The following is a 45,938-nucleotide window of genomic DNA, read 5'->3' on the forward strand; positions in this document are numbered from 1 at the left end:
TCCTTCTGAGTTCAAAGGCGGATTAAAAGTAGAATTTATTGCTTTAAATCATGCAGATAGATACATTATCAGACCATTTTCAATCTGCATTTTCTGATTTGTAAATACGCTCATTTTCATATAGTTAACGCATAGTTTTGGAGAAACATTTTTCCAATTCGATCTGATTCAAGGCCACTTCACATCCCCGGATTTTCATCAAATTCCATTGTTCGCATGTCGTTTACCGCATGCATTATCACGCCGAAAATCCCGTCATCATCTTCTGTGTTTATCCGTTCCTTTCGTCCGTCACCGCCCAGGCTTTCCAAATGATTGTGGGGTTGAGTCCTGAACCGCCTGATATGGAACTCCCCCGCCAGCCTGCAAACGACTACAGAGCCGTCACAAGGCGTTGCCGAGCAATCAACAATGAGTAACGCCCCCTGAGTTATCCCAGCTCTCCAGTAAGTGTTCGCGGCCCGCATGAAGTACGTTGCGCTTGGGTGTGCAATAAACAGCTTATCCAGCGATAAGCGATCTTCGATGTAGTCTGTAGCTGGTGAAGGAAAACCCATTTCAAAGCCCCCCGTTCGGATTGAACAGCATAAAGGTACGCGCTTCCCCTTCTTCGGAAGAGATATCCTTGAAGGTCGTCACGTAGCACTCTATCCAGTTGTTAGCTTGCTTAAGCGACCAGTTCCAGTTGACGACCTCAAGCTGTTTAACAAAATCTTCCGTGGTGACGGTTCGCCGTCCAGATTGCTCAATCTTTACAGCGGCGCGGAAAGCGCCTTCTATCTCGTATTGCCTCGGCATAATCTGCCCTCTCGAAACACTGTTTATGCATACAGTATATTTTACCGTAAGGGCAGATCAAGAGAGATTTTTGTCGATTGAGTTATCTGGATGAAAATCGAAGGGATCTTTTACGAAGGGCTAAAGAGAAAATACGGGAGCCTGCCGACATCAGCAGGCCCAGTAATAACTGAGGAAAATCTTAGAAAACACACAGTTCCTGCGATGGATAGTTAATTCACAGAAAGACCTGCTTTTATGAAAATGTTTTGTGATTGACTACACATATTTTTAGAGGAATGTGTGTTCAGAAAAACTTTAACCTCCTATTTTCGATAACAAAAAATTGTGATTATTCTTAACTGGTAAATTTGTTATCCCTTTATTTAGAATAGTTATGTTGCCATGCAATTAATCTTAATGATCAATTAGCTCATAGAGGAAAACATGGAAGCGGGACTAGCGTTATGTGCTGCAGTGCTTAAAACATTATGTGAAGGGTTTGGCGAGGATAACCCTGTCTCCAGACGAGCCGCATGTTTGCGGTTATGCGAAACAGAGGTAAAATACAATCAAGTTATCGAAAAACTAGCATCCAAGGGGCTTCTGGACGTTGTTCATGTACCTAATGCAGTTTCAGGCCAGCAGACGCTATACCCTATCCTTCACTATGGCACATTAAGACTTATCAAAGCCTCGACTGCCGAGCATGTGCTTGTCTCTAATATTTCGCCAATACGTCGACAATAGTATTAAAAATAGCCACCATGTTCATTATATTATCCCAGCCTGGATAACTCTCTGGGCAAGGGAGATTATTAAAAAAATCTTAACAATATTTTTTATCCGGTATATCAGGCCAGTCTGGGCATGAAGGATTCACACGGTTTAATTCCACAGTATATAACTCCCATTGCTCAAGTGCTGAAAGCTCCTTATCTGTTGCTATTCCATACTTAGCCGCTCGTGAAAGCGGCGTTATGACTATTTCAGCCTCCTCCATTAATTGTGACTTTAATTCATTATTTTTTATTAGCATATTTTCTTGACTCATGCTTGCATCAACAAATGGTTGAATGCTCCCCCACACACCAGCTAAAGCTTCCTCATAAATTTTCACACCGTAACTTGTAGAATCATCGATTGAAGCAGTAAAAGGAATAGTTTTTTCCATTCCTACAAAAGCCACATTGCAATTTATAGCTGTTCTATCCGCCGAGGCAAATGCAAGATCTGTTACTTTTGAATACTCCATATTTAACCTCAAGCAATTCGTTGATAAAGTGTTTTTTCATTAGTATTTGAAGATGAGCCAAAACATCTCCATGTTCCAGCAGGAATTGGGTTAAGAAAAGAGCCTACAGTTCCAGCGTACCTTAACGAAGATCCGCTAACAGTCATTCCCGGCTGCGCAGCTGCTTGCACAGAAGTATCATAAATTACGCAGAACGCAAAAGACCCTACACTACCCAAGCTGAATATTATTGGATCTTTTTCAGCCGCCTCTGCTCGTCTTGCCGCTTCCTCTGCCCTGTCTGCATCCATTGAGGCAGATGAAGCATATCTTTTTACTTCCTCCTCTAACGCCACTGTATTAATCTCGCTTTGCTTGGAATTATTTTCCGAAGTCAGCGCATTTTTCTCAGATTTACTAGCATTTTCTGATGACTCTATAGTTGCATTAAGATTTTCATACACCTCCTGAGAAAGAATTACAACCTGATCACGCGCATCCTTAGTATCTTTAGCTAGAGCTTCTACTTCAATTTTTGTTGAGTTAATTTCATTAGTTGATTGAGAAATATTCGCCTGAGCTTCTATAATTAATTCTACAGAATCATCTATAAAAGCTACGCTTTCAGCAGCACTTTTTGCATAAGCGGCAGCTTCCTTGACACTGTTATCAACATTACCTGCCATTATAAAAGTATCTTCAGCATATTTTTTTGTTTGCTCTGCAAATTCAGATGCTGATATTTCATGTTTTTGTGCCAAAAGTGCACTTTCAGAAGCATTACTCTTGTCAGATGCAACCTGCATTGCATCTGCATGAATCTGATCTGCAAATGGTTTAAGTTGCTCTAAATCCGCAACAACGGATAATTTCGCTATTTTAACCCATGAAGGTCCTCTAAATGTAGATCCATCAGGCCGTATTATTGTTACTTCGCCATCTTCTGTTAATAGCTTCTGCCAGTTATCTTCATTCGTTAACGCCTGTAATAATGCTTGTGATACCTGGTCCACCAGCGCAGAGTAAACCGCATTTTGCGCGCGTCGTGGAATATGCACCCAAACCAAACCGGATATTGTTGGACCAATAAACTTACGTAATAGCGTAATGCTTGAATCACTATTAACAGTGTCTACAGGAAGCGTGTAAGGAACGGAGGCGATTTCAACATAAATAAAATCACCTGGGGTAACTTTAGATGCAAAATCAGTCCCAACACCAGTTAATGCCGTGGAGTTATTGACTAAATCAATAGTACCTTCTGCCATTTACTTAACCTCATGAAAAACCCGCACGATGGCGAGCTTGATTTCAAATTAACTAGATGTGAATGAACCGGAACCGCGAGCAATACTCATAATTGGCGCGACTATCTGCTTTCTAGAGGCATTTGTTAGTCCAGAAGCATCCTTAACGGTAATGCTCGCCGTTACGGTTCGACTTGTTACCCCGGATTTAGCGAATGAAACCGGGACTGCAAGTGCAAAAGATGTCCCAGCGCCAGGAACGCTAACATTAGGAAAGTTTTTAGTCGTCCCGTCGATTGTTACAGATATGCTTGCGGCGGGAACATTAGATCCGCTAACCCCATAAAGAAACACTACGGCTTGAAAAATGACGGTTTTGTTCAATGCTGTTGCGGCGGTGTCTGTATATACCATCGAAGTTGTAACGGAACCCGCCCCCTGTTTCTCTTTATCGACACCTAGCGCGGCATTTACAACATCACCTATAAATGACTTCGCCTCTACGGTTCCGCTAAATGTTCCGCTAGTTGCATATATTGCGCCTCGGAATATAGCGTTATTAAATTCACAATCACCATTTTTTCCGATATACCAACCGCTGATCCCTTTAACATAGTTCAGGGAGTAAATTTCATTACCGATTTTGGCATTCGTGATTGTACCGTTACCGATAAAGGCTTCTTTCAGTACAGCCTGACCATTCACAACGGCAAACACCAGCTCATAATTACCTGGCGTGCTCCCTGTATAAATGCCAAAGGTATCAGCAGCAAAAATTACAGTTGATTTGTACCCACCTCCGGATTGTGGCTCGATACCAAACGCCATGCCGCAGTTGTACTTCACACCGTTTTTATCAACACCCAGGTTCAGTGCGTAGTATGCAGCGGCTGTTCCATCTGACTTCACGTAGGAATCGAACTTCTGGTCCACACCTGCAGTAATGTCCCCAAGCTGGGCATTCACGGAGGTTTCAAGCTTCGAAACAGCACTCTGTGCATCAGCTGCGGCCTGACGAACCTCCAGAATATGCGCATCAGCCTCTTCGAACTGCGCGCGCACACTGGTTGTCAGTTCTGCCATAGCTCTGTCAACTTCGGCGATGGTGGTGGTGACCACAAGAATTTCGGCTTTCACCTCACCATACTGCTCCCACTGACGGAACGACACCTTACCAATGGCCAGTGAGTTATTCAGATTGGCTTCCAGGTTGGTGTTGATCCCCTGATTAAAGTGATCCCATACTCCGGAATTCTGGATTTCCTCGTCGAGGTCACCAATCAAATCTGATGCATCCTGATCAGTTACCCCTTTCACCCATTCAGTCCAGTCGCCCACGTTGCCGATACGGTCAACCAGCCTTACACGGTACCACTGGCTGACTCCGGCTTTCATTGGGCCATTCTGATAGGTCGATGAGGGATAAGCCAGCAGGGTTAGTTGCTGCGGATTCTGAAAATCAGACGTAGTGGCCCGCTCAATTTCCGTATAAGCGGTATCGCCTGAACCGTCAGGAAAGCCCCAGGCCAGATCAATATTCCACACCACGTTATCACTGGCGCGAAAATTTATGGGCGTACCAGGTTTACCCTGCTTACCTGACAGAAATGTATTATCGGCATATCCCCAAGGAGAGGATGTTTCCTGAGCATTAAGCGCCCTCACCCTCACATCGTAAGAGCCTGAATAAATCCCTTCGACAGTGAACCCCTGAGCGCTTGATACTGGCACGTTTATCCAGTCGCCGTTGTCCTTACGCCACTGAGCAACATAGCGGATTGCGCCCTCTACCCTGGCCCATGAAACATACATAGTCGCGACGGTCAGCCCCTGTGCGACGTAATCCGTTTCCTCGATCACGATATTGTCAGGTGCGTCGAGAACGTTAACTGGCGTGACCGTAATCGGCGGACTTTCTATGCGCACGCCATCATCGATGTAGCGATATTTCTCCGGATCGTGCTGAATAGCGGAAATGGTAAAGCCGCCCGTTTCATCGTCATTTGCCGCAACTGACATGACACGAAAATACTGGATTGCCACCCTGTCGCTGTCGATGGCCCAGACCGCTCCGTAAACGGGGGTCTGACTGAAAGCGGTCGTGATAGTTACCGTTTGTCTGTCATCGCTTAAAGACTCAATGGTGCGAGACTGCGTGGTACCATCAGGCATATTCATGACCAGACGGTCACCGGCCGCATACTCAACTTCACGATCGAGAGTAATCTCCCGCCCTTTAATCGACTTCATCCTGCCGCCATTCTGCAGACCAGCACGGAATGGGTCAGCGATACCGATAACCTGCGAAGGCAGCGGGATATAACCATCCAGCCCTACGCCGAAGGTTACTGAACCATCTTTGACGCTCGACAGTAGCGCCCACCGCCCCCTTCGATGCGCCTCACTTTGTTTAGTACAGCCTATTGCCGTCAGAGTGAGTTGATTAATCTGATAACGCTCAACCAGTTCAGAGTCATAAACGCCCTCCACGGTGTCGCTGTAATGGTTGATGGGATCAGACCAGGACACAAGACAGGAGGAATAGCGGTTTTTATAGCTGCCGCCTGCGTAGGTAAAGTCACCGTTAATGACGTTTGATGCAGTGTAAACCCAGTCCACGTCATCCTGTGGAACGTCTGCTTTGACAAAAAGCTGCTCATTACCCCAGAACGTGATGCCGCGAAAGACCGCCGCCAGATCGTTCAACACTGTATAGGCGTCCTGCTGGCTTTGGATGAATGCGTCACAGGTGAAACGGGGTTCGGTGCCCCCAGCGCCGTCAGAAACTGATTCATCGCAATAGCGCGATATCTCGTACAGCTCCCACTTGTCCACCATGCTGGCATCTATGCGTGAACCCATACCGTAAATCTCATCAAGGATCAGGTCATAGAAAATCCACGCCGGGTTGTTACTGTATGCCCACTTGAAACCACCCGACCAGCTCCCCGAGTATGTGCGGTAAACCGGATCATAATTATCCGGCACGCGAATAATTTTCCCTTTAGGTTTGCACGTTACTTTCGGCGCTGAACCATTGAACTGGCTGGCGTTGACTTCGATATAAAGCAGCGCCGTGTTCGGATAACGAAGTTTACTGTCGATCACTTCCGCAAAAGAAGACACGCTGAAAGCGTTAACCAGTTTCGAATCAGTGGAGTCAGGAGTCAGGCGTCGCACTCTTACCGACCAGCCGGTAACGGATGCCGGAAAATTTATCCGGTGATCGCGCTGGTATTCTGACGTGGTTTTCCCGTCAAATTTAGCCCTGACAACTTCCTCCCATGTGCCACCATCGGTTGACAGGTCAATGGCATATTCAGTGACCGTGCCCACCATGTCGCCATTGTCTTTATAACGGTATTGAGCAGGCAGGCTGAGTTTAATTCTCACGGCATCGAGTACGAGATTCGAAAACTGACGCGTCCACGGCACAGACTCGGTGACCTTCACCCCCACTGACATTTCATTATCAACTTCCGGCATCCCCGGAATGTATTCCTGATCCTGTGTTCCGGTTCGGAACTCCCAGGTAATCCCCTCAAAGTTATAGCTGCCGTCATCGTTCGCAAGCGGCGTATCGTTGAGATAAATCTCCTGAGCGGTGAGATCACCCTGAATTTCACCCTCAGAAATTGCAATGAGCATTTTCAGCCGTGCTTCTGAAAGTAAATCATCAGGCTGTTCAACAGGCGTGTGCGCACTGCCCCCGCCGCCCTTCCTTCCTGCAAAAGGTTTCTCAGTAAATGAATAATTCATATTGCGCCCATTAAAAAGGCCACCCGAAGGTGGCCTGAAAGAAAACTCAGATTACTGCTGATCGCTTGAGAACATGCCAGCGCTGATAATTGCCCCTCCGACCTCGCGAGCGCCGTAAAGCACCGGAACGGGATACCCCATCGAGACGGTATTCACCGGGGCACCAAAAGCGTAATTCGGCTTGTTGTCTGTACTTGAAGATGCGCCAACGTTAAAAGAGGGCTGCGGGGTCAGCATCTGCACCACGCCGCCCAGCATCATACTGACACCGATGGATGTGAGTGCCGTAACAGCTGCACCTGTCGCAGTTGTGGCACCAATTGCGGCCCCATACAGCGCCAGAGAACCACCAGCAGTAAAGAACGCCGCAGCAATGGCTACCGCCCCGATGACAATCTGCAGCATGCCGCCGTTTTTCGCCCCTTCCAGCACCGGTTCAATGGTAAAGACATCCCCGCCCATCGTCATATCAAACTCACCAATCCCGATATTGTTGCGACCGCTGTAAAAGGCGAAGCGGATACCGTTTATATGAGCCTCGGACATATATTTTCGAAACCCAGGCACTTGTGAACACATCGCTCTGAGCATTTCGCGGAGGTCTGCAACATGAAACTGGTGAGTTTTACCGAATTTTTTCGCCATGCGGCCTTTAAGAATCAGCGTTTTTTTCAAGGTTTACTCCTTTGTGTCTGACCACGCGGACCGTTCGGTCACGGTAATACTTGCCATACGGCACGCGCGTTGAAAGCTGTCCAAACATGTGATGCAGCATCTGATTATCACCCAGATATATCGCGGCGTGGTTGGTTACTGGGGCGCTGACCTGCATCATTATCATGTCGCCAGGCTGCATCTGGTTAACGGGTACTTCATAAAATCCTTCACGCTCCCAGTTAACGTCATAACGGTTTTCCTTACCGCCCACCCACCATTCGTAATCGACAGAATAATCACCCACAGCCACGCCATGTTCTCGCTGGTAATATTCCCTAATCAGTGACCAGCAATCGGCGTATCCCAGCAACCACTGGCGCCCGACATAATCGCGATCTTCACGCGGTGAGATGGTGCAAAAATCTCCGTCAGGCCAGGACATAATTCCCCACTCAATACCTGACCAGTCACACTGGATACGGTCAAACTCAGAAGGCACCAGGCGGGTTACATCAGGGTGAGAGTGAATAACCATAATAATCTCACCCTGTTTTTCGGCAGCGCGTCGGTCATTCGGTGACAGGGTGAACGTTTCGGTCGGGTCATTCGCTACGTTACGGCATGGAATGTATTTCTGCCCCGTGCTCGCTTCCACAATTACCCCGCAGGCCTCTTTAGGGTATTCAGCCGCTACGTGTTTGCGGATGGTGTCCATCAGACGTTTACGCATGTTATTTCCCCTGTAAATTTGCAGCAGGAAAGCCACCAAACGGTAACGGCTGATCATCACCATACCGATCCTGACAGTCGCGCATACGCCCACCGCAGACATCCAGCCCCGGGTTATCCGTTGGCGTACCGTCTTTCTGAAAATACTTCGTTCCGTTGTAGTCGCAGCCATTACCTGTGCGATACCAGCCCCGCAAGCACCAGGTACAGACGGGAAGGATTTGCCTGGCCGGCAGTTGCAGGTTCTGGATGTCAAAAGGTGAACACAGCTCGAAATCAATCTGAATGCGTGACTCGGAGGTTTTGGCGTTGATGTAGAAAAGCTGAACGCGCTCTTCGTTCGGGCTGGCATCAGGATTGCCATCAATCCAGTTTGCCGCGTCGAGATATTTCGCAAGAGTGGTCCGAATGCGCACCTTGGCCTTCACCATGTCGTCGTACTGAAGGCAAAGCGCCGTGACATAGTTAGAGACATTGCCAACAGATAGCGTTGGCGTAGGCTGCGGCCCTGAGCCAGACAGCTCAATACCCGTGATCTCGTAAGGATGCGGGTCGTATTCGTTGCCCTGCCAGATGATGGAGGGCAGATTGTCAGCTGCAAAGGAGGCCCAGCCCTCAGTATTGATATTGTACGCATGGAAGCGCAGCACCTTTTCCATACCGAACGCAGTGCCGTCCACTTCGATTAAGTGGATCAGTTCGCCAGGCTCCAGCGACTGGAAATCAGCATTTAGTCCCATAAATTTTACCCATAAAAAAAGCCGCATACGCGGCTGGTGGAATGAATCAGATTTTACGGCGCAAAGGCCTGTTTGAAGGAAAAGCCGAGAGTGACCACTTTCCCGGATACAAAAGTCGGTTTGATTGAGTCAGGATTCACCCGGTAGAGTTTTTTCTCACCCCACGGATTTGACCACCAGAAGGATTGATGGGCGTGGGAATGAAGAAACTTCCTGATGCTGGCCACATCTTGTTTCTTCCCTGTCCACGTCAGCTCCCACTCTTCCTTAACGCTGTTGATCCCGTTAACAGCCACCTGTTCGTAACCGTCACCGAACTGTGCGGTGTAGAGGTTGATCGTGTCGGTCGCGGTTGGTGAAACCTGCGTGGGCCATGTGAATGTATCTGTCATATTTCACCTATAAAAAAACCCGCCGAAGCGGGTTTAACAATATTTTGACTAATCAGAAGCGATAACCTACACCAACCACCCAGGTATTCACTTTATAATCATCCAGTTTTGAGTATTCCCAGGAAGCGTCAATTGCAACATTAGGTGTTACGTTAAACTGTGCCCCCAAAGCGCCAACGAATGCACCTGTACTTTCGCTATACTGATAGTCAATGCTGCTAACATTCAATTTAGCTTTGCCATGAGCATAACCAGCCAAACCGTATGCAGATAGATATTCATTAAAACGATAAGACGGGCCAGCCATCAGAGAAAGGTATTCCAGCTTAGCATCAGCAACGCGTGAACCGCCCATGTAGAGATCATATTTACGCTGAGTGCTAGTTACAGAGCCAACTACACCCCACTGATCAGTGATTTCGTTACGTAATTTAACGTTAATCCCACGAGGCTTATCATTAAGGTTATCACCATCCATCTTCACGTGGCTTTGAGCGAAACCGAGAGAGATTGTGTTTTCACCTGCTGCATATGCCGAGGTAGATACTACTGATGCAGCAAAAATGGCTAGACCCAGAGTTTTGATTTTCAAAACCAAATTCCTTTTTTCTAAAATTTACGCAAAATTGCATTGGATATATAACGAAAAAAGGCTAAACGCACACTAAACGAAAGGCTATTGAAGCGCCGTTAAACACATGTTTTATAAAGAATTAATAGTTCCAGTAAGTTCTCTCAACTGCGCTTATACAATACTCCTCCTTCAGACAACTCCTTGCGCAACCGCGTTGCTATCTCTTGCTGAACAACCGATTTAACAAGGCAACCTATATTCTCAGCCCCTTTACGATTTGCCCCATCGCCTACAGCACTACTTTCTTGAATAACAGAAACTGGTGCCTCAACATTTACTGTCACTCCACCACCAGACAAACCATACATTGGGGCTCGTCCTACCACCCCGCCTTCGGCGTAAGCCTGAGCGTTGTGCATCATCGCGTAGAGGTTTTCTACACCGATTGCACTAGTAGCCTCTTTTGTAAAGACAAACTCACCACCGTGAACAATGCCTTTAGGTTCGAACTTTCCACCAGCACCGGTGTATCCCCCACTGTCGAAACCTGGTACCAAGCCACCATCAGAAAAACCCATTAGGCCAGCTGCACCCTTAGCTGCTTTGATCAGAAAAATTTGGGTCAACATCTGAGTCATTCCTTTTAGGAATGTAGACAGGTAGTCCTTAAAATTAGCTTTTCCCGTTGTGAAGAAATCCGCCAGGCTGCTGGACATTGCACTGAAAGCCCCCTGGCTGACGCTCGCCACATTGCCGTAAACATTGGTGGCTGAATCCTCATACTCTGCCCAACCCTTTTTAGCACCTGCAAGCCAGTCACCACGAAGCGCATCCTCTTTGGCATATCGTTCCTCCAGCTTGTCGAGGGATTCTGATTTGTCAGTGTCAGAGGCTTTCATCATCTTAAGCTGCTCACGTTCCCTCTCTCGCTGCGCCTGCCTGTTACTCATGCCAGCGGTGCTATCCATTGCTGCAATGAGGGCGCTTTGCTGCTGGATAAATTTCAGCGAAGTTTCATGGCCTTTTGCTATTTCCTGAATATCTTTTATCCGCTTAGCCTCTGCGGATTCAGCTTCAAGCGCAGCGCGGATCTCTGCGCTCCGGGCAACCAGACTTTTTTGGTCAGATGTTAAAATCCGCTTTTGCTTCAGGTCAGCGATCTGCTGATTAAACTCAAGAAGGCGCTTTTCTTCAGATGTCAGGTTTTTGGTTGTTTCATTCTGCTCTTTCAGTACAGCCAGGCGTTTCGATGACTCCTGAAGCATCCTTGTAGCAGAATCATCGGTGTAGGCTTTTTCTTTCTTTTGCCCCTTTTGCTGGCTGTTGGCGTAACTTTCATTCTCACGACGAATTGCTTCATCCTTTGAGGCCTGGGAAGCATAGGAATTGCGAATTTCAGCCAGGCGTCTCTGATGCTGCTCTTCCTTATTTTCGTATTGTAACTTCCACTTCTGATCGTCGTTGAAACTGCGCTTCCTGCGCTCTTCTTCATCTCTTTCGGCCTTTTCACGCGCAGCAGCAATATCAGCCTGAAATTTTTCCTCCTGTAAAACGTCCAGTGACTTTTCAGCCCCGTAGTTGTTCATCCCCGAAGGGGTGGGTATTTTTCTGCTGGCGCGTTTCTGAAGGTTTTCTATCTGGTCTTCGATGGTTTCAGGACGGCCGATCCCCAGCATCGCATCCCAGGCTTCAGCGGCTTTCTGCTTGATGGCCTGCCAGCCCCATTCCATAAAGCCCAGGTTGTTGGTTATGTCAGTGGTACGGTTTTGAATGGCGTCGGCATACGCATCCATCGCGATTTTTGCCGCGCCGGTAGTATCACCAACCTGTGATAGAGAATTAATTTGTTCAAGCTGGCTGGCGGTCAGAAAGTGAAGCTGCTCATCCAGTTCCTTAGCCGCGCTGAGAGGCTCCTTTTGCAGTCGCGCAAAATGCCCGACCGTCGCATCGACTGACTGGCCCGTAACCTGTTCAAGTTTGATCGCAGAACGGGTAATCATCTCAAGCTGGTTGCTTCCAAAACTTCCTGTGCCGACAACTTTAGCCAGGGCTGCCGCTGCATCACCACGCGTGATGCCGTTGCCTGAGATAGCTTTCGCCAGATTGTGAAGTTGTGACGTAGTACGCCCTGCATAACTTCCGGTCAGCGCGAGCTGCTTATTAAACTCGTTGCTTTCTTTCTCGCCTTTGTAATAAGCAATGCTTAAAGCGAGTACCATCCCGGTCAGCCCTGACACAGCTGGAGTGAGCGCCCCGATATTGCCAAGAAATGACGTTCCTGTACCTGCTACACCGCCCAGGTTGCTTCTGACGAGTGAAGCGGCCAGAGTGCGCAGGTTCTTACCTGCTGCTGCCGTCTTCACATTGAAGCGGGCCGTTCCTTCTTCGGCCTTTTTCAGCTTCTGGATATAAATCTCAGCCGCCGAACCCGCCCCCAGCTGTTCAGCCCTGTAGCGCAGCAACTCTTCACGGGACAGGCGCGTGGTGGCAACCTGATCTTTCAGCTTTTTGAGAAAAACTTCACGCGCTGCCGCGGCACTTTCTTCCGCGCGTCGGCCTTCGATCTGTTTGGCGGTAATCGCTGAAAGCAACGCCAGATAATCTTCCTGGATTAGATTCCCGGATTTTTGCGCCGCATGAAGGCGGGCACGGATTACCGCGATGTTATCCGTTTCTTTGGCCGCATTTTTGATGCTGTCGATCTGTTTATAAAATGCCGACGCCAGTTCATCCTGGGCGCTGGCATTTTTTTTTCGTTGCTGACTCAGAATCGGCCAGCCGTTTACGCAGTTCATCTACCCTGCGGTGGGTTTCATCAACGCTCTGGCTCAGTTCATCTGCGGAGCCAGCCCCTCCCTGCGCCGCTTTGCGAAAGTTATCAAGCTCCTGCGTGCCTTTTTCCAGGCTACTGGTATTCACACGCAGTGAGATCGTGGCGATATCACTCATCAGGCCACCTCTTTTTTATGCATGATTTTCAGAGCGGTTCGCTCCATGATACGGATGTCATTTAGTGCGGTTGCCTCATCCTCGATGCCGTGAACGCGCATCAGCCAGGGCAGGACGTTGTAATCAAGCCCTGTCGCGCCCCCAAAGCCGGTGCGCCATTGCGTAGACAGCGACTGGAACAGGCAAAAGGTGGGCCACACATCAGGCAGAACGTGAACGATCACATCGTCATAATCGTCATCAGTCAGCCCGAAGGTGGCCATGTCTTCCGCTGCCACTTCAGGCGTATAGAATGCAGAGGCAACCGCTATCAGTTTTTTTCCCGGTGCCCCATCAGTTCGGCGTAATATTTTTCCGTGATCGCTCCCGCCGCGCCCAGGTAGTTATCCAGCAACACCGTCAGGTTTTCGCGGGTGTAAGGTTCAGGCAGCGCCCAGCCCTCAATAATTTCAGACAGGAAATCAACTGCTGTTGCCCCTTCACGCTTTTCCATCTCTTTAATCTGATCCGCAGATTTATGACGGAACGTAAACGTCAGAACGCCCGCCTCTTCCCCGGCACGCGGGATCTCAACGTTCGCTTTAAAGGTCGGTTTCGGTTGCAGTTCAAATTTTGTAGCCATGTTTTTTCTTCCTCAGAAACTAAAAAGCCCCCGAAGGGGCGAAGATTATTTAAACCGGATTATTCTTCCGTAACGGTGACTTCACCCGTGGCGGTTTTCTTGCCGTCAACGGTGGTGCAGGTGATCGTCGCGGTCCCTTCAGCGACCGCAGACACTTCACCGCTGGCGCTTACGGTCGCCACCTCAGTATCTGAACTTGTCCAGGTCACCGCTTTATTGGTGGCGTCAGCCGGGGCAACGGTCGGCGTAAGCTGGCCTTTATCACCGACAACCAGATCTAACGTGGTTTTGTCCAGAGTTACGCCTGTCACCTGCACCGCTGGCGTGGTGACGTTGGCGATTTTGTAGAACGTCATAGCCGGAGACTGAAGGTTGAGAACCGCGCTTACGGTTTCGACTGAGTTAACGGCGGTCTGCGGGATATCATTAAAAGAGGCTGTCGCCGCCCAGTAGCGGTTTTCTTTCGCCTTAGGCACGTACATGTACGCCGCCACCGTTTCTTCGTCTTCATCGAGCTGGCGCAGCAGCGGGTAAGCCGGAAGCGATGAATCATGCGCAATGGTGTAGGTTTGCGAGCTGGCTGATTTGTACGTGTTCAGGTTGCGCTGGCGGTCATCTGACAAAAACTGGATCTGTGTGGTGTTCTGCTCGCCACCCGCGTTGGCGACTTCGGTGATCTGAGGGATTTCAGTCCATTCGGTGACTTTGCGCAGCGTGCCGCTACCGCCGCCAGCAGGATATTTCCCGGTGTTCGTGGTGTTGATATTGCGAAAGGTAACCGCAGAACCGGCAACGGCATCAACCAGCGCCACGACGTTATCAATTCCGGTCCAGTCGCAATTGACGTGTACTACGTCACCAGGGGCAAAATCCCCTTCGCCTTCGAGGGTGACAACGGTATGTTCGGCGTTCGTGGCGCCGGTAAACGTCACAGCAGGATCATAGCCCGACGCCAGATAGACGTGCGAACCGTTAGGCAATGCAAAGCCCATAGAGATATCTCCATTGAAGTAAATTAAAAATGTGCGGCAGAGATCAGAGGATGGTTTCTGCGCGGTAGGTCAGGCTGACCGGAACAGTCCAGTTCACGCCGTTGTTGATGCCAGGATGGATAGCCGGGAAAGATATTACCCAGCAGGAAAAGCCTTCCCCGGATAATTCGAGATTTTGAAAAAAAAGTGTGGTGATTTTTTTTGCCGTCTGCGCAGCAAGTGTCCGCCCCGTTGCTGATTTGGCAATAACATTGATTTGATAAACACCGGGAAAAACCAGACACGTTCCGGCAAGGTCAATGCTGTAGGGTGTTGCCGGCAGGTCGTGCGACTGAAGATAAACGCCCGTTTCAGGCGGCGTGAATTCCACGTTATCCCAGGAAACGGGAATACCCTGCTCATCAGCCCATTTTCCCAGATGCTTATCCAGCAACGCAGCAATGTCAGGCTGAATACTCACGATAACCGCCTGATTTCCACCCTGCCGTAAAGCGTGGTTTTCTCCACCTCGCCATTCAGCGCCTTCATCAGCCCCCGCCCATCAGCAACGGCACAAATCACCAGACCTTTTTCATCATCAGCCGTCAGGCAATATTTGATGATTTCACCATCGAGCCTGACCTCGTAGCGCTCTGCGCCAGGATTGATACGTTTACCGGGATCGTCATCCAGAACAGTGATACGCATGATTAACTGACCTCCTTAGCCGCTTCCTCAAAGAATCGCGCCGCTTCTGCGGCAGTGATACGCACCATCCCACCCGGAGCCTGTGAAGAATGCCCCATTTCAAGTTCGTAAGAGTACGGTACGTTATTGCAAAAAAAGATCTCCTTCATGCCCACGCGAAACTGTGAGAGAACAAGATTTCCGGCACGCAGCGTTTCACTGCCGCTTTTATCAATACGGCCCGTTTCTTCTGACGTCCGTTCATCAAAAGATACCTGCCAGTTTCCGCGAAAGCGCCCACCTGTATAGCCAGGGGGCGCTTTTATCGACATACCGTCATGCACTTTACGACCGCGTTTTAGGCGACCATTCTTTGTCAGATTTTCAGGGTCATTGCGGAGCTGAGAGTTATGTTCCTCAACAGCATTGTTATACTCCGCCGCCGTTTTATTGTTTTTCCACAGTTCAGGGTTACCAACCGGAGACATTTCGACGAGACGCGCAAGGATGCGTATACAGCCAGCCCTGATTACCTTCTCCTGGTTGGCCTTTGCTTTCGCCACAAATGCGTCAATGGATGCCATGAAGTCGTCATTTCCCGCCATGCTATGCCCTCAGTTGCGCTTTATAGCAAATCACCAGCGAGGCGGGTTTAACCGGATTTGGTTTGATCACACGGTGCTGTTTGTCGTCCACGGTCACCAGATCGCCAACCTCAATAACGTTTTCTGACGTGAAAACGATTTTTACGTCGCCCCGCTGAATAACCGTTCCGTCAATTTCATCCGGGTTGTACTCGGTTTTAACGCCCCATGCAGAAAAGCGCATGTCATCGGTCTGATGCTCAACGCCTCCGATGACTGAAACAGTGCCTTTCCTTGTAACCTGATACTCAGCGCCGTTCTGACGTAACAGCGTGTCTGAGCGTTGCTGCATTCGCTGATAGTTGATTGCCATTACGCACGCTCCGAGAAAGTATTAATGGCAAACCCGCGACCGCCCATAAACGCAGCCAGAAGCGCGTCAACGGCTGGATAGGACGGAATGAAGGCCTCACCGTCAGCAACGGCGTAAGTCATCGTCACAGCCCCTTCCACGCGCTCAGTTTTCACCGCAGCCTCACGCGAAGAACCGAGTAAATCACCGTCAGCCGCTTCAACCGCCAGCATGCACTGAGCGGTAATAACCTGACGAGGGATCTGATCTGACGGGAAAGGATGCCCGTCAAACTCGATATCGTGACGGGGCCAGCACAGCGGCTGTGACGGGCTGGCGCGGATGCCGTACCAGCTCAGACCTTCGAGATAATCCATCGCCTTGAGTAGTAACGGTGGGAGGTTTTCCGGTAACGTCAGATCCCGCGCGGTGGCATATTTCTGCAAATCGGCTTCGCTGGCGTAGCTGTTAAAATCCGGGGAGGTGATATTGGTATCTATCATGTCTCACCTAAAATGATGGGGGCTAAGCCCCCTGTGGATTATTCACCGTCTTCTTCAAAGGTGATTTTTTCTGACGTTTCACTTACGCCATCAACGGTGGCGGTCACGGTAAATTCTCCAGCCTCTTCCGAGGTCAGTTTTACCGTTGAGCCACCAGCCGAACCCGTCGAAGTGGAATCCGTACTCAGTTCACCGCCAGTTGTCACCCACGAAACATCCGCACCTGAAACAGGCGCATCATCTTTGGTGACTTTAACGGAGAAGGTTACGGAATCAGTACCGTCAGCGGTGACGGAGGTTTTATCCGCTGACAGGGTTACTTTACGGGTTTATCGACGATTTCAGTGCCGGTGAGTTTGATCAGCACACCTGCGGTGGATTTGTTGGAGGTGAAGTGTTTTTTCCAGTTCTCTTTGGTGCCGATTTTTTCCAGATCTGGGTTTTTATCGCCTTTCGACTCATCCCAGCTGTAGCCAAGCAGCTCAACGTTTACGGTCCCTTCTGCGCGGAAGCCGACAGCCAGGTTTTCCTGGTCGTTGATGTCGTAAGAGCGGAAGCCAGGAACCTGAGACTCGGTGACGTACACCGCCCCCTGAACCAGCCCTAGAATGGCATCAGCATCCATCGAGTCAGTGACAAGAACAGGTTTGCCCAGCGTGCCAGGCTGACCACCGTACACGACCACACCCGCTTCTTCGTGGATTTTGTTGGCGATAGCCTCATCCACGATGTCGAAATAGGTGGCGGAGTGCATGACGAACAGTGCCACGCGGTTGAACTTATCACCGTACTTGCGCAGCCCCCGGGTCAGGGTCTTCTTGCCGTCTGTTTCAATATCGGCAGTAACCACCATGTCCGAATTCGACCCAATAGCAGCCGTCAGCGCCTTCAGGCCGTATTTGACGTAGCCTTCAAGCGCAGCATCTGCCACGTCAACGCCAACCACTTCAGAAAACTCGTCAACGCTGCGACCGCGGCGTTTAAACGCTTCTTCAGTGGTGTGGTACGGGCCATATTTCCATGGCGCTTTTACCGACACCGCTTCACCCGCGCCGATCTTTTTACCTTCTACCGTTTCCGTTGAGTTAACGTTTCGGGTTTCGATGCTGCCACCAACTTTGTAGAACGCACGTTTACGGAAGTCACCTTCGATCAGTTCGTTGTCCAGAACGATGGCACCGTTTGAGGCATCGTTGAAAACCCGCAAATTATCCTGGCGACGCTCAAGGAAAGCGGTCTGCGCCAGGTCGTTATAAATAATCAGGTCAGAGTTTACAGTTGTGGTCATTGAGAAAATCCTTTATTTCGGAAGTTTGAGAAAAGCCTGCTGGCCATGTTTGCGGATATAGTCAGTTTTTTCCTGAGACGACATTTCTGAGCGCTTCAGGTTTCCACCACCTCCACCTGGTTTATGTCCACCGCCACCTGTACCTTCAGCAGCCGGGAAGAGATGCGGTGCGGTATCTTTGAGTGATTCAGCCCATTCAATCGGGCTTAGTGGCGTTTTACCGTCCTTGCCGAGAATGGCATTGCCATCGGAATCAATGGCAACAGCTTCACCTTCGTCGTTGACCTTAAACGTGCCACGGGCGCGGAGGATCAAGTCATCTGACGCGGTAGGCAGCGCTCCGGCCTTCAGCCCCGCCTCGCGGATTGCATCAGCCAGAACGCGGTCACGGAATTTATTGGCAAACGTCTCTGCCTTTTCCGCGCGCCCAAGCGCCTCATTAATTTTTTTGTCACTGTCGGCACGAAATCGCTCAGTGCGCTTTTCCAGCACCTGGTCAATTTTCCCTTCGGCGATCAGCTTCGCTTCTTCGTCGTCTGAAAAACGCTGGAGAATAGTTTTCACCGCATCAGGATCGATACCGTCAAAGCGGGCCAGGTTATCTTTTTGTTCCCGGATTGTGCCGAGAAGCTCGTGGTTTTTGTTTTTTAATCCTGCTGTTTCCTGAGCGATACGTTCATCGATCATCTGCTGGATTTCGGGAGTGATTTCGATGTTGTTACCACCGCCACCATTGCCGCTACCGCCATTCTCAGGAGCGTAATATTTCAAAAGCATATTTCGGATTAACATAAATTCCCCTCGGGATTATTCAGGGCATAGCCCAATAAAAAAGGCCGCATAAGCGACCTGTTGATTTACAGCCCAGCGGCCTCGAAAGCCTTGCTGTCGTATTCGCGGAGCTGTTCAAGCGTGAGCCATTCCCCTTTGTCGGTGTAGAACTCATCGGGACGCATACCACCGTCACGGATGAGCCTGGCGCGGGTAACACCCAACACCTTTTCCTGTCGGGAATATGGCTGTCTCAGTAACCAGTCGTTATATGTAATGCCAGCCGGTACTTGTCCGTCCATACTGGCGCGGGTTCCTGCGTCCATTTCGTCAGCATCAATTCCGAGCTGGCGCCACGATTTCACCACCAGCGTTTCAGTTGAGCGGCAACAAAAATGAATTCGGCCTGGTCCCTGCAAATAAGGCACCTTGTGCCCTATGGGTTTATTTTCCAGCGTGTACTTTCTGCGGTCGCGGATCATGCAAAGTGGTGTCGTTTTATTATCGAGCGTTGAAAGCCACTGCTTACACTCGATAATGTCACTGTTCGCTTTTGCGAAGCTGTGCCGCGCCGTTGCTGCCAGATGATTGACCGCTGATTTAACGATGCTAGTGGCGTTTGCCCTGCTCATCTGCAGCGCACCGTCTTTATAAACCTTGTTAGCGTGGCCTCTCACCCTTCGGGCGATGGCCTCAGTTGTTTCCCCCTGTAGATAGCCATGACGGACAGCATTAACGATGCGGGTCATCCTGTCGGTTTCCAGACCCTCGGCCCATTCCGACAATAAGCGCCCCTGAAATGGCTGCGACATGGTGGCGGCGTAAACCATATCCGCCGTGATGCCCTGCAACGGGTAACGATTCAGAACGATATCCGGCAGGAGTGAATCGAACAGACTGATTTGATAGCCCGCCTCATACCCTGCCAGCGCACGCAGCTCACCAGACATTGCAGTAAACATGGAGTCAACCGCCTGACGGTTGAGCGAACGAACATCCCCCAGAAGCGATTCAAGCCGCCTCACGGTGAAACTTTCAGGGGAAAGGGTTTCCAGCGCCACAATCAGTTTTGCGCTGATATCCGCGTCACTGGCGTTGAGGATTTTCAGCATTCGGTTTGCTATTCCGGTGCCGAAGCGATTTATCCCGATAGCGTGAGAAATGGCCTCATCACGAAGCTGCTCGTTAACGGTCGCCATATCAGCTACCCAGCAGCGTAGGCTTCGCGTTACGGAGCGCGTCGATCACCTCATCAACGCTGTCAGCCGGATCAATGATGTCCAGTTTTTGCAGCATTCGCACCAGGTCACTGTCACGGATAGCCCCTGACTGCCAGGCACTGACCAGAACGGCCACCATCCCGGAATCTGCAACTTTCGCGATAAACTCCTGGTTAATACTGAAATCCGCTTTTTCATCCTTCACGCCGAGATACTTCGCGCACCACGTCAGCGCTTTACTGAAGGCCTCAGACACGTTTGATACGCAAATACTCAGGATTGACGTTGCGGCAGACTGCTCGCCGCTGGCCTGTGTTGCTGTCTTCGTAGCGCCGTTTTGTTCAATGAGCCTGGCCCCGAGCTGAACCATATAATCGCGCTTACTGTCCATCGCCTCTTTAGCCAGCATATTGGGCTGCGCCTGGGCGTAAGCGTAAGTGCCCCCTTCAGGCAGCAAAAGAGGATTACGTGAACCTACTTTCACGCCTTTCTTTTCCAGATGGTCACGCCAGTCTTTATCAAGCCCCGTCATATAAGGCTGAACCTGACCGCAGAACCAGACGCTGTCCTCATAGTCTGCGCTGTTCCGGTAGTGGCCCAGGTTGATTTCCACCAGCGTAGCGAGTGGGGGATCATCTATGGTTTCGTCGTTGTTTTGCGCCCCGACAAACGTGAAAGGAATTTCATCCCAGTACTCCTTCCCTTTGGGCTTAGGATTATATTCAGCATCAACCGCCAGCACCCCGCCGCCGTTATCTGTTTTTGAGCGCCAGACGCGGCAAATAAATTTTCCGTCTTCCAGCGCCAACTCACGATACTGGACGCGCTCTTTGAAACCGTAGCCATCCTTTTCTTCAACAACTTCCCGTAGCACCACCAGCGCCAGCTGGTTGCGCCCGTTAATGCGCTCAGTTCGCCAGTTGATGATATTTTCAGGTGCATACCTCAGAATGATCGCCTGATCGCTTTCTTTGGCGTAATCCACATACAGACCGTGGCGGGCAGTTTCCAGAATATCTTCCAGCACCTGCTGAGACTGCTGGTAAATGCTTATCCCGCCGCCGTCAGCATTCGTTTTCAGATAATCCAGCTTTTCCGGAGCGGTCATTGTCGGGTCTTTGCGGTAGGCCATGCCCAGCAGACCGATTTTGGTGTTGCCGGTAATAGGATAAAAAACAGCCCTGTCACGGTAATCCTGATTTCGCTGTTTGGCTTTAGCGGAACGATCGCCGGGATCAAGAAGGGGGAGATATTCCCCCCCTTTGCTTTTTATCGCGTCAGCGCCTTTGCAGACGTCGCGAATTTTTGCCCATTGCGTACAGGCCGCTTTCTGCTCGGGCCTGACAAAAGTAATGTCGTTGTTTGCCATCAGAATGTGGTATCCAGATCGATGTCGAAAACTTTTTCTTTAATTGGGAACAGATATGCGATTGGATAACCGCCCCCGTCGTTTGCGTGGTCAAATCCAGCTTTTTTATCCGGCTCTCCCTTATCGTTATAAACCTGACGCTCAAGGCACTGAGTGAATATCGGGCAGGTATTTGTATTAACCAAAAGCCGCCGCTCGCCGTAGGTGTTGCACAGCATGGAGTTAACCGCATTAATGCGGTCTTTTACTGCTGGGTTGCTTTTGTTCGCCCACACATCAAACCCTGCATCACTTAACTGAGTAATGTCTGATTCGCTGGCGTTGCTGGAACTACGCCCCGCGCCGGATGCATCGGGATAAATTTTTATTACATGCCCGCCCTGCCCGTACTTTTTCTGGATTTCGCGAATCATCGCCGGGGTGTCGAAAACATTCATGAATTCGTCAACAGCTCGGGGCAAACCGTCGCGAATAACATAGACGACAGCCGCCATTTTGCTGACGTTGAAATCCATACCAATATGAAGCTCGTCACCGCGCTGAACAGTATCGTCAGTGTGGTTCTCTCTGCGGTCAAAGCAGTAATAAACAACGCCCTGATAGTTTTCAAAGGAGGCCAGATATTCCTGCCGGAAAGTACGCGGGTCCATTTTGCGCCTGGCCGCTTCAAGTTCTTCCTCCGGTACGTTGCCCCCGTCGACTGACGTATAAAGCCAGCTTTTATGGTCCGGTTCCCGGTTGCCCTGACCTGCGAGCCATGAGTCGTAACAGTGGTTGAAACCTTTTGGCGTGCCAATTCGTAGCGCGTGCCCACCAATGAAGGTGGTGCCGTTGATGGTATAACGACAGGTTGAGAGCATAGGACGCAGAACTTCTTCCCATGCTGTATAGGGGCAATCAGCCCACTCATCCACCAGCACGAAGAACAAGCCAGAACCGCGCAGGTCATCATAGTTATTGAGGCCCACACAACGCAGGACATGGCCACTTACCAGCGTGATAGATAATTCCGTCTCGTTGGGTTTACTGGCCCTCCAGTGCGGTGGGATGGATTGTTTCAGTCGCCGCCAGAAAACACGCTTAGCCTGTTTCTGCGTGGGTGCGCAGTACCAGATCTCATCCTCAATACTGACGTTCCACTTCATCGCGAGCCTTGCAGCCCTGCGCATCTCAGCTTTACCCAGGAACGTTTTACCGAAGCGACGGCCACACACAGCGTCACGAAAACGCGCTGAACGTTGCCAGCCCCAGGCGAAGATATTTGCTTGTTTTGGTGTAAGTGTGACGGCCTGACTAGAGGATTGGATTGTCAGGTGTTGGCTCATCAGTATTTAACGGTTGAAGCTGGTAATCCTCTTCAGGAACTACCGGCACGGCGGGTTTGTTCGCTTCCTTAATTTCAAGGATTCGAATCAGGGCAGCGCGAGCGGCTTGCTTACTTTCGGTTAGAACCTCCAGACCGTTTTTAGTCTGCTTCACTCCGAGGTAATACGTCAGCTCATCGCCTTCAAGGTCGCGAGTATCGTTGATAATCATCTGGCCCTTTCCTTCACCCTGGCATCGAGGACAATCAGGATTAGGATCAGCATTATCAATAAAACCCGTCCCACCATCTTCCGGAGGTGGTTTACCATTGTTGGTTGCCTTTATCGCTGCGGTTTCATACTCGTTATCGTCACGCCACTGGTATTTATTTTCCTCTCCCCAGCAATGGCGACAGTTAACACGACGATACTGTGAAAGAAGGTTCGGATCAGCGCGGGTTATCGCCACCAGCTGATCCACTATTTCATCAAGGTCAGCGGTGTAACGCTTCCTGAAACGCTTCTCCAGAGTTTTTATGGCCTTCGCAATGTTGGGTTTTCTATACAAACGGCTAGCTTCAACATATGCAGTTTTTTTGTTGTCGCTATATCCTGCAAAGCGATATCCACCAATCCGGCTTTTTGTTTTTATACATCCATAAACAAAAAGTGCCTGTCGATGTGTCAGCCCAAATTCACTGGGTTCAAAACCGAGATCATCAATTTCTTCAGTAAGAATTTCTTCCTCTGAATTTGATACCCGTTCATCGTGTGAGTGGTCAGTTTTAGGGGCAGTTTTTGGGGCATTTTTTTTTAGGGCAACTTTCCTTTTTTTTTTGCCCCTGTTTTTTGCCCCTTACTTGCCCCCAACATTTTCTTTTCTGCTGCGGTTAATTTTTTTCTAACCCAGCCTTTTTTTTCCGCCATGTAGCGGAGTGCTTTAAACGAGATCCCGTACTTATCAGCAACGTCCTGTTGAGAAAGCACGCCAGCACAGAAATCACGCTCGATAGCTTTCTCATCCGGCTTGCTCATTAGTCACTATCCTGTTCTTCACGCCTCATTAGCTTGGTGAACGCAAAGGCATCACCCTGCTTCGCACGCTTGTATAACGCGTCACGTAACTCAGCCTCGCCCCGCGAACGCCCCTTTCTGATGGCCTCCCTGAATTTCTTCAGTTCGTCACGATCCTTTCTCAATTCCTCAAGATCGAAATCCATCACATCGGCAATTTGTTGTTCCGTTAACCGCCTTGCCGCCCATCCCTGAACTTTTTCAAGATTTGGACTTTGCATAGCGACTACTCCAGACCGAAAGCTTTCAGTACATCACCAGAGCGCCCCAGCCTTTTACCAGCGGGTAAAGGTAGTTCGAACTCATAACGTATCGCTTCAATCAGAGCGTCGCTGTCCGTAGCGTCTGGGGGCGTGGCGTGTACCTGGAAAGATGATCCGCCGTTCCGGTTAACGATGAGTGTTAAGCCATGCTCTAAAGCCAGCGCCTTCACATCGTCAGCAGAATGGAATTTCTGATAAAACCAGTGGCCTTTCCGGTATTTCGCCGTGAAATTATTTTCATCCAGGAAAACTATCTTCGACTTACGCGATCCGGACTGGCTATATCTCAACGCCTCTTTCTCAAACTCAAGGCGGCGACCTGAGAAGAACAACGCGCCGCCTGGCTTGCATAACCCACGGATAAACGTCATTACCGCCCTTTCTGCTTCAGGGCTGTCAACGCTGTTTAGCACGCTGTCGCAAATAACGTAATCGTAAAGCCCCCGGGTAGTCAGCGATTCGCACATTACCGAAATCATCCGGTGTATCTGTGTTATGGCCAGCGCATTACCGGCGCCCACTCGGCGGAACAATTCAACATCATGGAAATCGTAACCACGCTTACGCATCGCTGCAGCGTAGTCTCCCTGGCCTGAGCCGAAATCAATTCCGCGTAACGCTTTGGCGTTCGGCTGGCTGGCAAGCCATGGCAGAACCAGATTTTCATAAAGCTGTGAGTGGTTTTCTTTCCTTCCCCCGGTACGCAGACGCATCATCTGTGCATAGGTCTGCACGTAGGTATGCTTTTCCAGGTGCTCGTAACTGAATACGCCGTAAGTGCGATCCAGATACTTTTTGTATTCAGCCTTACGGTCATCAGGTATCACGTAAACCGTAAGCGGCGATTTAACGCTAAGTGATGCCAGCGCATACTGGGCGCAGTGAATAACCTCGCCGGATTGCGTGGCCACACATCCACCCCACGGGCCATATTTCAGGATCATCTCTGAAATTTCCCGGCGAACGTAAGCCATTCGCGCCCGAAGGTTTCCCGTTACTTGTGCCGCCTGAACAACACAGAAGCCAGATTTATCCCCCAGACCAGAAATAACGCAGGCCTCATCACCGGAATCCATATCCGTGCCGTTATGCAGCTGGTTAAACCGCACCTCATCGTAAACCGTAGTGTCCATCGGCAACACATACACCGCCGCCTCTTTGATACCCAGTTTCTTCAGCGCTTTTGATCGCTGGTGACCAGCCACCAGCAAATTACCGCGAGCAATAAGCGGCTTCACCAGCCCGAGGGTTTTTATGCTCTCGGCCAGCGCAGACAAATCATCCTCATCGATGTGACGAGGGTTATATTTCGCGCCGTGTAATGCGGAAAGATCATGAGCCAGGTTAAGCATCGGTTTCAGCTCCAATCAGGTGAGAGACAAAACCGAAGAACGAGCCGTTTTCCTCTACGTAATCATTGAGGGCATTAAGCAGACCCGTAACCTCTTCTTCCGTCATGGGGATTTTTTTCCGGGAAAATGCCAGATAGTTGATATCTATGCCGCCCGAATCCTCATCCTTGTTGAAGTCGATCTCTTGAACGTCACCAAGCAGTGCGTTTAATTCCTCTTCGCTGAAGCCAATCAGCGAGAGATCAAACTCACCTGATGCCAAATCCCGCAATTCACTTTTCAGTAAAACATCGTCCCAGCGGGCATTCTGAGGCAATTTATTATCAGCCAGCCGGTAGGCGCGTTTCTGCTCTTCCGTCAGGCCCGTCAGCTTAATCGTCGGCACCGAAACTATGCCGATGGCCTCAGCAGCCAGAACGCGACCATGACCAGCGATGATCTCGCCGTTCTCGTCAATCAATACAGGATTCGTCCAGCCAAATTCCTCGATGCTGGCTACCAGTTGCGCTACCTGCTCACCGCTATGGGTTCGGGCGTTTCGCGCATATGGCGTTAGTTCCTTTAACGGGCGATATACGATTTTCAGTTTATCGTTCATATAGCTCCGTTCTAACAAAATGAAAGCGGCCGGCAGTCATGCGCAGGGTGCGCGGCAGGAAACCACCAGCAGCTCTTCCACGTAAGGGATAATCCTTATCAAAACCCCCAGGAGAGGCTTTGATAAAGGTTATGCGCGGATAAGGACCGCCTGAAGAAAAAAAACCGCCCTAAGGCGGTTGTGAAGAGTTACTCGCTACCAGTTAAGCTATTCAAAATAATTAACTGAAAATCATCCAGTGACATTGAATCAATTATCTTACCCGTAATGGTGATTTTCATTCGCCCCATCACATCCAACCCGCCAATGATACGAATCTCGGCTGAAAACCTCGCACGGTTCCAGATGTAATCAATAAGGCTGTTTATGTGTTCTTCCTTTCCATAAACAGCGAAACAAGGCGTTCCACAGTTCATAGTTTCCAACCGTCCCTCAAGCATCATGTTGCCCCACAGGATATCGGTAACACTGAGTGTAGTTGGAAGACCTGCTTTACCCATGTTTTACTTTTTTTCCTTCAGGACTAATCAGGGTAAATTTCAATGTGCGATCATATTAATGGCCTAAGACATTAGTCAGCAGCCTCTGTAATGCCTAGTCCAGCTGTAGCACGCCGTGCATTGTCGATTCGGAATATGCAATCAGTCCGGTGTATTCGGGCACCTCTGAATCATCCTCAGCGACGAACGTCGGGATCGTCGTATGAGTGATGCAGTATTTAGGCTAGCCGTCCTCTTTAGCGAATTTCGCCAGTTCCTGAATCTGATCAGCCGTAAGCACTAATCCAGGCATAGGGTTTTTATTTTCTGTCATTACAACGGTCCTTTATTTTATTCACGGTGTCGCATACGTCAGTAACTACACCAAACCAGTTTCGGGCCTTCTCAAGCGATACACAGCCAACCAATAAAAAAGGCACCAGTATTGCTACCAGTGCCAGCTTTGCGCTGCGTCGCGGCTGTCTGTGCGACCTATGGGGCAGTTTATTAACTTGATATCTCGACACGGTTTAGCATCCAGCCAAAAAGAAAATCCTCATTGGCCTCACGCGCTTCAGCCAATTCCAGATAACGAGCGCCCTGGCTAGAGTTCAGCCCGCGAAGCATGACCAGTTCCCCATCCTTGCCGCGATATTGCAACAGCGCCTTAAGCGCGGAAATAGTGCGCGGACCGATACGACCGTCAGCTTCCAGGTCGGGGTAAATCTTGCCTTGCAGGTTCAGCGCAGATAACCAGCGCTGGAAAAACTTACTGGCAAAGGCTGGCCCCATGTTCACGCCGGTATCACAAAGCTCGTCTGCGATGGCTGGCGATACTTCAGCAACCTGATCGAAGCGTGGGCCGTACCAGTAATCAGCTTCATAAATGGCTCGGGCCTGTTCTTCGGTCAGGGAACGGATATCACTGTAACCATGCGATAGCGCCGTTTTTGCAGTAATGCCCCAGTTAGTCGGACCGCCTTTATCGGATGGGTGATCAACGTAACCCCCTTCTCGTTTCAGCAGTCCGTCAACGATTTCATTCTTTGTCACTTTTTTTATCCTTCTCTTCAAAGGTTAAATTAGTTTTTGCGCTGGCAAACATACGAATAATTGCCATGCAACGGTCAACGCCCAATCCTCCGACAAATGTCCCAATAAGCGTTGCGTAATCCTTATCCATTCCCAGTTGATCGAGTGCGCTGATTACTGATATCGCAATCAACATGCATAAAATTCCGGACGTAAACGCTTGTTTCCAGAATTCTCTATCTCGAATAGCCAGAAAAAATGCGATGCCAAAAGCGGTCAACCCGCCATAAATCGCTGGCGCGTTCTTCTTCACCCATAAAAGTGATACTGCCCAGAATCCTGGGGTGTTTGGTTCCTGCATATTCTCACCTGAGTTGCGGGCATAAAAAAACCGCCCAATGGCGGTTATGTTTATTTATTGAGGCAGTGTTTTATCGCTCTAACCTCAGGAAGCTTGGACGTACTAAGTCTGACACCATCTAAATTTCTATATTCAAAAACTCTCTTGCCATCTATGCATTGCCCAAACAGGCCAAATTCACCATCTTTTCTAAGAAGATATTGACCTTTCGAAGTTGAGTAAATTATGGGGCTATATGCCGCCAAAACCCATCCTGAGCATACAGATAGAATAATAAAATTCCCAAGCAATAACAATTTCACACCTAAGCTATTCTCTCTCAATTTTAATATAATAACTGTTCTGTACAGAAACGGTCCTAAAACCGTAGCGCTCAGACAACAAGTCATAACAAACAGCACGCCCCAATTCCCTATCCCCTTCACCTGACTAAGCATAGTACCTGTGAAAAGCACGCTGGCAGTAAGAGTTGTTATAATGAAAGAAATAAGATCAAGCTTGGATTTATCTTTTAATGGTTTATCAGACTTATATGCCCAAAAGAAATATATGTAAAACGCAAAGAAAATCAGAGCAAATATTAAAGGCTTGAAATCTACTTCTATGAAAATGTAAGGATAACCGAAATATACCGAGTATCCTAATTGATGAAGATAGCTACATGTATAAAGGCTACCAGTGATAATAATGGTCGCAGGTAACCCATATGATAAACTTTTATCCATACCGTTCATTAGACCTTCCCTGAGCATCATAATCGCAAATTTTGACTGGTGGCCCTTGCTGGACTTGAACCAGCGACCTGGCGATTATGAGTCGCTCGCTCTAACCAACTGAGCTAAAGGGCCAAAGAAAATTATCCTGCGGGATTCAGAATGGAAATAAGTATAAGAAGGCAAGCTATCACAAAGCAAATCAATCCCTGCGCAATAGCAAACAACCCCAAAAACATAAAGCCTGAATATTCCATTATCCACCGCCTAATAAAGAATTCGTAGGTTTAAAATAACATTACGAATCTGAACCGATACTAAACAGGGGAGCACACTACCCAACAAACCAACCCTGGTTAATTGGACGGCGCAATGTGCTCTCCTGATTTTAAAATCGTGTCAGAACGTTGATCGCGGCCTGCATAGCTTTACGCATCTGTTCTGTGTGCTCAGGGTTGTTTGATAAGAGCGCCGTTTCCAGAACATTGGCGATGTTGTGCTTTTTTGTCTCGATATCCGTATCGCATAGGCACATCACCGCATCGCCCACCAAACGGCACATTTCATCGTACAGTGCATCTGCTTCCTTAGACATTTCGTTTCCTCCGTGATTGTTTGCTTGATTTTGCAGCAACGCGGGAAGGAAATGCAAAAAAATCTTTAAATTTATGCAGAGGTCGAAATCTATCTTGATGGGATCGACGATATGACAGGGGTACTAGTGCAATGCACCTTCGCGAATACCCCTGTCGTATCGCCGGAAAGCAAAAACCCCGCGCTGGCGGGGTTCTCGTCATGTTCAAATTGTTCGCTTCTCAGCACTGCCATCGTGGCGCAGCTCTGCCAAGCATGAATGAATTATCAACTTTTCTGACGCGTTTTCAACTCAAAACTGAAAAAAATCACTTTTGCTGTTTCGTGGGAGTAAATAACCCGCCTATGCGGGCTTTAGTGTCACACTAAATAATCATGCTCTGCCACGATATCATTTCGATAATCAGAGAGGATACGCAGAGCAAAGGCAGTGTTTTCCAGTTTGGCCTCACCCATAGCGGCAAGCACCGTAAGCTTCACCAGCTCGAAAGAGGCGTTTAGCTCTACGCCATTCATCAGCAAGAATACGCTCGTGGCCTGAAACGCAGTGCGCTTGTTGGCATCATTAAAAGCATGCGCCTTGGCTATGGCAATAAGATACATCGCCGCGAACGTGAATACATCTTCACGGCCATCGTACTCAGCCAAGGTCTGAACACGAAAAAGCGCTCCCTGAAGTCTTCCCTCATCTGGAGGGCCGCTATTGGGCAATGTTGAAGTCTGAATCTCAACAACCTGCTCCATGGTCAGAAATTCCAGATTCATCATTTATCTTCCAAAGCCTTAATGATTTTGGCGTGCTTTCTCTGTGTTTTAATCAGGGCATCTTTGAATGATACGGGCCCGGTGTTTTTGTATATGCTTGTGACAACTTCGCCATTTGGCTTCTTCGTGACATAGCAAGTATCACCAGAGGGTGTTTTGGACACCTGTATGGTATATTTATTACCCTTGGTTACGGTAATTTTCTTCTCGTAATCGACAGAACCATTCAATACAGTGTCAGGCCTTCCCCGCTGAGTAACGACAACGGTCTCACCGTTCCTGATCGCATCAAGAATGTCGGAAAGCTCTGCTCTCATCTGGGTATAACTTACTTTACGCATAGACACCTCTTAACTTGTACATGTACAGGTTAGCATATCACTCTCCGGCTGTAACCATTTCAAGCAGACAACAGCTTTTCCAACAGTTGCTCCTTTCTGATGACTAGCCACCCGTTCTGCTCCATCCAATACTTGAAGCTCTCAACCGTTGTAACCATCGAACCAGCCGGTGCCTGCTCTGTGTATTGAACGCTGCCTGATTCATCCATGTGGATCACTACTGTTCTCGGGCCGCCTGGAATGATGGCGTTTCTTTCCTGTTGTTTTGTCGCTTTATGGAGTTCAGCCTCCATCTGATTAAACTTAGAAATGTAGGCTTCTTTAAGTCTGGCGGCTTTCTTACCTGTAAAGCCCATTACCAGAAACATGAAACCATCCTTAGTAATCTGGTAGCAGCGAGACTCGCGTTCTGCACCATTCCCGATACCGACAGTCTGAACATCGGCGCAAAAATTCGCTGATGTAAATTCAGGCGAACAATCCAGCATATCAATTTTGCGCAGAACGTCTTTGTGCTGCTTATCGAAATAGTCAGCGACTGATTGGGAGGTGGTGACCAGGCGGCCATCTTTGAAAAATACTTTCGGGGATTCTGTGGAAATAGCGATCGCTGCATTCATGATGATACTCCTAAAAAAGAGATTATCACCACCGCTGACGCCAATCAGAGAGGTGGTGAGACGTACAGGGTTGGCGTAACCGGTCATCATGAAACCCGGCGCGGATTGCTCCGCCCCCGCACGCCCCACCATAATGCGAATGTGGCCGTGCTTAACGCATAAAAAAACCGCTAACGCGGTCATGCGTCATGATGTGTTCCGGGACGCCAATCCCGACGCCAGATTTTGCTGGCGTGCGGCGACTATAGCCCCGGATCCTGATTTTTGTCAATCAGCCAGCATTTTCTTAGCCGACAGGAATGCTTTTGCCCTGAATATCTGCAAGCACCATGAAACCCTTTCCCGTGCAGCCCTCTCGGTTAGCCATGGCGCTATCTTCTGCAAATCCCGCGACAGGTCAGAAATCTTTTTCTTCGTGGTGTAGAAGCTGGTACCGATGACACAAACCGGGTCATCCGCCTCAAATGCTTGCAATACACAGTGTTCGACAAAATCCACGTCGTCGTTATTGATCGCCACGTCTATGACGCTGACTGCAGGAGCAGGCCAAAGAATGTCATGAGCACGGTTTAAAGCCTTTTGCCCCTTATAGCCCTCTTCCCTTGCCTGGTTGAGTGCGGCAGTAAAGTGCTCCAGAGCAGCGTCAGACCAACGCATACCCTTTTGGAACCGCCAGCAGGATTGTGAGCGTGGTTTTCGTGGTGCAGTGCTGCCACGCATACTTTCTCCCCAAACAGTCAGAAGAGACTTTATCCACGCTGACTGGATGTTATTTAGCGGCGTGAAGCGCCCCAGGTAACTTTTCCGTGGTGCAGCTGCTGCAGCTTCCATTGCTGACTGGTGTGTGCGGCGTTGGCGCGGGGTCATTGTGCTGCTCCTGTGGTTTGTGAAAGTGCCGCTGCAGTACGGCGACCTATCCAGCGCATCACCGGTACCGCCATCGAATTACCGATCGCTTTATAGCGCGGACCATCGGCTGCCAGGCGGAAAGCCTGCTCTGCTGTAAGTTCCGGGCTGCGGTGGCGCAGGTAGGCGTATTCTTCAGCCGTAATCTGCTTTCTTTTTTGTGTTGGGATCAGAGTGTGGTTGTCGGGGAAACCCTGCAGACGTTCGCACTCCACCGGGGTCAGACGACGAACGGCCATGTTTTGCATGATTGCTGCAGACTGATTGCTCCCACTGTTTGGGCTGGTAAGTGTTGGTGAAATTTCGCTGGAGGCATCGTGTCCGCTATCCTTTGAGCTGAACGCGATAACCGCGTTTTCCTGCCCATGATTGCGTCCCAGTGTGTGAGCCATATCTGCAAGCGTATCTGGATCCTGAGTGCCATGGATGGCGTAGGTTTGAAGAGTCTCGTCCATGCTGTCATTGGATTTAGCCAGCAGAGTCCTGCTGACGTCAGAATAAGTCACAGCTAAATCGGTCGCATCTTTGTGATCGCGAGCTTTTACAGTTGATGCTGTCCCGTCGCTTGCGTATTCGCCGAAAGCTCGCATGCGGAATGTCCCAACGATCCCGCCAGTATTGAATGACTGATTCAGCGTTGGATGAAGATTATGCTCCCCATCCCAGTGACTACCGTTAGTAACGCGATTGCCAGCATCTGAGGTAAGGATTTGCCTCGTTTTTCTGCTCGGCGCAATATCCCGGCGCAGGCCTTCGGACTCAAAAAGAATTTTTGCGGGATCGATATCCCCTCGAGCTGTTGCGACAACAAACACACGTCTGCGTCGTTGGGCCACTCCGAAAAATTGAGCGTCGAGCACTCGCCAGGCAGTAGCTCTTTCTGGTCCCAGCACATAACCAGCGTTTGACCATCGCTTCCCTGGTGATTCCAGCGCGCAGCTTTCGCCGGTAAGCCCTGCAAGAAAACATCCGAAAGCGTTATCTTTGCTGCTGAATACGCCGGGGACGTTTTCCCAGACGACGATGACTGGCGGTTTTCCAAGTTCTCTGCGTTTTTCATCGATAGCATTAACCTGTTCAACGAAAGCCAAAGTTAACTGGCCGCGTTCGTCAGCCAGCCCATTACGTAAACCCGCAACGCTGAACGCCTGGCAAGGGGTTCCCCCCACCAGCACATCAGGCGCTTCGATTATCCCGGCACGGATTGCCGCGGCGATTTTGGTCATGTCGCCCAGGTTGCTGACCTCCGGCCAGCGATGCGCCAGAACAGCGGAGGGGAATTTTTCAATCTCAGCGAACCATGCTGGCCGCCAGCCCAGACTGTGCCATGCCACGCTGGCGGCCTCGATGCCGCTGCAAACTGAGCCGTAACTGACTGGTTTATGCATCGGCAGGCTCTCCCAGCAAGTAGAGAACCTGCACCAGCAGCTCCGCTTCAGTGCCGAAATTGTTTTCCCAAGTCCGGCGACCGGCATGAATGGCGGTACCATGCCCGCCATTCCGATGATGGTGAACACAAAGAGGAATTACGTGGAAGTTGTCAGCACGAACTGACAGGCCAGTTCCTTTGCTGCAGTGGTGTATTTCAGCAGGTGAATCTTCATATCCGAGGTTTTTGCAGACGATGCAACCTAATGAAGCAACGCGCTCCAGGTGCTTTTGTTCAGCTTTGGTTTTGTAGGTGCTTTTCTTGCTCATGCGGCACCGCCTGCATAAGCAAATACACCGCACATGAATGAGCGGTGTGAGGATATCGGGGTAGTTCTTTGCGCCATCACTTACTCTCCGTGATGGTGCGACAGGTGTCAGTTGTTCAGGCTGACTTGATTAGTATAAATCAGTTGTCTGGGTTGCGGAAGAACTCCATACATTGCTGATGCATTTCAGCGGTGGTTAAAATTGCGTCCTGCGGTATTGGAATGACAACGTGTGAACCGTCTTCGCGTGTTACGACCTCATAACGCCCTGCTACACGAACAGCGGCCACCAGTTCCAAATCATTCATACGGTAAATCCCATTAAGTTCAGTAACGCCCGTAATATCGGGCTTGCCCCTTTTCTCCCTTCGCGCTGAACTTTGATTAAAGCCGTCCCGTCACCAGACGTCTAATAGGCTACATAGATCAATTATCTATAATTGATCTATATTGCCGATCAATTGCTGCTGAGTGTGCGTGGGAGTAGTGTTTAGCGGGGCTAAATTATTGGCAGCTCATCGCTGTCGTTCTGTTGCATTTCCTTTATCAAAAATATAACCACTCCCATGACCCTTACATCATCCAGGACTTCCCCTTCTATCGCTTCACCATCTGGGGTTATCAACGATTGCCCCTGCACAGATGCAAACTGAATGCTTCCACAAAACGCGAATACGACCGTTTCGCCAGACTGAGCCTGGCGAGTGATATCTATAACCGCGAAGCCTGATGAAGTTTCAATAGCTCGGTACTGACCGTCTAAGCGGCAAAGCCTTGCAAGGGTTAAAGGGGTGTCGGTGTGATCGAACGCTGGAGATGTAAATGACATAAAGCCTCCTCAACTCAAGTTCACTGTATAAATATACAGTAACACTTATTCATGGATGATCAAGATTTTGGGGGCGAAAAAAACCCGCCATAGCGGGTTGCATTGCGATGCGTCAATTAGGACTCTTACTCTCTGTTTTGTTGTGAACTTCCCAGAGACTTATACCGCAGCTGGCTACGAAATCCGCCAGGAAGTTCAGACCAGACCATTCACGTATACCTCCCCGTGCAGCTTCTACAAAAACAGCGATATCCTTATCACGCCATATTCCGAACAACCGCCACCCGCCGTTCTCCATCCTTACCGCTGCAATGCGGATGAGAACACCGGTCTGGTGCAGCTCCATGAAGGCTGGCTTCTTCCTGGTGATAATTCGCATAACTACAAACCTATGATTTGTTAATCACAAATAGGTGATTCGTCATTTTTAGCATTAGCCTGAAGCATGGCGGCGGTGTGGGCGTCCTTTCTTTCACCAAAAATTGCAGCCTCCAGCACGTCGATGGCCTGCGATGGTGAGTATGCGTATTTATCGAATGCCGGGCCTTTGATGCGCTGCGCAATTTTGAACAGGCGTTTTTCCTGAGCATGGTAGAGGTCTGATAAAACCTGATTGTCGAACGCAAGCTTATCCTGGCTTTCGGCTTTACCCTGCATGGCGGCACGGCAGCGATTCCAGCCTTCCGCCATCCATTTTCTATGCGTATCAAGTGCAGGGTCATTAACGTCAATCTCATCCGGCATTACCACTGCTGGCTGAGTGGTGCGAAATTTCTCAACGATGCGCGATAGTGAGTTGAAATTAATGAACGTGACGGCCTGATGCCCCTTGTAAATATCACTCCACTCCATCGCCGGGCCTCCCGACATTTCAGCTACTGCGTCGCGTAGGGCGTCGAAAGGTACTGGCTCAGCGGCCAGCGATGCCAGCGCGATTTCATCAGTTGCGACTTCCTTTTCGAGATACTCACGAAAGCCCGGCGCAAGAGTCGCTTTGTTTAGCAATCCCCGGCGATCATCCATGCGCTTTCCGATGTGTTCAATTAACTGCTCTTTGGTGAATGTGGTCATGGGTTATCTCCCATCCGCACGGCCATAACCTTTGACCATGCAGTGATTGTTGATGTAAACGGCAGTGGTATTCAGCTCTTTAGCCAGACGCTCTTCGCAGTCTTTACGGTCGGATTCTCCAGTCAGGCTTACGCAAAACAGGAGGCCTGTAATCCCGACTATCCACATAAGGATTTTGAGTGCTGTCTTCACGTTCACTCTCCTTTGGTGGTGATGCCAGCAGCGCGGTCTAACCGCTCAATTTCAGCCAGGATAAGCGCACCAGCTTTTATCAGGTCGCGACGTGTGCCAGACTGTTTCCACCAATCAGGGGACCACGGCCAATGCGCCGGAGTAGAGAAACCCTGATTGTGTGCGTGAATCGCGTAGCAGGCAGCTGCATCGGCCAGTTCGCTATTTTGATAGGCGTCATCATGCTCAGACGTCCATCCCTCAATAGCCCGCTGTCGCTGGCGTTCGGATATCACATCCAGAAGTGCAGGATTGAATGCACGTACCTCCAGCTCAGCAATCCGCTTCTCTGCGGCTTCCAGCTTGCTGCTGTGTGCCGCTTGCCATGATTCCCACATGCCATCAAGCTCAGATTCATCATCGTCAATCTTGTAGCCGTCGCCATCCCGCCAGTGTTCCCAGCCGAAGCGCGGAGGATTTCCGTTGTGATAATTAACTTCCCACCATGCTTCAAACTTTTCACGCAGTGCCTGCTTATTCGTTGTCATGCTCATTGGGCTGGTTCCTCAAACAAAACTTCACCATCAACGCCGCCGACCTGATAAAGCACTGAACCATCTTCTCGGTATTCCATCGGGGCGGCGCTCCATCCCTCTCCGTCCAGTTCTTCATCATCACCGACAAGAACGAAACCACCGGCAACGACACGGGCTGGATACATTTCGCCCTCTGTCCACCAGCCTTCGGTGTCTTTGGTGCATTTGAGAAGTAACAGATTGCTCATGCTGCACCTCCCTGGCGAAGTTTGGCGGCGAACTCCTGGAGAAACTTTTCTGCGTACTCGCCAGATATCCCATCAGCGGCTGGCAGTGAGGAGTTCGCCAGTTCTTCTTTGCTGTCCAGAATCATGCGCACCACGTCGCAGACCTCTGTCAGAGGCTTATCAACGAAACCATGGTTGAATGCGGCAGCTAATCGGCTGGCTGCATAGTTGATACCTTCGTTTCTCGACTGCGCCCGCACTTCAGCCAGGAAAGCGTCGGTCGCTGGGGTTTCTGGAAGAGATTTTAAGATGGCTGATACCGCATAATTGAACCCGACTTCTTCGGCAAGAGAAACGTCATCCCATGAATCTGTTACATCGTTGATAATTTTAAGTGGCGGGATTGCAGCCTTCAGCCCCGCATTCTCCGCAGCTAGCAAGAGCACTTGTTTTGCCAGCCAGCATTTCTCTTCGTCAGCGTATGGGTTATTGGCTATCTCTTTAATTCGGTCTGTGCCAATATTGCCACCATCAGCGCGGTAGGGATGTTTTTCTATGGCGGTCATGAGGCAACTCCTGTTCGTTGCTTTACATCATGCATGAACCTCGCAAGCAGCTTGGCTTCCTGCCCTCGTAATTTGCCGCCATAGATAATTTGATGAAGGCGCTCTACAGAGAAACAGTCAGCATCACTCATGTCTAAAGGTTCTTTCTTTTGCTGATCCAGGGCGATTAGTATTAGGAGCTTTATTTCGTCTGAGTTTAATGAGCTTTTAATTTCCTCTTCGTCGTACGCTTCGCTATTAATAGCGAGGAATAACTCGTTAAGACGTTTTGGTTCTATAGTGTTCAAAATGCAAATCCCATCATGAGTAAAGGTATGATGTTTGTTTTTCATGTTTGGTTTTTTCCAATGTTAAGGATTAAATCAATTTTTACTTCATGCCCTTGTGTGACTTTAAAAAGTAATGCTCCGCAAAAAGGGCAGTTGGAAAACGTGTCCCACACTTCACCGTCCGGCGCTTCAGTGGTTTGTAACTTCTCAAGGCATTTAGGGCAGTTATAAGCGATCAGTTTTGTTCCATTCAGTTCCGCTTGATAAAGCCAGCGGCGATAATTTACTAAACGCTCCTTTCCCACCTTGTTCACAGTGCATCTCCTTTTCGAGATTGAATCTCATCACCCTCATTAAGCACCCAGCGCAAAGCGTCTGCATATTCACCTGCAGCTGACTCCAGAGCTTTGGTTATTTCCCTGCGTGATTTCATGCGTGGCTTCTGTTCGCCGAGAACCTGGCGCTGCCGACGACTTTTTTCATGACCGGTTGCACCCGATGCAGCACTCTCCAGCTCCATAACTTTTTGGCGTTGCTCTTCTGGTGGCATGGCTGCCAGCTGTCGGGCCTGGGTAAGATTTACCGTTCCGGCTTCAACTGCGTCCTGTACTGCCTGGGTGGTATCAAGAAGCGCCAGTGTTGAGCGAACGGTCTGAACGCCAACCCCAAACAGAAGGCTCAGGTCTTTTTCATCATGTCCGCGTTCGAGCGCATCGGCCATTTTCTTTGCCCGACCCAGCGGTGTATCTTCCTGCCGGATTTCGTTAGCGCTGATCATCGCCTGCATCATGCGTACCGCAGACCCACGTTTAGTTACTGCAGGAACCAGTAGTGGTTTTTTGCCTTCCTTCAGCAGACGCTTATTCGCTTCCAGTGCGTGCTTAACGCGCTGGCGCCCATCGACAACACAACTCAAGCCTGTTTCGGGATCCTTCCAGACAATAACTGGTTCCAGCACGCCCTGATCCATCATGTTAAGGACCATGCCCTCATTCAGCGGAAGGTGAATGCGTTCGTCATAAAGTGCATGATTTTTATCAGCGACCAGATGTAATTTTTCTGGCTCAAAAAATAGAACGTTGCTTTTCCCACTTGCGCCATATGCGTCAATTGAATTTTTAGCCATTTTTATTTTTCCTCCGCGCCTACCAGCGCAATCCATTTTTTTTCGAGATCACGGCGTGCGGCTGCTTCGCCTCCAGGCGGAAAAGAAAATCCAGCACGACGATCAGGGCATCCATTCGAACAGCGAACTTCTGCCGACCCCCAATTCATTCCACGGCAGCGGACTTTCAAATAAGGGGCATGACCGCAGTTCGGACATTTTGGTAAATCAGTCATTGTGTCGCTCCGTAAAAACTAAGCACCCGCTTCATTGCCGGGCTGTTTCGACATTCTCGGCAAATAACATTCAACTCCGGGTCATAAGGTGTTTTTTTAAGTGCATCCTGTGCTGTCTCAGCCACCTCTCTTGCTAGTTCCCTGGCAAGAGCCATGACTTTCTTTTGCTCCGCAAGCCAGCGGCGGTAGCCAGCTACATCAACGAAAATTCCCTGCTTGGGTGTTCGGTAGAGTTCGCCTAACGCCACTGCATCCCTCAGGTAGTGCTGGAGGGTTCTTCTGGTGAAGCCGGTCATCGCTTCGGCCTGTGCCGTAGTCAGGCGACCATGTTCATGTGTGTGATCGATAAATTTCTGGATCCACTCGGGCTGAGTTTTGTTTGCCATGAAATTCCCTCTCGATTTTTTTAACCGCGAAACCCTTTAGGGATCGTGCTATCGCATTTGATTTCCCCGAACACGCCATTGCCTTCGGCCAGGTTTACCGGGCACAACCTCAAAACAAGTTCCGGCCAGTTTTTGTGCAGAGTTTTGGCATCCTGAACTTTTGGGCACCACCACGGATCCCGTTGAATGCGCTCAACCATGTTTCGCATCTGACGGTGTTCACACCCCTGCTCCTCGCGCAGCTTGCGTATCTCGTCAGCCCATACAGGCCAGTCTGGTTCCCTGGGGCGGGAGATCATCCCGTCGAACTCAGCGGCGCGTTCATGCAGCTCAACGATGCTGGCGTAAAACCACTGTGCAAATTCCAGATCATCAGCCGTACCCCAGAGTTTTTTCTTCGCGTCGAAGATCGCTGCTTCGGGGTAGATCTCCGAAAAGTTATCCACAGAAAAATCCTCTTCGGCCTTTTGAGTGATCTCCTGTGTAATCTCCTGAGTACTCTCTGTGTAATCTCCTGTAAGAAAGTTGGCGGGATCCCCACCAGCTTGTTGGCGGGATTCCCCCCTACTTGTTGGTGGGGTTGCCGCCATCTTGTTGGGTGTGTTGCCGCCATCCAGTTGGCGGGATTGCCGCCTTCTAGTTGGCGGGGTTGCACCCATCTGTGATTCTGCGCGGTCTGGAGCCAATAAAAGTGCTTCAAGACGCTCAGTATCAATTTTGTAATGCACAGTCGCCGGCACACCGCGAAGGTCTTCCTGCAGAACACCCAAAGCAACCAATCTTTTGCGGGCCGTTTCCTGCTCGTCACGGCTTAATCCGGTCTCTTTTTTGATGTCTTCTCGCGTCTTGTACATCCATTCGCCGTCCATACGGTTATGCCAGTAGACGAGCTGAGAAAGCAGCACGGCAGCAGCTGGACCAGACTTAACCTTTCCTGCCCTGAGCTGTGCAAAGGCTGGCTGGTATGCAATTGGGCGATCAAGTAACTGGATCAGTGTTCCCATCCAGAACCTCCCCTTTGCTACTTACAAAATTCACGACTTCACCTCAGTGAACTTGCGTTCGAACTCTCTACGGCTCATTTCACTCTCGCCGCTGTACCCCTCGCGTTGATATACAACCCGATGCTGCGAACAGCGTAAAACCGTCACCATGCGCCCGCTCTCTGCACGGAACCTCTTCCCTGGAATTACTTCGCTACGACGCTTCACAGGCTCCTCCGTGAAGCGGTTCTTCATCGCGTTTTTCATGCGCTCTGTTAAGGCGTTAGCCAAATTCTGGGAAGTACGCATAGTGGCCTCCTGTTAGTGGTATTGCGGAGCGTCAGAAGTGCATTTGAGTGAACGGCTATAGAGCGACTTAATCGCATCATCGTGCGCATCAATAGCGGCTTTTAGTGCGTCCTGAGCCGCCAGCAGCGCCCGGCGTTCAAGCGTGTCGTAAATACTCAATCGGTGCCGAAATGCGCCAGGCAGAACCGCCAGGATTGCTGGCAACAATTCAGTTATCTTGGCCCGCTGATTCGATGTACGGCCCCCCAGCCAGCGGTGAAATATGTTTTGCTGGTTATTCCACGTCTTACCGGGCGCCAGCGGAAGGCTCCCGCCCCCCATGCGCAAGTACTCTGCCGTTATGACTTCAGCAGCGTAGGCCTGCCCTACATCAGAAGCCCATGCCAGCAAAACGCACTGGATATGTTCGTGTTTGATTTGCATTAATCACTCTCCTTTCGATGTTGTGCGGTATCGTCAGGAATGCCGCTGGTTGGGGTTGGGTGTAAATCGGGGCGCAGTTCATGCGGAGTAACACCCGTAGCAAGATAAATTTGCTGTACACGTTCACCGGTAGGCACACGCCCTCCGTATTGATTGACCCATTTATGGATTTGAGAGGGCCAAGCTCCGATAGCTCGACCCAATGGGCGAATACCGCCCGCAATTTTTATGGCTTTATCTAAGGCTGTCATTTGGGCTCCAGTTCACTAACTGAATTCAATTGTTCACTTAAAAAGAACATATGTCAACAATAAGGGAAGTTGAGGGTGTTCACTGCGAGGTTATAATTGCTGGATGGATATGAGAAAAAAGCAGTACGAGACACCTCTGGCAGAAAGGCTGGACACGATCTCGCAACAATATCATCTGAGCGGTGCAGACTTGGCGCGCATCGCTGAAGTCGGTCGCTCGTCTGTTAACGCCTGGAGGAAAAGGGGCACTATCAGCAAAGAAGCGGCCATGAAAATTGCTGCTGCTACAAACGTCTCTCTTACCTGGTTGTTAACTGGAGAGGAAGATGGCGCCAGCACTCAGCTGGATGACGAAGAACTGGCTTTGGTTGAAACTTTTCGCGCGTTACCGCCCATCGAGCGCAGAAACATGCTTGCTGCATTCCAAATGCGCCTACAGCAACTTAAAGAGTTCTACGCTAACTATGTAGATCCAAGCACACGACAAAAATAAATTTCTCCTAAACACAAATACATAACCGCCTTTTGGCGGTTTTTTTTCGTCCTTACGACTTCATGATGTTGACATATGTTCACTTTAAAAGAACAATGTATCCATCGAAGCACAACAGGTGCGACAGGCAAAACGTTCCGCTACCCGGCGATACAGGGCAAACAAACTGGAGAGTTGAGATGGAAGAGAAAGAGCTAAAACACGTGATCGCGTTGTTACTGGAAGATGCAAAACGCCGTCAGGAACTGGAACCAAATGCAGGCACAGAGGCCCGCATTCAGATTGCTAGACTAATGCTTGATTCAGGAGCACCTTCCATCTTTCGCGAAGAATGCCCATTAACTATGCCGAACAAACAAATTTACCTTTTAACACGCCTTGAGGCTCAATTTGTAATCGGCGTAATTATTCATCTTGAATACAGCCAGGCAAAAGGTGATTGATGGCTGATACTGCATCCTCACGGACATCGGGCCAAATTTCGTCATTCTGTTTGAGGCAATCAACAGCATTCACCATTCTTGATACCGAGGCAGACAATTCGACATTTTGCTTCTCCGTAAGGCAGGTGGATATGATGCCAAAAAGAACAAATTTAATTCCCTCTAATTCTCCGTGAGTAATCTGAGGCAGGGTTTTAGTGGGTTTCATAGGTTTCCTTACTGGTTGTGTGAGAACTCCAGTATGCCACTGCCGCCTGAGGTGGAGATTTGACCAGGCACAAATTCGAAACAGCGTTTCTAAACGTTATTTAAACAAACTATTCATTACTCAAGTGAGAGAAATCATGAAAGTTATTGCACATGGAAAAAAGAGCATTAGCGAGGCTGTAAAAACTGCTGAAGCTGCGCTTGTGCTGGGGGTTAATAAAGTAATTATTGAATGCGTTCCGGAAGTAATTACTGCTGTAATATCACCTGCCACCCTAGCGTACTGCCCGGTAACAGAGTGTGGTGAATGCCAGTCAATGCCATGCCCGTTTGGGCATAAGTCGCAAAGATTAGAAAAGCTTCAGGCTGAATATGACGCTGCAGAAGAGCATTTAAAAGGAATTGCCAGAAAACTACGTGAGGCTTCAATTCATGGTTGATATGAAGATTGTCCGCAATCGCATTACTGCCCTACTGGTAAAACAGTCGATTGCTGAGTTTTGTAACGATCAGCAAATGCTGGATGAAGTGAAAACTGAAAAAACAAAGCTTATCGCTGAGGTCGCCATAAATGACACCATTATTCGCGCTCGTTTTAACGATTTGCTCCAGCACCACTAATTGCTGTCAGGCAGTTAAAGATATTTATGACACTGAGGCGCAATGCAATCAGGCCATTTATGAACATCGTTATTTCAACGGTGACTGTTTCGAAGTAGAAAAAACCATACACGCTGACGGAACAAAAACAGGATATTGAATTTCCGTATATTTATTTCACTCATGCCTTAACTGGCAGGGATTCCCGCAACCTGAATTTGCCATTGAAATCACTGCCGCCCTCTCCTGGCGGCTTTCATGGACTAGAAAATGAAAGAACAAAAACGCTGCGCAATATGCAATCACGAATTTGATAAATCCACCATGCACTACCGGCCAGAAGTTTCGCGCGGATTTACAAAAGAGTGGTTTTACTGCGATGCATGCAATGAAAAACGACTGAAGTTATTAAATCTGAAATCTGCAAAGACAGCATTTAACAATCAGCGCAGAAATAACTTCAATCGGAGCAGTATTCGTCGTTCACATTACTGAGGTGATTATGTCTGTTGAATTAAAAGTATTTGGCGGTGCGCTTTTCGTTAAAGATAAAGCGCTGAAAGAACACCCTGATTTAAAACCGCTGGCAATATTTGTTAATGCCGCTAAAAAAGGCGTGGCTGAAGCAATTATTGCGGGAAAATTTGCCGAAAACTACCCAGCAAATATTGAGGATTATTTTAAAGTTAAAATCTGGGAACACCGTGATGAGCTGCCGCAAGTCGCTGCCGATCCCGGCGTGTTCTGCGCGGATTTCTTCGAAAATGTGGCTATATGGAATGCTTCCGCAGGGGAGCCAGTTGCAAAAACCGCAGAGCCTGAATCACCAGGCGAAGAGTTGCCCCCAGCATTAAAACTGGTGAGCGTGCTGGATAAAGCCTCACGCGCAGCAGCTCTGGTGCTGTTTGGGCCTGTTATTGAAATCAGCCCAGCTCAGTACGGCCAGATCGTTGATCTGATTAACGATGAAGATGGGCATTTTGAGCGCGAATTGGCGGAAGCTGTCAGTCGAGAATCCCGCGTGCTTGCACTGGCGCCAGAACGTCAGAGCGCCCTGCTGGCATGGGTGCGTGAAACAGCGAAAGATTCGGCGCAATGGACAGATTTAGTCAAGCTACTGGCTAAATGGCTCGATGCGCCAGCCGATAAGCGCCCGCAGGCCAGCACCAGCAATGATAATCGCACCGACACCGGCGCAACGCTGGGCAGCAGCAACCAAACAGACCGTAGCCCGGATCTGGTGCACGGCATTGCCACGCTTCGGATCGAGGTCGCTGTTGGTATTTTGAGTTTGCATGATGATATCGATATCTACGCCATCCCGAGTCGTATTCTCATTCCAGCGAAAGCAATGGCTGAAGCCGAGCAGGACACGCGCTTTACTACCTGGTGGAAACTGCTTCGCGCCACTCCGGGCATTCTTGATTATTCCCGCGCAGCCATTATCGCGCTGATTAAATCCACTCCGGAAGCTCTCTGGCTTAAACCCATTGAACTTCGCGAGCACATCAACCGCGAGCTGGTTGAGTTCGATCATGCCAATCCGGATCAGAAAACTATTGATATCGCCTGCAGCGCGGCACCGCGGATTGCCCCAGGAAAACAAGAGAATGAGAAAACCCAGCAGATTCACGACGACAAAGCTGAAATACCAGCAGTCTGCCCAGCGCGCGCTGCTGAACTCGACAAAGAACTCAATGCGGCATTTGCCGACAGCGGCAATCAGGAGCAGCCAAAAATTGAAAACCTCGGCGGTGGCGCGTTCACTGTTGATGCACTGATCGCGAATGCCCCCTCAAATGAGGGTGAAAAACAAGAAGTGCCACCAGCACCAAGCGACCGTGAAATAGAGATTGCCCACGCCCTTAACGATCTAATCTACGGCCGCACTCCAATGATGGGCGATGAGGAGGCGGCTGGCGTAGTGTCGTGTACTGGTCATCTGGTGCAGGATGTAATCCCTCTACTGATTTCTGACATCGCGACAATTGAATGCTGCCTCTCGCCTGACTTCTCGGACGAGGAGATTCACGACATCGCGACCACAATGCTTGACGCCTGGTCTGATGATATTAACGTTCGTCAAAAAATTGCGCTGGACGCAATTGTGGAATACCGCCGTCCGGAACCGCCAAAATCCGCTGTGCTCAGTTCTCCTTCCGTCACAGCAAAGTCGAACCCTGCTACTGAACCTGCACGCGAAAAAGGCGAACAACATGCGGCCCTGTCATTCCGGCAGCAGCTAACCATCGCTGCTTTACAGGGCTTGTGTGCAAATCCTGCTTATTCAAGAGATGGAGATGATTTAGCTCATGCAGCTGTAGAGATAGTTGACGAAGTGATGCGTTACCAGGAGAGCGGCGATGAGCATTAAGTTTTTCGACAAGGGCGCCACTGCCACCATTACTTTCACCACGTACATTTGGCAATACAGAAAACGTACCCGCTTCATTGATGCAGCGTTGCTGGGAGCCCCACAGGCTACTTGTTCCGTGAAGCACGGACTGGTGGCAAGAACTGTAATCAGTGGCCCCGTTATCCCCATGATGCGTGCATACAAAATGATTAGGCAGGAGGCCAACAAATGAGCAGCAAAGCAAAGGAAGTTATCACCACAAGCAAATATGCAGAATTTCCGGACACTTTGGTAACTCTGGAGTTGTGCCGCGCATTCGCCCAGGTCGAAAAACGCCGGGTCGGTGAATCATTAAGGGCTTGCGCTCGCATTCTGGCGCGCAAAGCGCAAAACCAGCTGCTAATCGCAACGCTCGAAGAGATGGGTAAAAGTCAGTTTCCCGAAACTCAAATGGCGAGGATCCGTGACTGTATCCGCCGCATGGAAACAGCGCTCAACAAGAATTTCAACACTCGCGGGGTGGAACAGCATGTCATTAACAGCCATTAAGATCCTGATCGCGTTGGTCTTTGTAGTTGCAGTGTTCGGCTTTTTGTTTTGGATTTTAGGCAAAGTGGAAAGCTGATTTTTGTTAATCAACCTGCGCCAGCCGTTGCGCGTATCGTAGCGGCTGGCTATCGCGAGTGATGGCTATGAGTGAACAAAGTCTGATACCGCTGCGGGACTGGAAAGCTCGCAGATTGCATTTCCCTATAACAATCACATGCCTGGTGAAACACGGGAAGCTCGGATACATACAACCGAGGCCTATTAAGATTGGCAATCGTTGGTGTATCGACGAACAGGCAATTTATATCGGACCAGGCGCAACAGGTGTTGAACCGGAAATTCACAGTGACGACGACGAAATTTTGAGGGAGATCCTGAGCGATGTCGCCAAGGCCACGAAAAAA

The 45,938-nt window shown here is 49.6% G+C and carries 69 protein-coding genes, 1 tRNA gene and 3 pseudogenes; 10 read left to right on the forward strand and 63 right to left on the reverse strand.

The genetic code is table 11. The annotated features are described in order from the left end of the window. Nucleotides 1-179: 179 nt before the first annotated feature. The 62 genes and pseudogenes from ETG88_RS19785 to ETG88_RS20075 form a co-directional block, all read right to left on the reverse strand. Nucleotides 180-557 (reverse strand): HumD family translesion DNA polymerase, encoded by a 378-nt coding sequence (locus ETG88_RS19785; RefSeq protein WP_129036206.1) that lies wholly within the window; start codon nt 555-557, stop codon nt 180-182. A gap of 1 nt (nt 558) precedes the next feature. Further along, nucleotides 559-798, reverse strand: coding sequence for a DNA polymerase V (locus ETG88_RS19790; protein ID WP_129036207.1), 240 nt, complete (start codon nt 796-798; stop codon nt 559-561). 808 nt (nt 799-1,606) lie between these two features. After that, entirely contained in the window at nt 1,607-2,032 is a 426-nt protein-coding gene (locus ETG88_RS19795; RefSeq protein ID WP_233446095.1) for a tail fiber assembly protein, read from the reverse strand. Nucleotides 2,033-2,040: 8 nt separating this feature from the next. Beyond that, nucleotides 2,041-3,279 carry a hypothetical protein gene (locus ETG88_RS19800; RefSeq protein ID WP_129036208.1) on the reverse strand — a complete coding sequence of 413 codons (1,239 nt, stop codon included), beginning with the start codon at nt 3,277-3,279 and terminating at the stop codon, nt 2,041-2,043. 48 nt (nt 3,280-3,327) lie between these two features. After that, complete coding sequence (locus ETG88_RS19805; protein ID WP_129036209.1) at nt 3,328-7,017, reverse strand: TipJ family phage tail tip protein; 3,690 nt, start codon at nt 7,015-7,017, stop codon at nt 3,328-3,330. Between the two features lie 51 nt (nt 7,018-7,068). Further along, the gene (locus tag ETG88_RS19810) at nt 7,069-7,692 is read right to left on the reverse strand and encodes a tail assembly protein (RefSeq protein ID WP_129036210.1); all 624 of its coding nucleotides are present in this window, start codon (nt 7,690-7,692) and stop codon (nt 7,069-7,071) included. Further along, nucleotides 7,670-8,404: a C40 family peptidase gene (locus ETG88_RS19815; protein ID WP_129036211.1), complete on the reverse strand. Its 735-nt coding sequence runs from the start codon at nt 8,402-8,404 to the stop codon at nt 7,670-7,672. Before ETG88_RS19815 ends, ETG88_RS19810 begins: the two co-directional genes overlap by 23 nt. A gap of 1 nt (nt 8,405) precedes the next feature. Then, entirely contained in the window at nt 8,406-9,143 is a 738-nt protein-coding gene (locus ETG88_RS19820) for a phage minor tail protein L (protein WP_129036212.1), read from the reverse strand. 53 nt (nt 9,144-9,196) lie between these two features. Next, a complete protein-coding gene (locus tag ETG88_RS19825) occupies nt 9,197-9,535 on the reverse strand; it encodes a phage tail protein (protein WP_129036213.1) in 339 nt (112 codons plus the stop codon). 52 nt (nt 9,536-9,587) lie between these two features. Then, a complete protein-coding gene (locus ETG88_RS19830; RefSeq protein WP_129036266.1) occupies nt 9,588-10,121 on the reverse strand; it encodes an Ail/Lom family outer membrane beta-barrel protein in 534 nt (177 codons plus the stop codon). A gap of 149 nt (nt 10,122-10,270) precedes the next feature. After that, nucleotides 10,271-12,904: a phage tail tape measure protein gene (locus ETG88_RS19835; RefSeq protein WP_129036214.1), complete on the reverse strand. Its 2,634-nt coding sequence runs from the start codon at nt 12,902-12,904 to the stop codon at nt 10,271-10,273. Beyond that, nucleotides 12,837-13,058, reverse strand: coding sequence for a hypothetical protein (locus tag ETG88_RS22325; RefSeq protein ID WP_164971830.1), 222 nt, complete (start codon nt 13,056-13,058; stop codon nt 12,837-12,839). Before ETG88_RS22325 ends, ETG88_RS19835 begins: the two co-directional genes overlap by 68 nt. Next, nucleotides 13,058-13,321 carry a DUF1799 domain-containing protein gene (locus ETG88_RS19840; RefSeq protein ID WP_129036215.1) on the reverse strand — a complete coding sequence of 88 codons (264 nt, stop codon included), beginning with the start codon at nt 13,319-13,321 and terminating at the stop codon, nt 13,058-13,060. The genes ETG88_RS22325 and ETG88_RS19840 overlap by 1 nt, the downstream gene beginning before the upstream one ends. Before the next feature lie 47 nt (nt 13,322-13,368). Next, nucleotides 13,369-13,680: a phage tail assembly chaperone gene (locus ETG88_RS19845; RefSeq protein WP_129036216.1), complete on the reverse strand. Its 312-nt coding sequence runs from the start codon at nt 13,678-13,680 to the stop codon at nt 13,369-13,371. Nucleotides 13,681-13,739: 59 nt separating this feature from the next. Continuing rightward, nucleotides 13,740-14,672 carry a phage tail tube protein gene (locus ETG88_RS19850; RefSeq protein WP_129036217.1) on the reverse strand — a complete coding sequence of 311 codons (933 nt, stop codon included), beginning with the start codon at nt 14,670-14,672 and terminating at the stop codon, nt 13,740-13,742. Between the two features lie 43 nt (nt 14,673-14,715). Further along, nucleotides 14,716-15,132: a phage tail terminator-like protein gene (locus ETG88_RS19855; RefSeq protein ID WP_233446094.1), complete on the reverse strand. Its 417-nt coding sequence runs from the start codon at nt 15,130-15,132 to the stop codon at nt 14,716-14,718. Next, complete coding sequence (locus ETG88_RS19860) at nt 15,129-15,359, reverse strand: hypothetical protein (RefSeq protein WP_129036218.1); 231 nt, start codon at nt 15,357-15,359, stop codon at nt 15,129-15,131. Before ETG88_RS19860 ends, ETG88_RS19855 begins: the two co-directional genes overlap by 4 nt. 2 nt (nt 15,360-15,361) lie before the next feature. Further along, entirely contained in the window at nt 15,362-15,943 is a 582-nt protein-coding gene (locus tag ETG88_RS19865; protein WP_129036219.1) for a hypothetical protein, read from the reverse strand. A 1-nt stretch (nt 15,944) separates the two neighbouring features. Further along, nucleotides 15,945-16,295 (reverse strand): hypothetical protein, encoded by a 351-nt coding sequence (locus tag ETG88_RS19870; protein WP_129036220.1) that lies wholly within the window; start codon nt 16,293-16,295, stop codon nt 15,945-15,947. Beyond that, complete coding sequence (locus ETG88_RS19875; RefSeq protein WP_129036221.1) at nt 16,295-16,777, reverse strand: DnaT-like ssDNA-binding protein; 483 nt, start codon at nt 16,775-16,777, stop codon at nt 16,295-16,297. Before ETG88_RS19875 ends, ETG88_RS19870 begins: the two co-directional genes overlap by 1 nt. A gap of 38 nt (nt 16,778-16,815) precedes the next feature. Further along, entirely contained in the window at nt 16,816-17,091 is a 276-nt protein-coding gene (locus ETG88_RS19880; RefSeq protein ID WP_129036222.1) for an Ig-like domain-containing protein, read from the reverse strand. Between the two features lie 2 nt (nt 17,092-17,093). After that, nucleotides 17,094-18,065, reverse strand: coding sequence for a major capsid protein (locus ETG88_RS19885; protein ID WP_129036223.1), 972 nt, complete (start codon nt 18,063-18,065; stop codon nt 17,094-17,096). Between the two features lie 12 nt (nt 18,066-18,077). Continuing rightward, on the reverse strand, nt 18,078-18,857 hold the full coding sequence (locus tag ETG88_RS19890; RefSeq protein WP_129036224.1) for a hypothetical protein: 780 nt from the start codon (nt 18,855-18,857) through the stop codon (nt 18,078-18,080). Nucleotides 18,858-18,922: 65 nt separating this feature from the next. Next, nucleotides 18,923-20,035, reverse strand: coding sequence for a structural protein (locus tag ETG88_RS19895; protein ID WP_129036225.1), 1,113 nt, complete (start codon nt 20,033-20,035; stop codon nt 18,923-18,925). Between the two features lies 1 nt (nt 20,036). After that, complete coding sequence (locus ETG88_RS19900; RefSeq protein ID WP_129036226.1) at nt 20,037-21,425, reverse strand: DUF4055 domain-containing protein; 1,389 nt, start codon at nt 21,423-21,425, stop codon at nt 20,037-20,039. Then, nucleotides 21,425-22,750: a phage terminase large subunit family protein gene (locus tag ETG88_RS19905; protein ID WP_129036227.1), complete on the reverse strand. Its 1,326-nt coding sequence runs from the start codon at nt 22,748-22,750 to the stop codon at nt 21,425-21,427. The genes ETG88_RS19900 and ETG88_RS19905 overlap by 1 nt, the downstream gene beginning before the upstream one ends. After that, entirely contained in the window at nt 22,719-23,468 is a 750-nt protein-coding gene (locus ETG88_RS19910; protein ID WP_129036228.1) for a terminase small subunit, read from the reverse strand. Before ETG88_RS19910 ends, ETG88_RS19905 begins: the two co-directional genes overlap by 32 nt. A 74-nt stretch (nt 23,469-23,542) precedes the next feature. Next, entirely contained in the window at nt 23,543-23,764 is a 222-nt protein-coding gene (locus ETG88_RS19915; RefSeq protein WP_129036229.1) for a hypothetical protein, read from the reverse strand. Continuing rightward, the gene (locus tag ETG88_RS19920) at nt 23,764-24,024 is read right to left on the reverse strand and encodes a hypothetical protein (protein WP_129036230.1); all 261 of its coding nucleotides are present in this window, start codon (nt 24,022-24,024) and stop codon (nt 23,764-23,766) included. The genes ETG88_RS19915 and ETG88_RS19920 overlap by 1 nt, the downstream gene beginning before the upstream one ends. A gap of 5 nt (nt 24,025-24,029) precedes the next feature. Beyond that, nucleotides 24,030-25,418, reverse strand: coding sequence for a methyltransferase domain-containing protein (locus ETG88_RS19925; RefSeq protein WP_129036231.1), 1,389 nt, complete (start codon nt 25,416-25,418; stop codon nt 24,030-24,032). 160 nt (nt 25,419-25,578) lie between these two features. Then, nucleotides 25,579-26,016: pseudogene (locus tag ETG88_RS19930) on the reverse strand (ParB/Srx family N-terminal domain-containing protein); the annotation flags it as partial. Between the two features lie 188 nt (nt 26,017-26,204). After that, entirely contained in the window at nt 26,205-26,516 is a 312-nt protein-coding gene (locus ETG88_RS19935; RefSeq protein WP_129036233.1) for a hypothetical protein, read from the reverse strand. Between the two features lie 94 nt (nt 26,517-26,610). Further along, nucleotides 26,611-26,808 (reverse strand): annotated as a pseudogene (locus tag ETG88_RS22495) (hypothetical protein). A 7-nt stretch (nt 26,809-26,815) separates the two neighbouring features. Next, nucleotides 26,816-26,998 (reverse strand): hypothetical protein, encoded by a 183-nt coding sequence (locus tag ETG88_RS22500; protein WP_129036268.1) that lies wholly within the window; start codon nt 26,996-26,998, stop codon nt 26,816-26,818. A gap of 4 nt (nt 26,999-27,002) precedes the next feature. Then, the gene (locus ETG88_RS19950) at nt 27,003-27,548 is read right to left on the reverse strand and encodes a glycoside hydrolase family 108 protein (RefSeq protein WP_129036234.1); all 546 of its coding nucleotides are present in this window, start codon (nt 27,546-27,548) and stop codon (nt 27,003-27,005) included. Beyond that, complete coding sequence (locus tag ETG88_RS19955; RefSeq protein ID WP_129036235.1) at nt 27,535-27,888, reverse strand: phage holin, lambda family; 354 nt, start codon at nt 27,886-27,888, stop codon at nt 27,535-27,537. Before ETG88_RS19955 ends, ETG88_RS19950 begins: the two co-directional genes overlap by 14 nt. Nucleotides 27,889-27,938: 50 nt before the next feature. Then, the gene (locus ETG88_RS19960) at nt 27,939-28,622 is read right to left on the reverse strand and encodes a hypothetical protein (RefSeq protein WP_129036236.1); all 684 of its coding nucleotides are present in this window, start codon (nt 28,620-28,622) and stop codon (nt 27,939-27,941) included. Between the two features lie 37 nt (nt 28,623-28,659). Beyond that, a tRNA-Ile gene (locus ETG88_RS19965) sits at nt 28,660-28,736 on the reverse strand. Nucleotides 28,737-28,989: 253 nt separating this feature from the next. Beyond that, a complete protein-coding gene (locus ETG88_RS19970; protein ID WP_129036237.1) occupies nt 28,990-29,196 on the reverse strand; it encodes a DUF2767 family protein in 207 nt (68 codons plus the stop codon). Between the two features lie 359 nt (nt 29,197-29,555). After that, entirely contained in the window at nt 29,556-29,963 is a 408-nt protein-coding gene (locus tag ETG88_RS19975) for a type II toxin-antitoxin system death-on-curing family toxin (RefSeq protein ID WP_129036238.1), read from the reverse strand. After that, nucleotides 29,960-30,301, reverse strand: a complete 342-nt coding sequence (locus ETG88_RS19980) for a type II toxin-antitoxin system Phd/YefM family antitoxin (protein ID WP_129036239.1) — start codon at nt 30,299-30,301, stop codon at nt 29,960-29,962. Before ETG88_RS19980 ends, ETG88_RS19975 begins: the two co-directional genes overlap by 4 nt. Before the next feature lie 59 nt (nt 30,302-30,360). Beyond that, nucleotides 30,361-31,104: a Rha family phage regulatory protein gene (locus ETG88_RS19985; protein WP_222928412.1), complete on the reverse strand. Its 744-nt coding sequence runs from the start codon at nt 31,102-31,104 to the stop codon at nt 30,361-30,363. An 84-nt stretch (nt 31,105-31,188) separates the two neighbouring features. Continuing rightward, on the reverse strand, nt 31,189-31,788 hold the full coding sequence (locus tag ETG88_RS19990) for a hypothetical protein (protein WP_129036240.1): 600 nt from the start codon (nt 31,786-31,788) through the stop codon (nt 31,189-31,191). 5 nt (nt 31,789-31,793) lie between these two features. Then, nucleotides 31,794-33,215: pseudogene (locus tag ETG88_RS19995) on the reverse strand (DNA cytosine methyltransferase); the annotation flags it as partial. Beyond that, entirely contained in the window at nt 33,208-33,525 is a 318-nt protein-coding gene (locus tag ETG88_RS20000) for a Ref family recombination enhancement nuclease (protein ID WP_129036242.1), read from the reverse strand. The gene ETG88_RS20000 and the pseudogene ETG88_RS19995, both read right to left, overlap by 8 nt. A gap of 139 nt (nt 33,526-33,664) precedes the next feature. Then, nucleotides 33,665-33,832: a hypothetical protein gene (locus tag ETG88_RS22330; RefSeq protein WP_164971831.1), complete on the reverse strand. Its 168-nt coding sequence runs from the start codon at nt 33,830-33,832 to the stop codon at nt 33,665-33,667. A gap of 191 nt (nt 33,833-34,023) precedes the next feature. Continuing rightward, nucleotides 34,024-34,353, reverse strand: a complete 330-nt coding sequence (locus ETG88_RS20005; protein ID WP_129036243.1) for a hypothetical protein — start codon at nt 34,351-34,353, stop codon at nt 34,024-34,026. A gap of 112 nt (nt 34,354-34,465) precedes the next feature. Further along, the gene (locus tag ETG88_RS22665; protein WP_129036244.1) at nt 34,466-34,732 is read right to left on the reverse strand and encodes a hypothetical protein; all 267 of its coding nucleotides are present in this window, start codon (nt 34,730-34,732) and stop codon (nt 34,466-34,468) included. A 20-nt stretch (nt 34,733-34,752) separates the two neighbouring features. Further along, nucleotides 34,753-35,424 (reverse strand): hypothetical protein, encoded by a 672-nt coding sequence (locus tag ETG88_RS22360; RefSeq protein WP_187469888.1) that lies wholly within the window; start codon nt 35,422-35,424, stop codon nt 34,753-34,755. Nucleotides 35,425-35,427: 3 nt separating this feature from the next. Then, complete coding sequence (locus ETG88_RS20020) at nt 35,428-35,616, reverse strand: hypothetical protein (RefSeq protein ID WP_129036245.1); 189 nt, start codon at nt 35,614-35,616, stop codon at nt 35,428-35,430. 2 nt (nt 35,617-35,618) lie between these two features. Continuing rightward, on the reverse strand, nt 35,619-36,149 hold the full coding sequence (locus ETG88_RS22505; RefSeq protein WP_233446093.1) for a hypothetical protein: 531 nt from the start codon (nt 36,147-36,149) through the stop codon (nt 35,619-35,621). Then, a complete protein-coding gene (locus tag ETG88_RS20030; RefSeq protein WP_129036246.1) occupies nt 36,146-36,379 on the reverse strand; it encodes a hypothetical protein in 234 nt (77 codons plus the stop codon). The genes ETG88_RS22505 and ETG88_RS20030 overlap by 4 nt, the downstream gene beginning before the upstream one ends. Next, nucleotides 36,376-36,924: a hypothetical protein gene (locus ETG88_RS20035; RefSeq protein WP_233446092.1), complete on the reverse strand. Its 549-nt coding sequence runs from the start codon at nt 36,922-36,924 to the stop codon at nt 36,376-36,378. The genes ETG88_RS20030 and ETG88_RS20035 overlap by 4 nt, the downstream gene beginning before the upstream one ends. Then, the gene (locus ETG88_RS22335; protein WP_164971827.1) at nt 36,921-37,256 is read right to left on the reverse strand and encodes a hypothetical protein; all 336 of its coding nucleotides are present in this window, start codon (nt 37,254-37,256) and stop codon (nt 36,921-36,923) included. The genes ETG88_RS20035 and ETG88_RS22335 overlap by 4 nt, the downstream gene beginning before the upstream one ends. After that, a complete protein-coding gene (locus tag ETG88_RS20040; RefSeq protein ID WP_129036247.1) occupies nt 37,253-37,507 on the reverse strand; it encodes a hypothetical protein in 255 nt (84 codons plus the stop codon). Before ETG88_RS20040 ends, ETG88_RS22335 begins: the two co-directional genes overlap by 4 nt. Then, nucleotides 37,504-38,319, reverse strand: a complete 816-nt coding sequence (locus ETG88_RS20045; protein ID WP_129036248.1) for a ParB/RepB/Spo0J family partition protein — start codon at nt 38,317-38,319, stop codon at nt 37,504-37,506. The genes ETG88_RS20040 and ETG88_RS20045 overlap by 4 nt, the downstream gene beginning before the upstream one ends. A 2-nt stretch (nt 38,320-38,321) precedes the next feature. Then, nucleotides 38,322-38,534 carry a hypothetical protein gene (locus ETG88_RS20050; RefSeq protein WP_129036249.1) on the reverse strand — a complete coding sequence of 71 codons (213 nt, stop codon included), beginning with the start codon at nt 38,532-38,534 and terminating at the stop codon, nt 38,322-38,324. Next, nucleotides 38,531-38,920, reverse strand: coding sequence for a DUF977 family protein (locus ETG88_RS20055; protein WP_129036250.1), 390 nt, complete (start codon nt 38,918-38,920; stop codon nt 38,531-38,533). Before ETG88_RS20055 ends, ETG88_RS20050 begins: the two co-directional genes overlap by 4 nt. Before the next feature lie 20 nt (nt 38,921-38,940). Then, nucleotides 38,941-39,924, reverse strand: coding sequence for a phage replication protein O (locus ETG88_RS20060; protein WP_129036251.1), 984 nt, complete (start codon nt 39,922-39,924; stop codon nt 38,941-38,943). A gap of 30 nt (nt 39,925-39,954) precedes the next feature. Next, nucleotides 39,955-40,212, reverse strand: a complete 258-nt coding sequence (locus tag ETG88_RS20065) for a DUF4222 domain-containing protein (RefSeq protein WP_129036252.1) — start codon at nt 40,210-40,212, stop codon at nt 39,955-39,957. A gap of 12 nt (nt 40,213-40,224) precedes the next feature. Next, a complete protein-coding gene (locus ETG88_RS20070) occupies nt 40,225-40,635 on the reverse strand; it encodes a toxin YdaT family protein (RefSeq protein WP_129036253.1) in 411 nt (136 codons plus the stop codon). Next, nucleotides 40,635-40,886 (reverse strand): transcriptional regulator, encoded by a 252-nt coding sequence (locus tag ETG88_RS20075; RefSeq protein ID WP_129036254.1) that lies wholly within the window; start codon nt 40,884-40,886, stop codon nt 40,635-40,637. Before ETG88_RS20075 ends, ETG88_RS20070 begins: the two co-directional genes overlap by 1 nt. Nucleotides 40,887-40,989: 103 nt before the next feature. On the opposite strand from ETG88_RS20075, the gene ETG88_RS20080 reads away from it, so the two are divergent. Both ETG88_RS20080 and ETG88_RS20085 read left to right on the forward strand, forming a co-directional pair. Beyond that, on the forward strand, nt 40,990-41,379 hold the full coding sequence (locus tag ETG88_RS20080; RefSeq protein WP_129036255.1) for a helix-turn-helix domain-containing protein: 390 nt from the start codon (nt 40,990-40,992) through the stop codon (nt 41,377-41,379). A gap of 179 nt (nt 41,380-41,558) precedes the next feature. Continuing rightward, nucleotides 41,559-41,822 (forward strand): hypothetical protein, encoded by a 264-nt coding sequence (locus ETG88_RS20085; RefSeq protein ID WP_129036256.1) that lies wholly within the window; start codon nt 41,559-41,561, stop codon nt 41,820-41,822. Here ETG88_RS20085 and ETG88_RS20090 read toward each other — a convergent pair. Next, complete coding sequence (locus tag ETG88_RS20090; protein WP_129036257.1) at nt 41,785-42,030, reverse strand: hypothetical protein; 246 nt, start codon at nt 42,028-42,030, stop codon at nt 41,785-41,787. The two genes, ETG88_RS20085 and ETG88_RS20090, sit on opposite strands and share 38 nt — an antisense overlap. 136 nt (nt 42,031-42,166) lie before the next feature. Between ETG88_RS20090 and ETG88_RS20095 the strand changes: the two genes are divergently transcribed. The 8 genes from ETG88_RS20095 to ETG88_RS22365 all read left to right on the forward strand — a co-directional run. Then, nucleotides 42,167-42,469: a hypothetical protein gene (locus ETG88_RS20095; protein ID WP_129036258.1), complete on the forward strand. Its 303-nt coding sequence runs from the start codon at nt 42,167-42,169 to the stop codon at nt 42,467-42,469. Next, nucleotides 42,462-42,650: a hypothetical protein gene (locus tag ETG88_RS22340; RefSeq protein WP_164971828.1), complete on the forward strand. Its 189-nt coding sequence runs from the start codon at nt 42,462-42,464 to the stop codon at nt 42,648-42,650. Before ETG88_RS20095 ends, ETG88_RS22340 begins: the two co-directional genes overlap by 8 nt. Next, the gene (locus ETG88_RS22615) at nt 42,601-42,789 is read left to right on the forward strand and encodes a DUF1482 family protein (RefSeq protein ID WP_129036259.1); all 189 of its coding nucleotides are present in this window, start codon (nt 42,601-42,603) and stop codon (nt 42,787-42,789) included. Before ETG88_RS22340 ends, ETG88_RS22615 begins: the two co-directional genes overlap by 50 nt. Nucleotides 42,790-42,899: 110 nt before the next feature. Further along, nucleotides 42,900-43,124: a hypothetical protein gene (locus ETG88_RS20105; protein WP_129036260.1), complete on the forward strand. Its 225-nt coding sequence runs from the start codon at nt 42,900-42,902 to the stop codon at nt 43,122-43,124. A 7-nt stretch (nt 43,125-43,131) separates the two neighbouring features. Continuing rightward, nucleotides 43,132-45,003: a RecE-related exodeoxyribonuclease gene (locus tag ETG88_RS20110; protein WP_129036261.1), complete on the forward strand. Its 1,872-nt coding sequence runs from the start codon at nt 43,132-43,134 to the stop codon at nt 45,001-45,003. Then, nucleotides 44,993-45,217, forward strand: coding sequence for a hypothetical protein (locus ETG88_RS20115; RefSeq protein WP_129036262.1), 225 nt, complete (start codon nt 44,993-44,995; stop codon nt 45,215-45,217). The genes ETG88_RS20110 and ETG88_RS20115 overlap by 11 nt, the downstream gene beginning before the upstream one ends. Continuing rightward, nucleotides 45,214-45,534 carry a DUF7740 domain-containing protein gene (locus ETG88_RS20120; RefSeq protein WP_129036263.1) on the forward strand — a complete coding sequence of 107 codons (321 nt, stop codon included), beginning with the start codon at nt 45,214-45,216 and terminating at the stop codon, nt 45,532-45,534. The genes ETG88_RS20115 and ETG88_RS20120 overlap by 4 nt, the downstream gene beginning before the upstream one ends. 143 nt (nt 45,535-45,677) lie before the next feature. Beyond that, nucleotides 45,678-45,938: excisionase (locus ETG88_RS22365; protein ID WP_206732581.1), on the forward strand; the 261-nt coding region annotated here is incomplete at its 3' end.

Origin of the sequence: Lelliottia nimipressuralis (assembly GCF_004115925.1) — a bacterium.
Taxonomy (GTDB): Bacteria; Pseudomonadota; Gammaproteobacteria; order Enterobacterales; family Enterobacteriaceae; genus Enterobacter; species Enterobacter nimipressuralis.

Bases quoted from the DNA above. Each gene is read 5' to 3' on its own strand.
- ETG88_RS19835 (WP_129036214.1), bottom strand. From the start codon at position 12,904: ATGAACTGCGTAAACGGCTGGCCGATTCTGAGTCAGCAACGAAAAAAA.
- ETG88_RS19885 (WP_129036223.1), bottom strand. From the start codon at position 18,065: ATGACCACAACTGTAAACTCTGACCTGATTATTTATAACGACCTGGCG.
- ETG88_RS19985 (WP_222928412.1), bottom strand. From the start codon at position 31,104: ATGACCGCGTTAGCGGTTTTTTTATGCGTTAAGCACGGCCACATTCGC.
- ETG88_RS22335 (WP_164971827.1), bottom strand. From the start codon at position 37,256: ATGAAAAACAAACATCATACCTTTACTCATGATGGGATTTGCATTTTG.
- ETG88_RS19875 (WP_129036221.1), bottom strand. From the start codon at position 16,777: ATGATAGATACCAATATCACCTCCCCGGATTTTAACAGCTACGCCAGC.
- ETG88_RS20070 (WP_129036253.1), bottom strand. From the start codon at position 40,635: ATGCAAATCAAACACGAACATATCCAGTGCGTTTTGCTGGCATGGGCT.
- ETG88_RS19790 (WP_129036207.1), bottom strand. From the start codon at position 798: ATGCCGAGGCAATACGAGATAGAAGGCGCTTTCCGCGCCGCTGTAAAG.
- ETG88_RS19900 (WP_129036226.1), bottom strand. From the start codon at position 21,425: ATGGCAAACAACGACATTACTTTTGTCAGGCCCGAGCAGAAAGCGGCC.
- ETG88_RS20005 (WP_129036243.1), bottom strand. From the start codon at position 34,353: ATGTCATTTACATCTCCAGCGTTCGATCACACCGACACCCCTTTAACC.
- ETG88_RS22330 (WP_164971831.1), bottom strand. From the start codon at position 33,832: ATGAATGATTTGGAACTGGTGGCCGCTGTTCGTGTAGCAGGGCGTTAT.
- ETG88_RS20110 (WP_129036261.1), top strand. From the start codon at position 43,132: ATGTCTGTTGAATTAAAAGTATTTGGCGGTGCGCTTTTCGTTAAAGAT.
- ETG88_RS20120 (WP_129036263.1), top strand. From the start codon at position 45,214: ATGAGCAGCAAAGCAAAGGAAGTTATCACCACAAGCAAATATGCAGAA.
- ETG88_RS19905 (WP_129036227.1), bottom strand. From the start codon at position 22,750: ATGAGCCAACACCTGACAATCCAATCCTCTAGTCAGGCCGTCACACTT.
- ETG88_RS19860 (WP_129036218.1), bottom strand. From the start codon at position 15,359: ATGCGTATCACTGTTCTGGATGACGATCCCGGTAAACGTATCAATCCT.
- ETG88_RS19865 (WP_129036219.1), bottom strand. From the start codon at position 15,943: ATGGCGGGAAATGACGACTTCATGGCATCCATTGACGCATTTGTGGCG.
- ETG88_RS20105 (WP_129036260.1), top strand. From the start codon at position 42,900: ATGAAAGAACAAAAACGCTGCGCAATATGCAATCACGAATTTGATAAA.
- ETG88_RS22665 (WP_129036244.1), bottom strand. From the start codon at position 34,732: ATGCGAATTATCACCAGGAAGAAGCCAGCCTTCATGGAGCTGCACCAG.
- ETG88_RS20075 (WP_129036254.1), bottom strand. From the start codon at position 40,886: ATGACAGCCTTAGATAAAGCCATAAAAATTGCGGGCGGTATTCGCCCA.
- ETG88_RS20050 (WP_129036249.1), bottom strand. From the start codon at position 38,534: ATGACTGATTTACCAAAATGTCCGAACTGCGGTCATGCCCCTTATTTG.
- ETG88_RS19925 (WP_129036231.1), bottom strand. From the start codon at position 25,418: ATGCTTAACCTGGCTCATGATCTTTCCGCATTACACGGCGCGAAATAT.
- ETG88_RS19840 (WP_129036215.1), bottom strand. From the start codon at position 13,321: ATGGCCACCTTCGGGCTGACTGATGACGATTATGACGATGTGATCGTT.
- ETG88_RS19915 (WP_129036229.1), bottom strand. From the start codon at position 23,764: ATGAGCAAGCCGGATGAGAAAGCTATCGAGCGTGATTTCTGTGCTGGC.
- ETG88_RS19800 (WP_129036208.1), bottom strand. From the start codon at position 3,279: ATGGCAGAAGGTACTATTGATTTAGTCAATAACTCCACGGCATTAACT.
- ETG88_RS20030 (WP_129036246.1), bottom strand. From the start codon at position 36,379: ATGAGCAATCTGTTACTTCTCAAATGCACCAAAGACACCGAAGGCTGG.
- ETG88_RS19850 (WP_129036217.1), bottom strand. From the start codon at position 14,672: ATGGGCTTTGCATTGCCTAACGGTTCGCACGTCTATCTGGCGTCGGGC.
- ETG88_RS19785 (WP_129036206.1), bottom strand. From the start codon at position 557: ATGGGTTTTCCTTCACCAGCTACAGACTACATCGAAGATCGCTTATCG.
- ETG88_RS19960 (WP_129036236.1), bottom strand. From the start codon at position 28,622: ATGAACGGTATGGATAAAAGTTTATCATATGGGTTACCTGCGACCATT.
- ETG88_RS20035 (WP_233446092.1), bottom strand. From the start codon at position 36,924: ATGACCGCCATAGAAAAACATCCCTACCGCGCTGATGGTGGCAATATT.
- ETG88_RS20065 (WP_129036252.1), bottom strand. From the start codon at position 40,212: ATGCGTACTTCCCAGAATTTGGCTAACGCCTTAACAGAGCGCATGAAA.
- ETG88_RS22505 (WP_233446093.1), bottom strand. From the start codon at position 36,149: ATGAGCATGACAACGAATAAGCAGGCACTGCGTGAAAAGTTTGAAGCA.
- ETG88_RS20115 (WP_129036262.1), top strand. From the start codon at position 44,993: ATGAGCATTAAGTTTTTCGACAAGGGCGCCACTGCCACCATTACTTTC.
- ETG88_RS19970 (WP_129036237.1), bottom strand. From the start codon at position 29,196: ATGTCTAAGGAAGCAGATGCACTGTACGATGAAATGTGCCGTTTGGTG.
- ETG88_RS20090 (WP_129036257.1), bottom strand. From the start codon at position 42,030: ATGAAACCCACTAAAACCCTGCCTCAGATTACTCACGGAGAATTAGAG.
- ETG88_RS19825 (WP_129036213.1), bottom strand. From the start codon at position 9,535: ATGACAGATACATTCACATGGCCCACGCAGGTTTCACCAACCGCGACC.
- ETG88_RS19980 (WP_129036239.1), bottom strand. From the start codon at position 30,301: ATGCGTAAAGTAAGTTATACCCAGATGAGAGCAGAGCTTTCCGACATT.
- ETG88_RS19920 (WP_129036230.1), bottom strand. From the start codon at position 24,024: ATGCAAAGTCCAAATCTTGAAAAAGTTCAGGGATGGGCGGCAAGGCGG.
- ETG88_RS20085 (WP_129036256.1), top strand. From the start codon at position 41,559: ATGGAAGAGAAAGAGCTAAAACACGTGATCGCGTTGTTACTGGAAGAT.
- ETG88_RS19890 (WP_129036224.1), bottom strand. From the start codon at position 18,857: ATGTTAATCCGAAATATGCTTTTGAAATATTACGCTCCTGAGAATGGC.
- ETG88_RS20045 (WP_129036248.1), bottom strand. From the start codon at position 38,319: ATGGCTAAAAATTCAATTGACGCATATGGCGCAAGTGGGAAAAGCAAC.
- ETG88_RS19815 (WP_129036211.1), bottom strand. From the start codon at position 8,404: ATGCGTAAACGTCTGATGGACACCATCCGCAAACACGTAGCGGCTGAA.
- ETG88_RS20055 (WP_129036250.1), bottom strand. From the start codon at position 38,920: ATGGCAAACAAAACTCAGCCCGAGTGGATCCAGAAATTTATCGATCAC.
- ETG88_RS19975 (WP_129036238.1), bottom strand. From the start codon at position 29,963: ATGATGAATCTGGAATTTCTGACCATGGAGCAGGTTGTTGAGATTCAG.
- ETG88_RS22340 (WP_164971828.1), top strand. From the start codon at position 42,462: ATGGTTGATATGAAGATTGTCCGCAATCGCATTACTGCCCTACTGGTA.
- ETG88_RS22325 (WP_164971830.1), bottom strand. From the start codon at position 13,058: ATGAGTGATATCGCCACGATCTCACTGCGTGTGAATACCAGTAGCCTG.
- ETG88_RS19795 (WP_233446095.1), bottom strand. From the start codon at position 2,032: ATGGAGTATTCAAAAGTAACAGATCTTGCATTTGCCTCGGCGGATAGA.
- ETG88_RS19990 (WP_129036240.1), bottom strand. From the start codon at position 31,788: ATGACCCCGCGCCAACGCCGCACACACCAGTCAGCAATGGAAGCTGCA.
- ETG88_RS19895 (WP_129036225.1), bottom strand. From the start codon at position 20,035: ATGGCGACCGTTAACGAGCAGCTTCGTGATGAGGCCATTTCTCACGCT.
- ETG88_RS19820 (WP_129036212.1), bottom strand. From the start codon at position 9,143: ATGGGACTAAATGCTGATTTCCAGTCGCTGGAGCCTGGCGAACTGATC.
- ETG88_RS19955 (WP_129036235.1), bottom strand. From the start codon at position 27,888: ATGCAGGAACCAAACACCCCAGGATTCTGGGCAGTATCACTTTTATGG.
- ETG88_RS19870 (WP_129036220.1), bottom strand. From the start codon at position 16,295: ATGGCAATCAACTATCAGCGAATGCAGCAACGCTCAGACACGCTGTTA.
- ETG88_RS20000 (WP_129036242.1), bottom strand. From the start codon at position 33,525: ATGAGCAAGAAAAGCACCTACAAAACCAAAGCTGAACAAAAGCACCTG.
- ETG88_RS19935 (WP_129036233.1), bottom strand. From the start codon at position 26,516: ATGGGTAAAGCAGGTCTTCCAACTACACTCAGTGTTACCGATATCCTG.
- ETG88_RS22615 (WP_129036259.1), top strand. From the start codon at position 42,601: ATGACACCATTATTCGCGCTCGTTTTAACGATTTGCTCCAGCACCACT.
- ETG88_RS20095 (WP_129036258.1), top strand. From the start codon at position 42,167: ATGAAAGTTATTGCACATGGAAAAAAGAGCATTAGCGAGGCTGTAAAA.
- ETG88_RS19805 (WP_129036209.1), bottom strand. From the start codon at position 7,017: ATGAATTATTCATTTACTGAGAAACCTTTTGCAGGAAGGAAGGGCGGC.
- ETG88_RS20080 (WP_129036255.1), top strand. From the start codon at position 40,990: ATGGATATGAGAAAAAAGCAGTACGAGACACCTCTGGCAGAAAGGCTG.
- ETG88_RS19845 (WP_129036216.1), bottom strand. From the start codon at position 13,680: ATGGCTACAAAATTTGAACTGCAACCGAAACCGACCTTTAAAGCGAAC.
- ETG88_RS22360 (WP_187469888.1), bottom strand. From the start codon at position 35,424: ATGACCACATTCACCAAAGAGCAGTTAATTGAACACATCGGAAAGCGC.
- ETG88_RS20060 (WP_129036251.1), bottom strand. From the start codon at position 39,924: ATGGGAACACTGATCCAGTTACTTGATCGCCCAATTGCATACCAGCCA.